Source organism: Caballeronia grimmiae (genome assembly GCF_000698555.1).
GTDB classification, from domain to species: Bacteria; Pseudomonadota; Gammaproteobacteria; order Burkholderiales; family Burkholderiaceae; genus Caballeronia; species Caballeronia grimmiae.
Window position 1 is genome coordinate 54,351 of sequence record NZ_JFHE01000011.1, and the last position, 52,351, is coordinate 106,701.

Annotated in this window: 72 protein-coding genes, 1 pseudogene and 1 riboswitch (2 of these 74 only partly in view); of the genes and pseudogenes, 21 read left to right on the forward strand and 52 right to left on the reverse strand. The window is 62.0% G+C overall.

Annotated elements, in window-relative coordinates; genetic code table 11:
- The 25 genes from BG57_RS14025 to BG57_RS14145 all read right to left on the reverse strand — a co-directional run.
- Window positions 1-304, reverse strand: the beginning of a protein-coding gene (locus tag BG57_RS14025) for a P63C domain-containing protein (RefSeq protein WP_052005817.1). Its footprint begins 692 nt before the window's first position; only the first 304 of its 996 coding nucleotides appear in the window; it begins with the start codon at window positions 302-304; its stop codon lies off the left edge, out of view.
- A 104-nt stretch (window positions 305-408) separates the two neighbouring features.
- The gene (locus tag BG57_RS14030) at window positions 409-984 is read right to left on the reverse strand and encodes a hypothetical protein (protein ID WP_035964364.1); all 576 of its coding nucleotides are present in this window, start codon (window positions 982-984) and stop codon (window positions 409-411) included.
- Entirely contained in the window at window positions 981-1,436 is a 456-nt protein-coding gene (locus tag BG57_RS14035; protein ID WP_035964366.1) for a hypothetical protein, read from the reverse strand. The genes BG57_RS14030 and BG57_RS14035 overlap by 4 nt, the downstream gene beginning before the upstream one ends.
- Window positions 1,433-1,651, reverse strand: coding sequence for a hypothetical protein (locus tag BG57_RS14040; protein ID WP_035964368.1), 219 nt, complete (start codon window positions 1,649-1,651; stop codon window positions 1,433-1,435). Before BG57_RS14040 ends, BG57_RS14035 begins: the two co-directional genes overlap by 4 nt.
- An 83-nt stretch (window positions 1,652-1,734) precedes the next feature.
- Complete coding sequence (locus BG57_RS14045) at window positions 1,735-2,049, reverse strand: hypothetical protein (protein WP_035964373.1); 315 nt, start codon at window positions 2,047-2,049, stop codon at window positions 1,735-1,737.
- 7 nt (window positions 2,050-2,056) lie between these two features.
- Entirely contained in the window at window positions 2,057-3,109 is a 1,053-nt protein-coding gene (locus BG57_RS14050; protein ID WP_152562590.1) for a hypothetical protein, read from the reverse strand.
- Window positions 3,110-3,128: 19 nt separating this feature from the next.
- Complete coding sequence (locus BG57_RS14060) at window positions 3,129-6,524, reverse strand: TipJ family phage tail tip protein (RefSeq protein ID WP_035964381.1); 3,396 nt, start codon at window positions 6,522-6,524, stop codon at window positions 3,129-3,131.
- A gap of 1 nt (window position 6,525) precedes the next feature.
- Entirely contained in the window at window positions 6,526-7,110 is a 585-nt protein-coding gene (locus BG57_RS14065; protein ID WP_035964382.1) for a tail assembly protein, read from the reverse strand.
- Window positions 7,107-7,853: a C40 family peptidase gene (locus BG57_RS14070; RefSeq protein WP_035964383.1), complete on the reverse strand. Its 747-nt coding sequence runs from the start codon at window positions 7,851-7,853 to the stop codon at window positions 7,107-7,109. Before BG57_RS14070 ends, BG57_RS14065 begins: the two co-directional genes overlap by 4 nt.
- Window positions 7,853-8,533, reverse strand: a complete 681-nt coding sequence (locus BG57_RS14075) for a phage minor tail protein L (protein WP_035964386.1) — start codon at window positions 8,531-8,533, stop codon at window positions 7,853-7,855. Before BG57_RS14075 ends, BG57_RS14070 begins: the two co-directional genes overlap by 1 nt.
- A complete protein-coding gene (locus BG57_RS14080) occupies window positions 8,530-10,395 on the reverse strand; it encodes a tail fiber domain-containing protein (protein WP_035964395.1) in 1,866 nt (621 codons plus the stop codon). Before BG57_RS14080 ends, BG57_RS14075 begins: the two co-directional genes overlap by 4 nt.
- On the reverse strand, window positions 10,385-10,819 hold the full coding sequence (locus tag BG57_RS14085; protein WP_052005805.1) for an HK97-gp10 family putative phage morphogenesis protein: 435 nt from the start codon (window positions 10,817-10,819) through the stop codon (window positions 10,385-10,387). The genes BG57_RS14080 and BG57_RS14085 overlap by 11 nt, the downstream gene beginning before the upstream one ends.
- Window positions 10,812-11,138, reverse strand: a complete 327-nt coding sequence (locus BG57_RS31195; protein WP_081850903.1) for a phage tail assembly protein T — start codon at window positions 11,136-11,138, stop codon at window positions 10,812-10,814. The genes BG57_RS14085 and BG57_RS31195 overlap by 8 nt, the downstream gene beginning before the upstream one ends.
- 14 nt (window positions 11,139-11,152) lie before the next feature.
- Window positions 11,153-11,524: a hypothetical protein gene (locus tag BG57_RS14095; RefSeq protein WP_035964398.1), complete on the reverse strand. Its 372-nt coding sequence runs from the start codon at window positions 11,522-11,524 to the stop codon at window positions 11,153-11,155.
- A gap of 13 nt (window positions 11,525-11,537) precedes the next feature.
- Window positions 11,538-11,966, reverse strand: a complete 429-nt coding sequence (locus tag BG57_RS14100) for a phage tail tube protein (RefSeq protein WP_035964401.1) — start codon at window positions 11,964-11,966, stop codon at window positions 11,538-11,540.
- 4 nt (window positions 11,967-11,970) lie between these two features.
- Window positions 11,971-12,324 (reverse strand): DUF3168 domain-containing protein, encoded by a 354-nt coding sequence (locus BG57_RS14105; protein ID WP_035964404.1) that lies wholly within the window; start codon window positions 12,322-12,324, stop codon window positions 11,971-11,973.
- Entirely contained in the window at window positions 12,317-12,643 is a 327-nt protein-coding gene (locus BG57_RS14110) for a phage head closure protein (RefSeq protein WP_035964407.1), read from the reverse strand. Before BG57_RS14110 ends, BG57_RS14105 begins: the two co-directional genes overlap by 8 nt.
- Window positions 12,643-13,005 carry a head-tail connector protein gene (locus tag BG57_RS14115; RefSeq protein ID WP_035964411.1) on the reverse strand — a complete coding sequence of 121 codons (363 nt, stop codon included), beginning with the start codon at window positions 13,003-13,005 and terminating at the stop codon, window positions 12,643-12,645. Before BG57_RS14115 ends, BG57_RS14110 begins: the two co-directional genes overlap by 1 nt.
- On the reverse strand, window positions 13,005-13,181 hold the full coding sequence (locus BG57_RS33025; protein WP_160174731.1) for a hypothetical protein: 177 nt from the start codon (window positions 13,179-13,181) through the stop codon (window positions 13,005-13,007). Before BG57_RS33025 ends, BG57_RS14115 begins: the two co-directional genes overlap by 1 nt.
- Window positions 13,182-13,239: 58 nt before the next feature.
- Window positions 13,240-14,430, reverse strand: a complete 1,191-nt coding sequence (locus tag BG57_RS14120) for a phage major capsid protein (RefSeq protein ID WP_035964417.1) — start codon at window positions 14,428-14,430, stop codon at window positions 13,240-13,242.
- Between the two features lie 14 nt (window positions 14,431-14,444).
- Entirely contained in the window at window positions 14,445-15,101 is a 657-nt protein-coding gene (locus BG57_RS14125) for an HK97 family phage prohead protease (protein WP_035964420.1), read from the reverse strand.
- 1 nt (window position 15,102) lies between these two features.
- Complete coding sequence (locus BG57_RS14130) at window positions 15,103-16,404, reverse strand: phage portal protein (protein WP_035964424.1); 1,302 nt, start codon at window positions 16,402-16,404, stop codon at window positions 15,103-15,105.
- Window positions 16,405-16,455: 51 nt separating this feature from the next.
- The gene (locus tag BG57_RS14135; RefSeq protein WP_035964428.1) at window positions 16,456-18,177 is read right to left on the reverse strand and encodes a terminase large subunit; all 1,722 of its coding nucleotides are present in this window, start codon (window positions 18,175-18,177) and stop codon (window positions 16,456-16,458) included.
- 6 nt (window positions 18,178-18,183) lie between these two features.
- The gene (locus tag BG57_RS14140; RefSeq protein WP_035964431.1) at window positions 18,184-18,663 is read right to left on the reverse strand and encodes a phage terminase small subunit P27 family; all 480 of its coding nucleotides are present in this window, start codon (window positions 18,661-18,663) and stop codon (window positions 18,184-18,186) included.
- A gap of 169 nt (window positions 18,664-18,832) precedes the next feature.
- The gene (locus tag BG57_RS14145) at window positions 18,833-19,186 is read right to left on the reverse strand and encodes an HNH endonuclease (RefSeq protein ID WP_035964925.1); all 354 of its coding nucleotides are present in this window, start codon (window positions 19,184-19,186) and stop codon (window positions 18,833-18,835) included.
- Between the two features lie 37 nt (window positions 19,187-19,223).
- On the opposite strand from BG57_RS14145, the gene BG57_RS14150 reads away from it, so the two are divergent.
- Window positions 19,224-19,439 carry a hypothetical protein gene (locus tag BG57_RS14150; RefSeq protein ID WP_035964435.1) on the forward strand — a complete coding sequence of 72 codons (216 nt, stop codon included), beginning with the start codon at window positions 19,224-19,226 and terminating at the stop codon, window positions 19,437-19,439.
- Between the two features lie 111 nt (window positions 19,440-19,550).
- Here the strand turns inward: BG57_RS14150 and BG57_RS14155 are convergent, their stop codons facing one another.
- The 16 genes from BG57_RS14155 to BG57_RS14220 all read right to left on the reverse strand — a co-directional run bounded on the left by BG57_RS14155 (window position 19,551) and on the right by BG57_RS14220 (window position 26,910).
- Window positions 19,551-19,835 (reverse strand): BrnA antitoxin family protein, encoded by a 285-nt coding sequence (locus tag BG57_RS14155; RefSeq protein WP_035964438.1) that lies wholly within the window; start codon window positions 19,833-19,835, stop codon window positions 19,551-19,553.
- Entirely contained in the window at window positions 19,819-20,088 is a 270-nt protein-coding gene (locus tag BG57_RS14160) for a BrnT family toxin (RefSeq protein ID WP_035964441.1), read from the reverse strand. The genes BG57_RS14155 and BG57_RS14160 overlap by 17 nt, the downstream gene beginning before the upstream one ends.
- Window positions 20,089-20,145: 57 nt before the next feature.
- Window positions 20,146-20,541, reverse strand: a complete 396-nt coding sequence (locus BG57_RS14165; protein ID WP_035964929.1) for a hypothetical protein — start codon at window positions 20,539-20,541, stop codon at window positions 20,146-20,148.
- A gap of 170 nt (window positions 20,542-20,711) precedes the next feature.
- Window positions 20,712-21,062, reverse strand: coding sequence for a phage protein NinX family protein (locus tag BG57_RS14170; protein ID WP_035964448.1), 351 nt, complete (start codon window positions 21,060-21,062; stop codon window positions 20,712-20,714).
- A 198-nt stretch (window positions 21,063-21,260) separates the two neighbouring features.
- On the reverse strand, window positions 21,261-21,602 hold the full coding sequence (locus BG57_RS14175; protein WP_152562591.1) for a hypothetical protein: 342 nt from the start codon (window positions 21,600-21,602) through the stop codon (window positions 21,261-21,263).
- Window positions 21,590-22,021 carry a nuclease domain-containing protein gene (locus tag BG57_RS14180; RefSeq protein ID WP_035964454.1) on the reverse strand — a complete coding sequence of 144 codons (432 nt, stop codon included), beginning with the start codon at window positions 22,019-22,021 and terminating at the stop codon, window positions 21,590-21,592. The genes BG57_RS14175 and BG57_RS14180 overlap by 13 nt, the downstream gene beginning before the upstream one ends.
- Window positions 22,018-22,386 (reverse strand): DUF4406 domain-containing protein, encoded by a 369-nt coding sequence (locus BG57_RS14185; RefSeq protein WP_035964462.1) that lies wholly within the window; start codon window positions 22,384-22,386, stop codon window positions 22,018-22,020. The genes BG57_RS14180 and BG57_RS14185 overlap by 4 nt, the downstream gene beginning before the upstream one ends.
- Window positions 22,383-22,970 carry a hypothetical protein gene (locus BG57_RS14190; RefSeq protein WP_035964471.1) on the reverse strand — a complete coding sequence of 196 codons (588 nt, stop codon included), beginning with the start codon at window positions 22,968-22,970 and terminating at the stop codon, window positions 22,383-22,385. Before BG57_RS14190 ends, BG57_RS14185 begins: the two co-directional genes overlap by 4 nt.
- Window positions 22,967-23,368 carry a hypothetical protein gene (locus BG57_RS14195; RefSeq protein ID WP_229753862.1) on the reverse strand — a complete coding sequence of 134 codons (402 nt, stop codon included), beginning with the start codon at window positions 23,366-23,368 and terminating at the stop codon, window positions 22,967-22,969. The genes BG57_RS14190 and BG57_RS14195 overlap by 4 nt, the downstream gene beginning before the upstream one ends.
- Before the next feature lie 68 nt (window positions 23,369-23,436).
- On the reverse strand, window positions 23,437-24,006 hold the full coding sequence (locus BG57_RS14200; protein WP_035964481.1) for a PDDEXK family nuclease: 570 nt from the start codon (window positions 24,004-24,006) through the stop codon (window positions 23,437-23,439).
- On the reverse strand, window positions 24,003-24,971 hold the full coding sequence (locus BG57_RS31605) for a helix-turn-helix domain-containing protein (RefSeq protein ID WP_081850904.1): 969 nt from the start codon (window positions 24,969-24,971) through the stop codon (window positions 24,003-24,005). The genes BG57_RS14200 and BG57_RS31605 overlap by 4 nt, the downstream gene beginning before the upstream one ends.
- Window positions 24,972-24,978: 7 nt before the next feature.
- Window positions 24,979-25,683 carry a phage antirepressor KilAC domain-containing protein gene (locus tag BG57_RS14210; RefSeq protein WP_052005808.1) on the reverse strand — a complete coding sequence of 235 codons (705 nt, stop codon included), beginning with the start codon at window positions 25,681-25,683 and terminating at the stop codon, window positions 24,979-24,981.
- Window positions 25,684-25,691: 8 nt separating this feature from the next.
- On the reverse strand, window positions 25,692-25,868 hold the full coding sequence (locus BG57_RS33030; RefSeq protein ID WP_160174732.1) for a hypothetical protein: 177 nt from the start codon (window positions 25,866-25,868) through the stop codon (window positions 25,692-25,694).
- A gap of 2 nt (window positions 25,869-25,870) precedes the next feature.
- The gene (locus BG57_RS14215; protein WP_035964494.1) at window positions 25,871-26,311 is read right to left on the reverse strand and encodes a phage regulatory CII family protein; all 441 of its coding nucleotides are present in this window, start codon (window positions 26,309-26,311) and stop codon (window positions 25,871-25,873) included.
- Window positions 26,312-26,506: 195 nt separating this feature from the next.
- Complete coding sequence (locus BG57_RS33035; RefSeq protein ID WP_160174733.1) at window positions 26,507-26,680, reverse strand: hypothetical protein; 174 nt, start codon at window positions 26,678-26,680, stop codon at window positions 26,507-26,509.
- The gene (locus tag BG57_RS14220; protein WP_035964496.1) at window positions 26,677-26,910 is read right to left on the reverse strand and encodes a transcriptional regulator; all 234 of its coding nucleotides are present in this window, start codon (window positions 26,908-26,910) and stop codon (window positions 26,677-26,679) included. The genes BG57_RS33035 and BG57_RS14220 overlap by 4 nt, the downstream gene beginning before the upstream one ends.
- A 22-nt stretch (window positions 26,911-26,932) precedes the next feature.
- Here BG57_RS14220 and BG57_RS14225 point away from each other — a divergent pair, with 22 nt between their 5' ends.
- The 5 genes from BG57_RS14225 (at window position 26,933) to BG57_RS14245 (ending at window position 30,350) form a co-directional block, all read left to right on the forward strand.
- On the forward strand, window positions 26,933-27,709 hold the full coding sequence (locus BG57_RS14225) for a S24 family peptidase (RefSeq protein WP_081850905.1): 777 nt from the start codon (window positions 26,933-26,935) through the stop codon (window positions 27,707-27,709).
- A complete protein-coding gene (locus BG57_RS14230) occupies window positions 27,706-28,125 on the forward strand; it encodes a DUF6232 family protein (protein ID WP_052005810.1) in 420 nt (139 codons plus the stop codon). Before BG57_RS14225 ends, BG57_RS14230 begins: the two co-directional genes overlap by 4 nt.
- A 186-nt stretch (window positions 28,126-28,311) precedes the next feature.
- Window positions 28,312-28,785 carry a hypothetical protein gene (locus BG57_RS14235; RefSeq protein ID WP_152562592.1) on the forward strand — a complete coding sequence of 158 codons (474 nt, stop codon included), beginning with the start codon at window positions 28,312-28,314 and terminating at the stop codon, window positions 28,783-28,785.
- Entirely contained in the window at window positions 28,757-29,395 is a 639-nt protein-coding gene (locus BG57_RS14240; protein ID WP_152562593.1) for a hypothetical protein, read from the forward strand. The genes BG57_RS14235 and BG57_RS14240 overlap by 29 nt, the downstream gene beginning before the upstream one ends.
- Window positions 29,396-29,777: 382 nt before the next feature.
- Window positions 29,778-30,350: a hypothetical protein gene (locus BG57_RS14245; RefSeq protein WP_152562594.1), complete on the forward strand. Its 573-nt coding sequence runs from the start codon at window positions 29,778-29,780 to the stop codon at window positions 30,348-30,350.
- Window positions 30,351-30,714: 364 nt separating this feature from the next.
- On the opposite strand, the gene BG57_RS32575 is transcribed toward BG57_RS14245, so the two are convergent.
- Window positions 30,715-31,026, reverse strand: coding sequence for a hypothetical protein (locus tag BG57_RS32575; RefSeq protein ID WP_152562595.1), 312 nt, complete (start codon window positions 31,024-31,026; stop codon window positions 30,715-30,717).
- 75 nt (window positions 31,027-31,101) lie between these two features.
- Between BG57_RS32575 and BG57_RS34130 the strand changes: the two genes are divergently transcribed.
- From BG57_RS34130 to BG57_RS14285, 8 genes are all read left to right on the forward strand, one after another.
- Entirely contained in the window at window positions 31,102-31,230 is a 129-nt protein-coding gene (locus BG57_RS34130) for a hypothetical protein (RefSeq protein WP_268237944.1), read from the forward strand.
- Window positions 31,231-31,424: 194 nt separating this feature from the next.
- Window positions 31,425-31,934, forward strand: a complete 510-nt coding sequence (locus BG57_RS31200; RefSeq protein WP_152562596.1) for a nucleoside triphosphate pyrophosphohydrolase family protein — start codon at window positions 31,425-31,427, stop codon at window positions 31,932-31,934.
- Entirely contained in the window at window positions 31,931-32,368 is a 438-nt protein-coding gene (locus BG57_RS14260; RefSeq protein ID WP_035964503.1) for a hypothetical protein, read from the forward strand. Before BG57_RS31200 ends, BG57_RS14260 begins: the two co-directional genes overlap by 4 nt.
- A gap of 69 nt (window positions 32,369-32,437) precedes the next feature.
- Complete coding sequence (locus BG57_RS14265) at window positions 32,438-32,629, forward strand: hypothetical protein (protein WP_035964506.1); 192 nt, start codon at window positions 32,438-32,440, stop codon at window positions 32,627-32,629.
- 180 nt (window positions 32,630-32,809) lie between these two features.
- Entirely contained in the window at window positions 32,810-33,985 is a 1,176-nt protein-coding gene (locus BG57_RS14270) for a DNA cytosine methyltransferase (protein WP_035964508.1), read from the forward strand.
- Window positions 33,986-34,019: 34 nt separating this feature from the next.
- Complete coding sequence (locus tag BG57_RS14275; protein WP_035964511.1) at window positions 34,020-34,685, forward strand: hypothetical protein; 666 nt, start codon at window positions 34,020-34,022, stop codon at window positions 34,683-34,685.
- Window positions 34,682-34,954 carry a DUF7576 family protein gene (locus BG57_RS14280; protein WP_035964514.1) on the forward strand — a complete coding sequence of 91 codons (273 nt, stop codon included), beginning with the start codon at window positions 34,682-34,684 and terminating at the stop codon, window positions 34,952-34,954. Before BG57_RS14275 ends, BG57_RS14280 begins: the two co-directional genes overlap by 4 nt.
- Complete coding sequence (locus tag BG57_RS14285; protein ID WP_052005812.1) at window positions 34,951-35,265, forward strand: hypothetical protein; 315 nt, start codon at window positions 34,951-34,953, stop codon at window positions 35,263-35,265. Before BG57_RS14280 ends, BG57_RS14285 begins: the two co-directional genes overlap by 4 nt.
- A 23-nt stretch (window positions 35,266-35,288) precedes the next feature.
- Here the strand turns inward: BG57_RS14285 and BG57_RS14290 are convergent, their stop codons facing one another.
- Window positions 35,289-35,486 (reverse strand): hypothetical protein, encoded by a 198-nt coding sequence (locus BG57_RS14290; RefSeq protein WP_035964517.1) that lies wholly within the window; start codon window positions 35,484-35,486, stop codon window positions 35,289-35,291.
- A 102-nt stretch (window positions 35,487-35,588) separates the two neighbouring features.
- Between BG57_RS14290 and BG57_RS31610 the strand changes: the two genes are divergently transcribed.
- The 3 genes and pseudogenes from BG57_RS31610 to BG57_RS32580 all read left to right on the forward strand — a co-directional run.
- Entirely contained in the window at window positions 35,589-35,795 is a 207-nt protein-coding gene (locus BG57_RS31610) for an excisionase (RefSeq protein WP_075583137.1), read from the forward strand.
- On the forward strand, window positions 35,785-36,906 hold the full coding sequence (locus tag BG57_RS14295; protein ID WP_035964520.1) for a tyrosine-type recombinase/integrase: 1,122 nt from the start codon (window positions 35,785-35,787) through the stop codon (window positions 36,904-36,906). The genes BG57_RS31610 and BG57_RS14295 overlap by 11 nt, the downstream gene beginning before the upstream one ends.
- Window positions 36,907-37,042: 136 nt before the next feature.
- Window positions 37,043-37,165: pseudogene (locus BG57_RS32580) on the forward strand (TerC family protein); the annotation flags it as partial.
- 20 nt (window positions 37,166-37,185) lie between these two features.
- Here the strand turns inward: BG57_RS32580 and BG57_RS14300 are convergent.
- The 5 genes from BG57_RS14300 to BG57_RS14320 are packed head-to-tail and all read right to left on the reverse strand — an operon-like array spanning window position 37,186 to window position 41,389.
- On the reverse strand, window positions 37,186-37,593 hold the full coding sequence (locus BG57_RS14300; RefSeq protein WP_035964521.1) for a DUF4186 domain-containing protein: 408 nt from the start codon (window positions 37,591-37,593) through the stop codon (window positions 37,186-37,188).
- Window positions 37,594-37,598: 5 nt separating this feature from the next.
- Entirely contained in the window at window positions 37,599-38,324 is a 726-nt protein-coding gene (cobM, locus tag BG57_RS14305) for a precorrin-4 C(11)-methyltransferase (RefSeq protein ID WP_035964530.1), read from the reverse strand.
- Window positions 38,321-39,055 carry a cobalt-precorrin-6A reductase gene (locus BG57_RS14310; RefSeq protein ID WP_035964532.1) on the reverse strand — a complete coding sequence of 245 codons (735 nt, stop codon included), beginning with the start codon at window positions 39,053-39,055 and terminating at the stop codon, window positions 38,321-38,323. The genes cobM and BG57_RS14310 overlap by 4 nt, the downstream gene beginning before the upstream one ends.
- Window positions 39,052-40,149: a cobalt-precorrin-5B (C(1))-methyltransferase gene (locus BG57_RS14315; RefSeq protein ID WP_035964534.1), complete on the reverse strand. Its 1,098-nt coding sequence runs from the start codon at window positions 40,147-40,149 to the stop codon at window positions 39,052-39,054. Before BG57_RS14315 ends, BG57_RS14310 begins: the two co-directional genes overlap by 4 nt.
- Window positions 40,150-40,180: 31 nt before the next feature.
- Window positions 40,181-41,389 carry a bifunctional cobalt-precorrin-7 (C(5))-methyltransferase/cobalt-precorrin-6B (C(15))-methyltransferase gene (locus BG57_RS14320; protein WP_035964537.1) on the reverse strand — a complete coding sequence of 403 codons (1,209 nt, stop codon included), beginning with the start codon at window positions 41,387-41,389 and terminating at the stop codon, window positions 40,181-40,183.
- An 83-nt stretch (window positions 41,390-41,472) separates the two neighbouring features.
- A riboswitch (cobalamin riboswitch) is annotated at window positions 41,473-41,663 on the forward strand.
- 119 nt (window positions 41,664-41,782) lie between these two features.
- Between BG57_RS14320 and cobG the strand changes: the two genes are divergently transcribed.
- Genes cobG through cobJ form a run of 4 tightly spaced genes read left to right on the forward strand, consistent with a single transcriptional unit; the run spans window position 41,783 to window position 45,957 of the window.
- A complete protein-coding gene (gene cobG, locus BG57_RS14325; protein WP_035964539.1) occupies window positions 41,783-42,997 on the forward strand; it encodes a precorrin-3B synthase in 1,215 nt (404 codons plus the stop codon).
- The gene (locus BG57_RS14330; protein WP_035964959.1) at window positions 42,990-43,616 is read left to right on the forward strand and encodes a precorrin-8X methylmutase; all 627 of its coding nucleotides are present in this window, start codon (window positions 42,990-42,992) and stop codon (window positions 43,614-43,616) included. The genes cobG and BG57_RS14330 overlap by 8 nt, the downstream gene beginning before the upstream one ends.
- On the forward strand, window positions 43,613-44,341 hold the full coding sequence (locus BG57_RS14335) for a precorrin-2 C(20)-methyltransferase (protein WP_035964542.1): 729 nt from the start codon (window positions 43,613-43,615) through the stop codon (window positions 44,339-44,341). Before BG57_RS14330 ends, BG57_RS14335 begins: the two co-directional genes overlap by 4 nt.
- Entirely contained in the window at window positions 44,329-45,957 is a 1,629-nt protein-coding gene (cobJ, locus tag BG57_RS14340; RefSeq protein WP_035964544.1) for a precorrin-3B C(17)-methyltransferase, read from the forward strand. Before BG57_RS14335 ends, cobJ begins: the two co-directional genes overlap by 13 nt.
- On the opposite strand, the gene BG57_RS14345 is transcribed toward cobJ, so the two are convergent.
- From BG57_RS14345 to cobW, 4 genes are all read right to left on the reverse strand, one after another.
- On the reverse strand, window positions 45,936-46,508 hold the full coding sequence (locus BG57_RS14345) for a vWA domain-containing protein (protein ID WP_035964546.1): 573 nt from the start codon (window positions 46,506-46,508) through the stop codon (window positions 45,936-45,938). The two genes, cobJ and BG57_RS14345, sit on opposite strands and share 22 nt — an antisense overlap.
- Before the next feature lie 113 nt (window positions 46,509-46,621).
- Window positions 46,622-47,611 carry a magnesium chelatase ATPase subunit I gene (locus BG57_RS14350; RefSeq protein ID WP_229753861.1) on the reverse strand — a complete coding sequence of 330 codons (990 nt, stop codon included), beginning with the start codon at window positions 47,609-47,611 and terminating at the stop codon, window positions 46,622-46,624.
- A 20-nt stretch (window positions 47,612-47,631) separates the two neighbouring features.
- Complete coding sequence (cobN, locus tag BG57_RS14355) at window positions 47,632-51,405, reverse strand: cobaltochelatase subunit CobN (RefSeq protein ID WP_035964965.1); 3,774 nt, start codon at window positions 51,403-51,405, stop codon at window positions 47,632-47,634.
- Between the two features lie 4 nt (window positions 51,406-51,409).
- Window positions 51,410-52,351: the 3' portion of a cobalamin biosynthesis protein CobW gene (cobW, locus tag BG57_RS14360; RefSeq protein WP_035964550.1), read on the reverse strand. 138 nt of this gene lie beyond the right edge of the window; only the last 942 of its 1,080 coding nucleotides appear in the window; its start codon lies off the right edge, out of view; it ends in the stop codon at window positions 51,410-51,412.

Sequence of the window (52,351 nt, forward strand, 5' to 3'; positions counted from 1 at the left end):
TAGCAAATCTCGGGAATGCGTTTCCTCTGGAGGAGAGCCCAATCGCCACACCCATTCCCCGCTGGCTGATGACCGCAGTCTTCTTTTCGTCGTCGAGCACATAGCAATCGACGTCGATACCAAATTCCCCGCGAAAGTTTCCTTCTCTGATTGCCTTCAGTGGCTTGGCGCCCCACCGCGCCAACGCCGCTTTCTTCGCAATCTGACGGCGCTTGTCTTCAGTCAAAGCTCTGGCTCTTGCCACTCCCCCGTTTGCCCGGGCTGCGACCTTCTTCGTTGCTGCAGTTTTTTTTGCGGCTGTCATGCAAGCATCCAATGTTGTCCCAATGCTTGCATTGTATGATCAGTTGAAAGGCAATGCAAGCATGTTCCGGTTTCTGATGCTTGCATTGAAGAACTTCAGAAAACCTAACGGCGGCTTCCCGTCCACGGAGTTGGCGGGACGGCTGCGGTGCCACGCGTCGCTGTATCCAGCTTCTTCTCGGTCGCCTTTGCGGCGGACGCCGCCTCAGTCGCCTGCTGTTGAGCGACGTCAGTCTTGACCAGGATCTGATCGGTCTTCTGCGCGGCAACGGCCGCCGCTGCCGCAGCCTTCTGCGCCGCGACGATCGCAGCGGCCTGCGCGCGCTCGCGCTCCGCGGCACGCCGATCATTCTTCGCGTCCATCAACGCGAGCGCCTGGCCGAACTTCGCGATCGCGTCAGCGAAGTTGTTCACATCGATGGCGTATTGCGCCGACTGCCTGCCAAGCCGCTGTTCGTACTCGAGCTTCTGCTGCGCGAGTTGTTCCTTCAGCTCGACGATGTCCTGCTCGCTTTTCTTCGCCTGCATGGTGCTTCCGGCGTACACCCCCGCGACACCGGTGCATAGCGCACCGAATAGCAGGATCGCGCAGACCCACGGCAGATGCTTTGCTCGAAGGAAGTACGCTCGTTCGACGTGCACACCATCGCGCGCCTTAACCGGCTCTGTCAGGTCAGTCATTCGGTCACCGTGATTCGTATCGGCGGATAGACGTTGCTCTCATCGCGTCCGACCAGGTTGTTCTGGAATCGGGAGACGTTCCGGTACTCGTAGTCGCCTGCAGGAAGCGTGGGCGGTATCTCGAACGCCGAGCTGCGCACCGCGCATCCCGCCTTGGCGAGCGTCGCCGTGCCGCGCAGCGGGACATACGCCTTTCGTTCGAGGTCGTAGAGCGAGGGCGACTGCTCCGCGTAGATGTCGCGATCGAGACAGACATGCCGCCGCACGTATACCCACTCGCCGCGGTGAAAACTTGATCGCGCAACGCCAGCCGCGTCGTATGCTTCGACGACTCCAGCGTGATATGGATTCCCTCCAACAAGCGCGATATACATCAGCGCGGCGGCGCTGGCGATAAGCGTCACGGCGTAGATTCCTCCAATGACAATCTGCTTCCGATCTTCGGGCTTCATTTAACGATCACCTTTGCCAGCAGTGCGGCGAGAACAGAGGTCAAGGTCGTGCCTGCAAGCGAATAGACGAGGATCTTCACGACGGTAAATTCCGTCTTCGTGACGAACGTATCGATTCGGATGGAGACACCCGTTTTCCATTCCCGCAGAGCAGCAAGTTCCTCGCCGTGCTCAGCAACTTTGTCCCGCAAGCCCGAAATTTCATCAGCAGGCATTCAGCACCCCTCGTGCGCCGGTCATCCGGGCATAAAAAAAAGCCGTCCTTGGCCGAGGACGGCTGCGTCTGTCGCTCCGCTGGTTATTCGACGATTGTTCCGCCAGCGAAGGCGTATCTGTTTGCGTACGGCGGTGACGTCACATCGGCCGGTTGCGCCTCGACGAGCACGCCTTCGGCGTATGCCTTCGGGTCCGCATTGGCTGCTGGCAATCCTTCGAGCACGATCTGCTGCGTATAGATCGTGAACTTGCCGGCGTCCTTTGCTTCCTTCGACAGGAACGACCCGACTGTTGCCGTGCACTGGCCAGACACATAGTCGAGCGTGAGTTGTTGCACGACGTGATACGTCGCGACCGCCCACGTGCTGGGCGTCGTGTAATTAGATGCGATTGGCATGCGTGCCTCAAAGGTAAGAGATGTCGACTGCCATGTAGCTCCATGAAAGAGCCTCACGGAAGCCGGTGTAGTTATTGACGTTGCGGTTGTCGCCGAATCCGGTCATGTTGGCGTTGATCGAATTCCCTGACGTCCGGAACGTCGATAGATAAATGCCTGCGTTCGTTGCGCCACCGGAACCCCCACCAATGGCCCATGCGGGCTGAATGCACGCCACTCCAACCCGCTCCACGACCGAAAATGCGTTTGTGCCTTGATCCGTCGCCCATGTGCCGCTGTCGGTCGTGTATCCGGTCGACCCATACGCGTACTTCGGATTGCCTTGTGCGAAGCCAACCGGTTTTGCGAAAGATGCTGCCGCGTCCGCGACGAGCACACCGGCCGCATTGAAGACTTGAAGGCCGAAGCGGTTTGCCGTGACGCTGAAGTCGTTCTTATCGAACACGTAAATCGTGACCGGAACCGATGCGTCGCCGACGACCGTCACCGAGAAGTTGCTGCCCGACTGCGTCCACGCATGCGGGCAGACGTGGGCGCCGCTGCACTCGAACACGACTAGTGGACTGACTGCATAGAACGAGAACGTCGTAACCGGCCCGCTAGATAGGTATCGCTGACCGCTAGCCACCGTGTAGACCGGAATGGCACCAACGGCCATCGTCTGCGTGATCTTCTGCCGCAGTTGGAAATTCGGCAGGCCGCTGTCGCTATCGATCTGGATCGTGTTCGTACCATCGGCGGCGAAACTCTGAAAACCTGCAGGCATCACTTCACCCCGTAAAACATGCTGCCGACGATACGCATATTGTGCGATCCAAAGCCAGGAGAATATGTCCAGCTGATGGTAGTGCCGCCGCGCGCGGGGATCGTAAATATCGGTCGGCTCACATCCATATCGATGAAATTCCAGAGGTTTGTGGGCTGAAACGCGACAAAGATGTCGCCTTGCGCGAGCAAGGGGCTCGAAACTTGAAATGGGTTTCCGTCGATTACGACGGAGCCAACTATCCGCGCAAGCCGTGTGGTGAGGTCTACGACGAGCCGGCCCTGCGCATCCCATATCTGAAGTCCTACGGGCATTACCATTTCCCCCATCGGACGCGCAACGTGCCGTTGGCGTCATACGTGCGGCCACCGCTGTCGTCGATCACGGTGTACCCGTCGCCGTTGTTCGCGCCGTTCATCGTCAGCGCTCCGTTCTTGTTGAGCACCCAGCGCGGCTGACCGTTCGCGCCGACCGCCGTCGCCTGGATGACGTCGCCAATCATGGCGTTTTGAATCCAGCCGACGCCGATCAGCGCCTGGCTCATGAACACCTGGCCGCCCTGAATCACGAAGGGCGCCGTCACTGCCGAACCGTTCGGGTCAAGAACAGCAAAGCGCGATGCCGACACCAACACCTGTGACTCGACGGTGCCGCTCGTGTTGTCGACACCCACGCCGATGCCAGCGATGTAGGTTCGGCCATTCGACGTGATCTGCGTCTTGATCTGATACGACGCGGCAACGCGGCCGTTGATGTCAGCGTAAGAATTCGACGCCGTCTGCGCCAGCGCCTGCGCGCTGTTCGCCGTCGCTTGGACCGTCGTGATTTGCGACGCTTGCGCGGCGTCTGCGTCGACGCGTGCTTGCGTTTCCGTCTGCACCGCAGCGATCAGCTGAGTGCTGCTCGATGTGACCTGCGCGGTGACGGTCTCGACGTTGCGCGCGATCGCGAGATCAGCCTCGGCGCGTGCACTCTGTTCCGACCACACGCCGGCATAGATTTCCGTCGAGCCTGCGTAGTCATCCGTGCTGCCCGCGAGCGGCGGCACCAGCACTTGTGCGCTCACGACGTCGAGCCGCTGGGACAGCGCACTGTCGGCGTCAGCACGCGATTGCGCTTCCTGAGTGATCGCTGCCGCAGTTTCCGTGACGGTTTGCTGTAGGTCGGGGATCGCGTCGATCTCAGACAGCAGATCCGCGCCGAGCGCCGTCTTCGTGATCAGCCCGGCGAAATACGCGTTGTATTCGTCGGCGTCCGTGCTGCTGATGCCGTGAACGCCCGGATCGCCAGCCGGAAACCACGGACCGATGTTGCCCGAGGTATCGACGAGCCGCGCCCAGAAATAGAAAGCCTGCCCCGCGGCCAAGCCCATCAGACTTGCGGTTGCCTGCGGATACGCATAGTCAGCCTGCTTCACCGCATCGGCGCGCGCCGGCGTGCGGCTGTACCAGAGTTCGGTGCGCTGCGTATCGCCCGCCGATCCGTCGGCCGGAAACGTCCACGTGACATCGATGTCGAAGACCTTCGATTCCGTCGTCAATGACGCGACCGACGGCGGTGGACTGGTCTTTCCGGTGAGCGTCGTGTCGGTGCTGTACGCCGGGACCGACGTCACACCCATGGCGTTCTGCGCACGCACCCGCGCCAAATACGTGCCCTGATAGATGCCTGCGACTTCCGCTTGCAGTCCGCCGGTCGGGTTGACCGTCACCCATTCGCCATTGTCCTTGCGCCATTCAGGCAGGTACGACACCGCCTTACCCGCGGCGTCCCACGCGATGACCATGGTCGTCTTCGCAATGCCCTGATCGATCGTCGAATACGTCGACATGCGGACGTTCGCCGGCGGCGGCTGTACAGACGGAGGAATGACTGTGACCGGGCGCACCTGAATGGCCGCGCCGCTGTCGATGGCCGCATATTTGCCCGGCTCGTACTGCGCGGCGTTGATCGTGTAGGTGATCTGCCCGTCGTCGTCCGACTCTTGCACGCTCACAACGCGAAAGAGCTGCGCGGCGAGGTCGGCGCTCTCCAGCATCCAGATCGCGCCGGCGGATGGCTGCGTCGTGAACGCGTCGATGACTGTGATGCTGTCGCCGGCGACGCTCTGCACCGTGCGCTTCTGCGCCAAGCCGGACGGAAGCACGACCGTCAGCGTGTCGCCGACTGAAACCGTCGGCGCCTTGTCGAGCGTCACGACGCGACCGCTCGCCGCGCGAATGCGGCCACCGATGCGCCGCCCGCCCTTCGCCGGGTCCGCCACGGCGATGATCGTGCCTGGCGGGCAAAGCGTGCCGTCGAGCCCGACGCTAAACGAGACGGTGTTCGTCTCGTAGCGAGATGTCAGCAGCGTCCAGAGCCCGAGACGATGCGCCTGCCCTTGCGACGTCGTGCCGAACGCGGTGATCTCCGCCTTCATCACGCCATAGCGCGCCATGCCATCTTCGTCAGGCACGTACTCGACGGCCTGCTGATAGCTGCTGGCCGGGTCGTTCCAGCTGATGAGCGCAGTCGTGTACCGAGTCTTGCGCGACGAGCCGACATATTCGAAGGAGCCGCCGACGACGTTGGCAGCCGTGTAGACGTATTCCGGATCCTGCGGCATGTCGGCATTAGCGACGACCTGCCCCGGCCCCCAGTAAGCGATGCCACGGAAGACGGTCGCGAGATCCTGCAGCACCTTGTATGCGTCAGCGCGCGACTGGATGACGGCATTGCAGGTGAAGCGCGGTTCCTGTCCGCCCTTGCCGTCAGACACCATGACGTCGCAATACTGGCCGATCTGATACAGATTCCACTTGTCGATCATCGACGCGTCGACGAGCTTACCGAGGCCGTATCGCTCGTTGAGCACGATGTCGTAGAAGATCCATGCAGGATTGTCCGTCCACGCCGTCTTGAAGGTGCCGTCCCATGCTCCCGAGTAATTGCGCGTATCCGGATCATAGTTAGACGGCACACGGATAATCACGCCTTTGATGTCGTAGGACCGCGTCGGCACGGAGCTAAACGAGCGGGCGTCGAACGACAAGCCAACAAGCGCACTCATCGGATAGCGCAGCTTGCGGTCGATGATCTCAGTAATCGCCTCGATGTTGACCGTGTCCGCGATTAGCGAGCTATGCGCATTAGCGGTCAGACGGCGCACGCGCACGAGCCACCCGGTCGTCGCCGTGGGCAACTCAATGCGCACGCTGCGTTCATAGAGCGACGTGGTCTTCCCGTCGAATGCGCCTGTCAGAACCTGGGCATATGCGCCGCCATCGACGGCGAGGTCAATCGCATATTCGACCCGATAACCCGTGACATCGCCGGTCGATTGATTCGACTGCTGGAACGCTGGCAGCCCGAAGCGGATGCGCGCCGCAGTGAGCTGCGTGTCTTGAAGCTGATGCACCCACGGCGTGTCTGACGTAAGCGGCACGCTCACCGCTGTTTCGTTCTCGACGGCCGGGAAGCCGGACATGTACGCCTGATCCTGCGTGCCGACGCGCGTGTCAACCGCGTAATTCGAGAAGTTCGTCGAGCCGTCGCTGTTCTGAATCGGCGTGTCGTCGAGAAAGACCGACTGCAAGCCGTTCACTAGGCCGACGATCGGACCTTCGGAAACGAGATCGAGCACCTTCGCATAGGCGATCGAATGCAGGCTATCCGGCGACTCCGTCGGCGTGCTCGCCGTTGCGCCGCCCTTCGCTCCATGAATGCGCATATCAGGCCTGATCTTCCGCGTAGATGCCCGCGCTGATCACCTTCGAGCCGACGCGCATGCGGCCGTAGACAATCGGCACGCAGTCGCCTTGTGCGGCGCTGTTGACCGGGCCATTGAAGTAATAGGAGGTGCCGTTGTCACCGCTCGTGCTCGCGAGGCCGGTCGTCTGCGGGCTCAGCATCTGAATGACGCCACCAAGCGCCATCGACGCGCCAAGCCCGATCAGTTGAGCACCCCATGGCTGTCCGTATGCGCTCGCGACTGCGCCGACGACGACCATCGCGGCGCCGAGGATCGTCTGGAAGAGGCCCCCGCTCTTGCTGCCGATGAGAATGGGCGCAATGCGGATTTCTTCATCGCCGACCGGATGCGGCAGCTCGTCTTCCGCGAGGTTGCGGCGGCCGTTAAAGACCGCGAACGTCAGCCCGTTATCCTTCGCGGTGAGCATGAACTTGCGGAAGCCAGGCAGCAGGACGCCGAGCGCGCGGACCGCCTCAGACGTCGAAGCGACTGCGAGCCGATGCACTCGCCCGAAGCGGACGCCGAGCACCCCATACAACCGGATGGTTCGAAGCTTGTCGCTCACGCTGCATTCCCCTTGTATCGAAGCACCGTGCGCAGCGCGTGCGCCCACATGCCGCCCCACACGGTTCGACCCGACAGGCGTCCGTACATGTGATGCAGCATGATGTTGTCGCCCAGATAGATGCCTGCGTGATTCGGCACCTTCGAGCGGATCTGCATCAGCAGCACGTCGCCCGGCTGCAACTCTGCGTCTTGGCCGACGTCAACGAAGCCGGCCGCGGCGAAGTTGTCCATGTAGAGGTTCGACTGGCCGTCTTCCCACCACTTCTCAGCGCGCTCGAAGTCAGGCAGATCGATGCCGCGCTCGAGCCGATACCAGTCGCGCACGATGCCGTAGCAGTCGAGCGTGCCGTGCGCCCACTCACGGCCGACGAGCGGCGCAACGTAGCCGGTCGGACCAAACTCGCACCAGTCTTCCGCAGCGACGGCGCCGTCGCCCTGAATGCCGACGGAAATAATCACCCACTTGTCGACGCCGCTCTTTTCGGCCATCGCCTTGTCGGCCATGCTTGGCCGAGCGGGCGCGCCCGGATGCGAGTGCACGACGGCGACGATCGGCCCCATGTCTTCGGCGAGCGCGTAGTCCTCCGCCGACATCACGAAATGCTCTTCCGGCGCGCCCGCGACATTGCGGCACGGCACATAGCGCTCCGCACCGTTGTGCAAGACGACCAGCCCGCAGCACTCGCGCGGGTACGCCGCGAGCGCGTGATCCGCGATCGCTTTTTTCGTCTCTTCGTTCATCAGGAAAGGGTGTCGCTGAGAAAGCCGCCGAAACTGAGCGGCTCGTTGACGCCGAAGCGGCATTCGCAGCCGCTGATTCGTTTGCTGCACCGGTCGAGCGAGGGATCGCTCACCGGTTGGTCGTTCGCATCGAAATACGCCGTTCCCGTGTAGCCGCAATTCGCATCGCGGTATTGCCACTGGCAGATCGTCACGATCTGGCGCGCCGGCAGCTGCTGGCCGCCGAAGTCGAGCGCGCTTGACAGCGTGAACTCGACCTGCGCGTTCGTTTCGCTGCTCTTCTGCTCGATGTACCACAGCTCGGTCGCCATCTCTTGGGTCGGGTCCGCCGTCGGATTGCCGCCCGGAAAGTTGACCGCGTCGAGATACTTGCTCAGCGTGCGCCGCCGGCGAACCTTCGCGCCGACCATGTCCGCGAGATAGACGCACAGCGCCGAGATTGTGCCGTCGACGTTCGCGACGGTCAGCTTCGGCTCCGGCTGCTGCGCGTCGGACGTGTGCTCGAAGCCCGTCGCCTGAATCGGCCACGGCTTATATTCGTTGCCCTGCCAGAAGATCGATGCCGTTTGCAGGTGACCCTGAAAGCGCAGTATCTCGCCACCGATCGCGGTGCAATCGACCTCGAACAACTCGACGAGCCGACCTGGCTCCAGTTGCTGGATGTCGGCCGTGATAGTCACTTGCCGCTCCCTGCCGCGAGCGCGCGCGTCAACTCCTCGACGCGCCGCGTCAGTGCATCGAGCCGATCATGCGCTTCGACCGTCGAAGCGACGATGTCCGGCGTGATGCGGCCATAGTCGACGACCTGCATGTCCTTGCCGTCCTTTTCGCCGCCGACGGCTTCCGGATAGATCGCCTGCAGCTCGTGCGCGATGAAGCCTCGATGCGTGACCTTCGACTTGTCGGCCTTCATCAAATAGCAGACTGGGCGTGTCGCGCGCAGTCGATCGGTCGACCCAGTGAGCGCCTTCACCTTGTACTTCAGGCGATAGTCCGAGCCCGTACCGTAGACGACGCTCGTGCCGCTCGCGTAGATCGTGCCGAGGCCGGTACCACCAACGAAGAACGCGAGGAACGCCGCATTCGTGTATCCCGACGGTTTCGTGAGATACGCATTCACGCCCACGCTTTGCGAGACGAAGAGCCCGCCCGCCTCGACGTGGAATCCGTTCTGCGTCCCGGTGCCCTGGTATTGATTTGCCGTCTGCGTGCAGTTGAAGGCTGTCACCGACCCCAGCAAGTACGCTGCGCCATTAAACGTCGCGGCTCCCGTGAAAGTCTGCGCACCAGTGACACCAAGAGTGCCGCCCACGGTCACATTTCCCGAATATGCAGCACTAGGCCCCGAATAGGCACCAGCAACGGAGATAGACGCCTGCCCCGCAGAACCGAAGTTTGCACCTCCGGCGATGCCTACCGTCGAGGAGAACGTCGCTGCCCCATTAACCCCCAGCGTTCCGCCAATGGCTTCGTTTCCATTGACGGTGCTGTTCCCGGCGACCGTTTCATTGTCGGAGTTCGTGCGGCTTCGCATCAGGCATCCGACGGCATGCGTACCATCTGAGTCAAGAAGAGCCGACTCTTCCGTCGCGGTCGCGCCGAGTTGCGCGAGCCGCGCCGAACCCTGGTCGAGCAGCGGAATAAGGTTCTTGCCCGACGTGCCGAACAGCTCGTTCGCCACCGCGGCTTTACCCGCACCGTCTGCGCTCTTCGCGAACGCGTCGGCGACCCGCGTGAGCAGGTCTTCGGGTGAAGCAGTTTTGAGCGTCTTCAGGCTGATGCCGACCGCCGAAAATGCGGCGGCCGCATCCTTGTTTCCGTGCTGCGCCTCGTTCTGCGCTTTGGTCAGGTCTGCAAGCGCGTCGGCTGCATCTTTCGTCTCAACACCAACAGTCTTCGCCGCGAAGCCGAATTTCTGCACATCGTCGGTCGAAAGCCCGGTCTGCTTCGAGATCTTCTCGACCGTTTCACCGTAGGTGGCGAGTTCTTCCCGCGCGGCGAACGTCGAGTGAGCCGCAATCGCGAGCACGCCGACGAATGCGCCGACGCCGAGCACGACCGGATTCAGCAGCATGTTGAACGCCCCGGTCGCCTCCGCCATCACGAGCAGCGAGCCGGCGAACTGCTTGTAGTTGCCCTGCGACAGCTCGTGTCCGAGCACCAGCAGCTCGCGCTTCGCCGCCGAAGACTCAAGGCTGAAGCTATGCGTATGCTCCGACGCCTTGGCGATCTGGTCGATGTATGGCTTCACCGAATCCGACAGGCCGAGATTCGCGGCGCGCATGGCCAGAATCTCGGCGCGAGACTTCCCCGCCGTCGACGCATTCTTCAGCAGCGCGTCGGTGAATGACTTGACTGCACGCGCGCTCGCATCCGAGCCGCTCGCGGCTGCCTCAGCGATCGCATCCTGCGCGAGAGCCGTGCGCTTGGCCATGTCGGCCTGGGTGTTGATGAACGCGTTGGCCGACTTGCGCGCCTTCTCAAGCTCGGCGGTATAGCCGGATGCATCGGCTCCTACCTTAACGACGGTTTCATTCGCCACGCCCGGCCTCCTCAGCCTTCTTCTGTATCACTTCGATGACGGCGTCTGCCGCCGCCCGCTTCTTCGCTTCGAATGCCGGCCGCAGGAACGGCTTCGCCGCGGCGTGCGACGTTCCGAACTCGACGAACCGGCCATAAAAGGCGTCCTTCGACCATGTCACCAGGTAAACGGCGCGATGGCCTTCGATTGATTCTTCTTTGTCAAACGCGATCAGAATCGATCGCTTCAGCGTGCCGGGCACGTGCTGCGTTCCCTTACGTTCGTATGCCGTGCCGATCGGCGCCCGCATCCGCGCTTCTGCATGGATCAGGCGCGCGCCGGCGACCGCCGCCTGCCGAAGGACTTCCTCGCTGGCGATGGTGCCGAGCCGATCGAGATAGTCGGTCAGCGCTGTCGGGTTGACGACCTCGATCTTTTTAGTCATTCCGGTTCCGCTTGACCTTGAACTTCTTGCCCTTCGCTTGCGAAAGGTCGATTCCGAACATCGCGAGAGCGACGAAGCGCGCCTGATCCTTGGGATCGTCGAACAAAACTTCCTTCTTCGGCTGCTTCACCCACGGCATGAAGTCCGCCGGCTCGAACGCCTTGGTCTTCGGGTCGCGGTGGATGTTCGCGGTGGTCGCCGCCAGCATCCCCATGCGGATGTCCGCTATGCGGTCGCCGAACGGCTCGATGTTGTAGAAGGCCATCCAGTCAGCGAACTCAACACTGGTTATCTCGCGTTGAGCTCGCGCGACGGACATTCCGAGCGCGAGCGCTAGGCGGTGCCAGAAGATCCGTTCTGGATGGCGTCGGAGTTTTTTTCAGCTTCCTGCGTTTGCGTCGCGCCAAGTGCGTTGACCTTCGTGCACGCAAGGCCGATCCGACGAACGGTGTCGGCGCTCATGCCGCGCAGAGTGTCGAGATCGGCGGTCGTGAACATCGGCTCGCCCTTGTCGTCGACGACCGTGGCGACGATCACAGCAGAGAAATAGACGCTGTCGCTGGTGCCCTGCTCCTGCAGCGTCTTCTGCAGCGCGTCGCGCGCGAAGCCGTCCATTACCTTGACGCGGATTTCGCCGAGGCCTTCGACGTTGACCGTCTCGATCGGCGGTTGTGCCAGCGCGAGGAGTTGCTCTTTCGTCAGCATGGACGGACGCTCCTTAAGCCGCCGCCGGCGTGACATCGATGTCGCCGGAGATCTTGATCGCAACGGTGCCCTTCACGACAGCATCGACGCCAGCGGTGATCGGGAACGACTTCACGTAGCCTTCGAATTCGATGGTCGTGCCATCGCTCAGCAGCACCTGGTACTGCGATACCACGCCGGAACGCTTGTCCGCGAGCAGAGCCGCGTGACTGGCTTCCTTCATGTTGACGTTGATGTCGAACGACACCGTGTCCCAGTCCTGCAGCCCTTGGCGGTACTCCTTCGCGGTGCTGTCGAAGTCGGTGACGTCGATGTCGCTCGCGGAGCCCGAGAAACCGTTGAGGTTGGAAACGTTCTTGACTGCGGTCCAGACCGGCGTCTGCGTCGTGCCGGTGTTCTTCGAGATCTTCGTGCCTTGCGACGAAATTGCGGTGCTGGTCATGGGTTCACTCCTGATACCAGATTGAAAAATCCTGCTGACTGCCGTAAAGCTTCGTGTCGTCTTCGTAGACGCTCACCGGCGCGCCAATCGGCACGCCTTGCACAGGTTCGGCAGTCAGCGCAGCACGAACCTGTTTGATGATGCTTGCCGCTTCGCTCCGGCTGATGGACCAGACCGAAACTTGCATGCGGCTGTTTTGCAGCGTGTCGGCGCCGTCGAACGTCGTTTCGTCCGTCCCGCCGACGCTCTGATAGACGATGTATGGCTTAACCGGGCTCGCAGGCGCGACGTCCGGATACACGCGACCGCCGGCGAGCGCCTTCAGCGCGCCGTACGTGACCGATTCCGCGCTAGCCATTGTTCGAGCCGGTGCTGCACGCCAGATCCGTGTAGTCGCGCGCGGCAACGTTAGGAAGCGGCTGCAGGATGTTGAAGATCACGCCATCGACGATCGCGCGCATTCCGTTCGTGATGTCCGTGCGATACCGAATGCGGATGCTCGCCGTCGCGCTGCCGACGTCGGCGTTCGCCTGGGCGGTTTCCTTGCCGCTGAGCATGCGCACGTTGCCCCAGACGGTAGCGACCTCTGTCCAGCCGTCGACCGGCTGCCCGAGATCATCGGTGCCGCTGCCGTTGCGCTCGATGCGCACGCGCCGGTTGAGATCGCCCGCGCGCATCAGACGCCTAGCCCCGCGCGATACGGAAACAGCAGCTGCTTAGAGCCGGCGGGCAACTCCATGACGCTCGACGACGTGCCGACGACGACGTCCTCGCGATACGCGTACAGCTTGCCAAGAATCAGCAGGATCGCCGCGCGCACCGCGTCGTTGATGACGATCGGATCATCTCCAGCCGTCCCAGCGAGCACGGCCGCGGCCATGTCGTCAGCATTGGCGTAGATCTGGCGATTGAGGAAATCGGACGCAGACTGCACGGCTGCGCTGACATAGAGCGCGATGATCGCGTCATCAGCACCTGCGTCGACCCGCAGGTGCGCGAGAGCCTGGTCCGTCGAGATGATGGGCGTTGCGTCCGCCATTACTTCGCCTTCTTCGGCTTGGTTTCGATGTCTTCCGACGTCCGGACCTTCACCTCTTCAACCAAGCCTTGCGGCTGCAGGTCGTCGAACATGATTTTCTCCATGCTCACGATCTCGCCTTGCTTGTAGAAGCGGTCATGTTGGAACGGATGCAGGACCTTCGCTTTGATCTTCACATCGACCTCCTGTTTCGAGCCGCGCGCCAGCGGGTTGCCGGCGCGCGAGGATCACCGCTTAGCCGCCGCTTGCCGCCGCAAGAGCGCCCTTAATGAACGACTCGGGGCGATACACAGCAAGAGCGAGACGCTCTTCACCACGGATCGTGACCATGTTGGTCGTGAAGTTGTTGCCGTCTTCGCTGGACAGCAGCACGTTCGCTTGCTCGCGATCGAAGATCTGAGCGCCTTGCTTGAACGCGCCGGTGAGGAACTGTCCGACCGTCATCGCAAGCGACTCGACCACCGTGCGACCCCATAGCGACGGCTGAGCCGAATTTGCAGGCGACACAAAGATGTAACGGCCTTCCGCGTCCTTCGTCAGCTCGACCTGCGCCCAATCCGTCGGGTTCAGCACGAAGCCCGTCACCGGGAACAGTGCGAGTGCGGCCTGGAGCATCGCGAGACGTAGCGTGTCGACGTAGTTCTGGTTGGCGACTGTCACGCCAGCCGGTGCCACGTACGGGGTGGCTTGCGTGTAGACGCCGTTCAGATGCCCCGAAGCGCCCGAGCCGAACAGGATTTCTTGTTCTTCGGCGTATTCGAGGCCATAACGGAGGCGGTTGTCGATGATCGATTCGAGTTGCGGCGAATCGTCGAGGATCTGCTTCGATGCCTTCATGAAGTGGGCGATCGTCACAACGTTCGCGGTGGCTGCGCCGAACTGCATCGTCGATTCAGCCTTCGGCGCGCCTTCCGTCGCCTGGATCGCCGCGTTGTTGGTGAAGCCGGTCTCCTTGATGTACTCAATCTGATTCGAGTTCGTCGTGCCGGGCGCGAGCAGGTCGCGAATCGTCATCGGGCGGTCCGGAAGCATCTGGATGCCGGCGAGACGTTGCGAGAACACCGTCACACCGCCGTTACCGTCGGTGTTCGCCGTGGTCGCGCTGGTGATTGCCTTCACCGAGAGGTTCGCGGGAGCGCCGCGCTGGCCGGCGGCGATTGCCTTGAACTGCTCCGACTCGACGAACTGTCGACCAATCGACTTCTGCTCGCTGCGGCCGCCGGCGGCACCCGGGCCGTACTTCTTTTCCATCGCATCCATCTGCGCTTGGAGCTCGCCCTGCTTCACGAGCATCTCGTCGATTCGCTCTTTCTGGCCAGACGCCATTTCGACGCCCTTCTTGGCCTCGGCGAGAGCGCGTTCGCCCTGTTCCCGGACCTGATCGTTGATCTTGTCGAGACCTGCTTTGATTTCTGCTGCGTCCATGTGACTCTCCAGAGTTAGATTTTGGCGATGCTGAAAGCATCGAAAACTGCCTTGATTTCGTCGCTTCGCACGCCAGCATCCCGCTGGAGCAAACTCTTGAAGCCGTGATTTGTGATCGCCACCGCGTCCGACCGCGAGAATCCTGCATCCCGCAGGATGTTCTCGAAATCGCGCTCGGTGAGCGACCCTTCTGCAATGCGCGATTTGAAATTCGTGATGCGCGCTTCATCGTTCGCGGGGCTCGTCACCACGCTGATTTCGATCAGATCCAGTTCCTTCAGAGTTCGGATCCCGGTCTTCTGGTCGTAATCGGCCGACCGCGTGATGTATCCGATCGACAGGCCGGTGATCGCGCGCGACTGCATGCCCTTATAGGCGAGCTTCGCGCTCGGGGCGTCGTCCAGCCAAAGCGAGCCGTCACCGAAGAGACCGACGCTGTCCTCTTTGAGGTCGCTCCACACGCCGATCGGGTTCTCGGTGTCGTGCTGCCACAAGATTGGGACCGCGCGCCCCTTGCTCGCGAGGCTCTGCAGGCTCTTCGTGAACGCGCCCGGCGCCACGATGTCGTCCCAACTGTCCAGCACGCCGAAAACGCTTCCGTAGCCCGAGAATGAGCCCTGCTCGGTCAGCGAATCGGCCTTGAACTCGATCGATTTCGTTTGAATATGCATGTCAGACCTTCCTGGTTTCCGCGACGGGATCCGTCTGTTCGACCTTCGACGGGGCGCTCTGCGCGGCCTCGCCAAGCTTGTCGAGCGGCATGAGCGCCGATTGCACGGTCAAAACCTCGGCGTTTCCGCCCTTAGGCGGCATGTTTTCGAGACGGCGCACTTCGTCACGCGTGTAAATGCCGTTTTGCGTCATGCTCGAGTAGTAGGACGCGCGCGCCGCGCTATCCGTACGCAGCAAACCTTCGACGCTGAACTCCGCGTAGAGCCCGCGCGCCTTCTCCGCGTCGCTGAAGCAGCTCCGTTTGATCGCGTCCTCGATGCGCGCGATCCACGGTCGCAGGCAGTACGTTAGAAAGCCGAGCGTCTGCTGCTCAAGTCCTGAACCCCACGACGTCGAGTTAGATGTACTGCCGACCATATGCGGTGGCACCCCGAACCAGCGGCAGATCTCTTCGACGTTGAACTTTTGCGTCTCGAGCAGCTGCGCGTCCGCCGGCGACATCGTGATCTGCTGATACTTGAACCCCGCTTCCAGCGTGATGACTCCGCCGGCGTTCGCGCCGAACGTCTGCATGCTGTTGCGCAGGTCCTCGCGCTGCTTCGGCGTCAGGATCTGGTCGCTCTGCAGCACTCCGGACGCCTTCAATCCGTTTTTGAATACGGTCGAACCGGCCGAATTCGCAGCGATGGTCGTACCGATGACCTCGCGCGCATAGCTGAGCGGCGAAAGGCCCAAGAAGCCGTCGAGCGACGGCCCCTTGATATGCAGAATGTCATCCTTCGATAGCCCTCGGTACACGTTCCCGTTAAAGTCGACGTAGTCGTACCGCAGCGAGTTGTCGTTCTGCCGATTCACGGATACGCGGATCGGCACAAGCGGAATCAGGTTCAAAATCCGCCGGCTGCCGCCGACGCCGCTGTTGTATTGCTTCCAAACGTAGGCGTTGCCCGCTAACAGCAAGCTCAGCAGGATGAATTCGAAGAATTCGACCGCCGTCTGTTCGTTGTTCGGCTCGCTATGCAGCAGGAACTGCAGCGGATGGTTGCTCGCGATCACCCGCCCGCTACCGTCCGGATCGTCCTGGTAGACGTTGATCGGCAGCGTGGCGATCGCGCCTGCGATAAGGTTGATACATCGCCATACGGTCGCGACGCGCAACGCCGAATCCGTGCTGACGATCGCGCCAGACGCGCTTGCGGTGCCGAAGAACCGCGCGAAGAAGCTGCCGTCCGTGAGCGAAATGAGCGTGCTTCGGCTAGACGTGACGGTGCTTACCAACGCGGATTTCACTCGCGTCAGCATTCCCGGTTTCTTTTCCAAAATTCGCCCTGTTTGCGTTACGCCAATCGGCCGTTACCAGTTGACGACGATCGGGTTGGACGTGAATCCGTCCAAGTCAGGATCATGTCCGGCGAGCATTGCTCGACCGATCGCCATAATCAGCGCCACGGCGCCGTCAATCTTGTTGTCGTTACCCTGCTTGATCGGACGCACGACATCGTCGTTGCCCGGCAGGTTCTTCCCGACCACGTTGCTTACGCACCAGGTCATGATCGGGTTGCCGTCGTGATGGAACCGGCCCGAAGTGATCGCGGCCTCAAGTTCCTTCATCGGATCGGACATGTTCGTGTAGTTCTGAACGATGGTGACCGGCGTCAGCCCTTCGTCTTCGAGCTGGTGAGCGAGGTTTGTCGCGCCGTGCGGGTCCATCGGCACGCACTGCACCGGACAACTGTGGTTCGACAAAACCGCCTCATGCTGGATGTCGCGATAGTCGATTTCGGCCCCTTCGGTCTCGAGCAGATGGCCCGTATTCACCCACTTCTGATAGCGTTCGGCCATCCGCCGGTTCTCGGTGTTCTTCACCGTGTCTTCCGGCACCCAGAAGCGCGGCGCGACGCTGTAATAATGCCGTCGGCCGTCGATGTCGCGGTAAAAGAGCCGCGCCATGCTGTTCAAGTCGAGCTTCCGCGCCATGTCGAGCGCGAGAATGCAGTCTTGCCCCTCGAACCGCTCCAGCGTGAGCGTCGCGTCCTCGCAGTTCTTCCAGTCTTCCAGGTTGAAATAGCCCGCCTTTGCCGACGTCCAGACGTTCAGATGCTTCGTTTTGAACGTGTTCGTGAAGCGCGCAGACTTAATCGCGCGCTGCTGCTGGCTTTCCAGATAGTCCTGATAGACCGAAATGCCGATATTCGGGTTGGCCTTCGCCAGCACCCGCGGGTCGGTCCAGTCGTCGCCTTCGTCGATGGTCCAGATCCAGCCGAAAAGCTCGTCATCGGGCACCGTGCCCTCAAGCATTTCGATCGTCTGTCGACGTTTGTCGTAGCACGGCCCTTCGATGTTCGCGCCGGCCGTCGTGATGATGAACATGAGCGGCTGGCGACGGGCGCCCATGCCGGTCAACATCGTTTCGTACAGCGCCGAGCTGTCGTGCTCGTGATATTCGTCGACGATCGCGCACGACGGCGACGCGCCGTCACCCGGATTGCCGATCAGCGGCTCGAAGCGGCTGCCGTCCTCCGGCTTGTTCATGTTCGAGGCGTTCACCTCGATGCCCGCGGCCTCGATGAGCAGCGGCGAGCGCTTTACCATCAGCCGCGCGGGCCGGAACACCTCCCACGCCTGCTTCTCGGTCGTCGCGCCGGCATACACTTCGGCGCCGAACTCGTCGTCGAGCACAAACATGCCGATGCCCACGCCCGCCGCGATGACCGATTTGCCGTTCTTCCGTGGCACTTCCCAGTAGCTTTCGCGGAATCGACGCTTGCCCGTGCGCTTGTTCAGCCAGCCGAACGTGCACATCAGGCCGAATTTCTGCCACGGCTCGAGCGTAACGAGCTGGCGCTTGAACGCCCACTCGCCCTTCGTGTGCGGCATCAGTTCGATCAGCGCCAGCTTCTTCTCAGCCGTCGCCGCGTCGAACTTCCACTTAAATTCCTTCTTCCTGCTCGCGGCGAGGTCGTCGAGATGCCGCTGACATGCGAGCACGACCAGCCGACCGGCCGGGCGCTTGCCGCGCACGACGTCGCGCGCGAATTGGAGCCCTTGCTCCACGCGCGGATACGTTGTTGACATCGTGAATTAGCTTCCGAGCAGCGCGCCGAATGGGTTGTCGGGCTTCTTTTTGGCGCCGCCTACCATGTTCTGACGGCTCGATGGGTCGAGTCCAAGCAGCGCACCGAACGTCGCCATCTGCCGCGCGGCCTCGTTCTGGATCGTCGCGGCTGGGTTTTTCATCGGCGCGCCCTGCGCGCTCAGCACGACGAGCCCGTTTTTCCGCAAGTCCTCACTGGCGAGGCGATGCCGACCATACGCCTCGCAGAAGATCTCGAGGTTATGCACGTCGGTCATCTGCACTATCTTGTGTTTGCAGAGCGAAGGCGCGACCCGCGTCCACATCTCCGCGGCATATCCCTCGATCCACGCGGGACACTCGATATTCGTGACTTGCCCGTAGTCCGGCTCGTCTTTATTTAATGCCCGCTTGCCCGGATTGCCGGCCAGTTCCTTTTTGGCCGTGGGCTTGGCGCGGCGCCCGGAGCGGCCTTTAACACCGGCCATTTTTCTCTCCGTTTGCAACCATTTTCGGCATTTTGCCGTTGTAACTCTTACTCGCCGCCGAACTCAGCGGCCCGAAAATCGATTTTTATATTTCGCGGCCGTGAAAATTCGACGGAACGGTCGGTCCCAAGCCGGTTCCGGCTGGACTTTGCCTACACCCCTCCCGTCGTCATCGCCGCTCGCTGCCGGTCTTCGTCTTGTGGCATGCGCGGCAGATCGACTGCAGGTTCTCGTCTTCATCGGTGCCGCCCTGAGACTTAGGCACGCGGTGATCGACCTCGGTCGCGACGGTCACACGACCAGCACGACGGCAGGCCTGACACAGTCCGCAGTCACGAAGCAGGATGCGCTCGCGACGCTTGACCCACGCGCTGCCATATCCGCGCGCGTGGCGATTGCCACGCACCGCGTCAGGCTTCCACTTCACTTCCTCGCTCGCGTGCGGCTCGCAGTACGACTTGCCACCAGGCACGAGAGCGCTGCACCCGCGATGCTTGCAGGGGCGCATCGGTCTGCTCGGCATATCGTAGAATCGTTGCGCCGGATAGGCCGGCAAAACTATGGAGGAAATCGTGGGTCGATTCTCAACGAGCTCCGCTCTTGCCATCACCAAAGAAGCAATCACTGCGGCACTGCAAGACGGAACTATCAAGCTGCTTGGAACAGGTAGCAAGCAACTCGCAGAAGAGAATGCGAAAGCCGACGCGCTGTACTTGGCAACGCTGGCGAACTCGATGTTCGAGCAACTCAACAGAGATGCTTCCGCCGAACAATAAGCAAAAAAGCCCGCGCGGCGCGAACCGAGCGGGCTTTTCTTTGGGCGAGCGAACGCCCCACGCGCGAAATACTACGACAATACGAACTGGTTTACAACCCCTTTGTGATGATCACGCTGGCTGGTGATCCTTCAGCCAATCGCGTAGCGCATCGTTCATGCGCGTCTGCCAACCATCCCCCGACGCCTTGAACGCTTCGACGATGTCCGCATCGTAACGCACGGACAGCAGCACCTTCGGCGAGTCGAGCCGAGGGCGCCCACGCGGGCCGAGACGCTTCATCTTCTTGAAGTCCTCGCTCGGGACTTCGTACGTGTCCGGATCTGCGGCGATGCCGCGATTGATTGCCTCGTTCTCTTCGTCCGTCGGCATGATGATCTTAGGCTTGCTCGACATAGTCTTTCACCTCGCGCTTATTTGCTTTGCGCATGCTGATGATGTGCATGCTGTCGCCGCGCTGCGTGAACACCACGCAGTAGAGACGAGAGTCGATGATGCCGAAACCGACTTCCCGCACTTCCTTGTAGTCGTTACGCACATCAACGTAGGCCATCACATCAGACCAGTCCAAGAGGCTTGCCAGCGCAAGTGATACGCCGTGCTTCGCGACGTTCGCTTCGTTCTTGGCCGGGTCGTATGTGATGTCCATGTGAATAATTGTAGCTACAGCTATTAACAAGCGCAAGGAATATTTGTAGCTACACAATCACGGCGCGCAGATGAGTCCTTTCGCGAGCAACGCAGGACGCATCAGGGCTTTGGCCTCTGCATAGTCTCGATCCTGCGTCGCAGGGCTGCGCGGGTTCGTGAATACGACAGCGCCCGCGACGAAGTTGCGCACGGCGGTCATGACGGCGATGCGGTGCGCGAGCGACAACGTCTGGATGATCGGCTCGACCGCTTGCCCGGTCGCGGAGCGCAGTTGGCTGTCGACGACATCGCCGATCTCGTCGTAACTCATCCATTGGCGGCTGCTGCGGCAGTCGCGGAACATCGCGCTCGCGCGGCCGTATCCGACGGCAGGCTGATACGCCTCGCTCCATTCGTACCACTCTGTCAACACAGCATCGATCTCGTCAGCGGCGATTGCGCTCGTCGTCATGTTCGTCCTCTTCCCATATTGTTCGCAGCGGTATCCGTGGTTTTTGCCGATGGCGCAGATGTTTTGCATGGAGCCGATGAATTCGAAGGTTCGTTCGTGCGGGCAGCCCTTGCATGACTGCCCCTCTCGATAAATCAGTTGCTGAAGCGGGTCGCGAAACGCACGCGCGGTCACTCGCGCACCTCGTGCCCAAAGGCTTCCGCGACGCGCAGGCGGCAGATCGCGACCTTCGGCGACTCGTCCGTGAACATGCCGTGGAAAATTGGATTAAGACCAGCCTCGGCCAACCATTCGAGCTTGCCGTCTACGCGCGGCATGGGGTAGACGACGTACTTCTGCCGCTCCATGATCGGTGCCGCGATGTGCCAGTTCTCGGAAGGTTGGTACTGAATGAAGCCGGCGTACTGCACGTCGACCTGACACCAGTCCATCCCGCATGCGTGCTTTACCTGGGCTTCGAGACCTTCTGCTTTTGCGACCCAGTAGTCGAGCTGTGCTCCGGATAGTTGAGCGACGTTCATTCCATGGCCCTCGCAACTGCGGAGTCGATCGAGCTAACCGTCTTTATGCCGATGAACACACCCAACCAGAAGGCAACAACAGTCAGAGATGCCACCAACAAAGTGAGCGTCATGCTGTTCATTTCTGCTCCCCAGGCTTGGCCCAATCACGGCGCTTGATGCCGAGTGCGTAATACATCGCGTCGAAGTTGTCGGGGATCATGCGGCCTCCTTGCTCACGTCCATTTCTTCCAAGCCGCTCGCGAGGAACGGCGCCAGCGTCTTCACGTTGTGTTTGATCAGAGCGCGTGTGCGGTAGATGCCCGGCTCGATCCAGGCGGGATCTAGAATCGGTATCCCCTTGCGGTTGTCTTCCGGGATCCATGCGTCGACCAAGACATACGGCAGGAGCCGGTTTTGAGTCTTCGGCAGTGCAATCCGGTACACGGTCGTTTCGATCAGGAAGTCCGACGTCACTCTCTCGGGTGCATAGCGACGGCCGCTGCGAGAGCGCGGCGTGCGCCAGTGAGTGGTGCTGGGAATGTAGATCAGGCATCGCATTCGTTTTCCTCTTTCAAACCCATCTTTGCGGCACGCACGGGCTGCCACGCCTCATACGCGCGATCCCACGTTTCGAATTTCTCCGCACGCGGAGCCTTTCCTTGATCGATCCACGAGTGGCACGCCATGCAGCCGGGCACAGTGAACTCGTGTTTCGCTTTTAGGCCTGCGCCCTTTCCGTGCCGTGCTTGATTGCTGTGCGCCGGCACGACCGTCTCCGCACCGATGCAGACGCCCGGCACGCGCAGAAAGCACTGCTCGCCGCGGCACGCGTCCAAGTACTTCGACCCTTCGGCGACGGTCGGCTTCTTCACGCGCGCCTTCAGTGTTGACCGGCGCAGCGACGTCGCGCGATCGGCCAGCGGCCACGCAGAGCGCTTCATCGGCGTCTTGCGTGCGAGCGGTGCCGATCGCTTCACGCGGCCTCCGCTTCGTCGAGCAGCTCGACAACGGCGTCTTGCGAAATCACCGGCATGTCGGCGGCGAGGCCGATGATGTGTCGCGATTGGTAGACGCGCAGACCGAGGCCGCGTGCGATCGTGTGCTCCAGAGTTGCGCCGGGAGACTGGCCCCAGCCCGGCAAGAGCGCGATGCCGTCGCAAAGCACGAGCTCGCGAATGTCGGCGCGCATGCACGACAGCCAGTCAGGATTCGGGCCGACGTCGATTTCTGCCGGGTTGACGATCTCGTAGCCGAGCGCGCGCAGGCGTGCTGCTTCGGCGTGGAATGCCGGGAAATTCAGTTCGGGCAGATTGGACATCGGGCCGGCGATATAGAGCTTCATGCGGTGACTTCTCCGAAAAGAGCGGCGACGAGCGGATCACGACGGACGATCGTTCCAGCGCGCATGCGAGACTGGTGGCGACGACGAGCCATCAGGCGTTCGTATTCGTCCGGGCGGTCGTTCTTCAGGGCGGCCATCCGCCGACGCCACTTCTTCGCGCCGGTTGATGCGGCCGGTCGTTTGGCATCGCGGCCGCTGCCGAGCGCCCAGATTCGCGCGGGGTATCCGCTGACGTGGAATCGCTCCCATGCGTGGATGTGGACTTCGCCGCGCTCGTGCATGCGGTTAATGCGGGCCGTCACACAGCGGTTCGACATGCCGGTCTTGGCCGAAAGCTCGACGACGTCCATCGGCCCGCGCCGAAGCTCGACGCGAATCAGGTCATCTGTCGGCGTCAGAGAGATGTGCTTCCGAACCTGCGGCGCGCGCGGGCCGAGCCTTAACGCTATTGCCCGCTGCGAAAGCGACGAGCAGGATCGGCCTGGGAACTGGTGTACGAAGCTCTTGATGGTCTGATGGCTTTTCCATAGGCGGCGCAGCAGTGCGTCGTGCTCGGCTTCCCATCGAATCCACGGCTTGTTCACGCTGCCTCCTTAAAGCATTCGCCAGAATCGATTCGGCGATGGACCTCGGCGAGCGCATCCAACACCACAGCCTTCGTCGTCACGCGCATCTGCTCGTCGTGCAGCTCGAGCGACATGCGGATGTAGTTCATGGCGTCGCCGTCGAATCCCCACTTGCCGAACTTGCGTGCGCGGTCACGCGTTCTCACGGCACCGTCGAGCGCGCTCTTCACGACGTCGATCAAGCCAGCGCCATAACCGCGCTCAGTCAGCACAAGCGTGATGTTCAGCGCGCAGACCACCGTCGACCAGTGCTCCTCCGTGCCGCGCCCCTTCAGCATCTCGTCGAGCGCGACGTGATAGGCGATGCCGAGATCCGTCGTCTGGGCGATGTCCATCGGTGTGCGGCGCTCGAGCACGTCGATTCCGACCGTCGGGTTGATCGCGCGCGGGCGATAGGCCTTGCGCGGTTTCTTGTTGCCTGCCATCAGAATTCCTCCACTGCCCAGCCGCCGCCGGACTTCTTCGTGTTTGCCGTCACCGCAATGAATCGAAGCGGATACTGGTCGGCGACGACCTTTACCTTTACCCGCGCGTCGTCTTGCCAATAGCCCTTCACCTCGTGACACTCCAACTCACCGCTCGCGAGCATCACGGCGAAGTCCGGCGTATAGAACGTGTTGTCGGCCAGGCGGAACTTCATCCCCTCGAAGCGGAACCAGACGATGTCGCCGGCGTGCTTTCGCTGCTCTAGGTAAGCGGCATACCGGCGCTCAGTCGCGTTCATCGCGCCAGCCTTCAGCCGTCCCAGCGCCTGCACGGCCTTCTTCGCAGCGTCGCGCGGCGTTGCCGTCTTCCGCGCCGACGGCGCGACCGATTTGACCGGCTCCGAGCACGACGCGATGTCGTCGAATTCGCTGTTCGGCTGCGTGCCGTGGATCTGGGCCAGCTTGCGTTGCGCGTATCCGGTGATGCCGCGTTCCTCGTGAACGGTCGCAGTGCCGACGGTTTTTGTGCCGGCCGCTACGTGCATCGGCCAAGGTGCTCGCTTGCTCACGCAGCCTCCGAGTTGCCGTTCTTATCGCGCGGAATGTCGTTGAAGTAGGCGTACAGGGCTTCGTAGCGGTCTTCGCTTTCGCGGCCGACCGTGCGCAGCATGTCTTCCATCCATTCGCCCGGGCCTGCGGCCTTGAACACGCGGACTTTGAAGTGCATGAACGTCTCGCCGTCCTTCTTCGCGACGCCGATCTGCGCGGCGCGTGCCTCGATGCCGCTCGACGTCTTCCACCAGTCCGCAGCGATTGCCGTCCCGCCGTTTGCCGCCGCGACAGTCGCCGAATCCGCTTTCACCGGAAACAAGCCGGTCCAGCCGCGCAGCACCGCTTCCTCGATCGTCACTTCCGGCGACTGGCCAGAAGCAGCCAGCTTCACCAGGCGCTTGATCGATACCGCCGCAGCACCGCGTGTCCAAGGCGCTTCCTTGGCCTTCGCCTCGCGGTGCTCGCACCACATCGCCCAGACTTCCGGCGTAATGCCTTGAGGAAGTTCGATTGCACGAAGCTCGTCATGCAACGCAACTCGCGGCGCACGCCGCGCAGGTTGACGGTTCAATGACGGTTCTTCTGACGGTTCTTTACGGTTAGACGGCACCTGGTGCGGGGGTGGGACGCACGGCGTGCGGGGGTGTGGTGCATCTGCTGCTGGGGTGCTGTCGTTATCTGCACCGGTGCATTTCGTGCGGGGGTGCATTTCCTTCGGGGGTGCATATGCTGCGGGGGTGATGGTGTAACTCGTGTGCCGTCCGTTGTTCCGATTCGCCAGCACGATGCCCGCAGACTCAAGCCACTTGATTGCGTTCTGCACCGCGCGCTCTGATGCGCAAATGCGCTTCGCGATCGTCGCGATGGACGGCCAGCACACGCCCTGGTCGTTCGCGTTGTCCGCCAACGAGATCAGAACAGCCTTCTGCGCGAGCGACATTCCTTGGAGCGGCCAGCAGGCCGACATGATCATCGTGCTCATCTGGGCCTCAGTGGAGATCCGCACCGCGCATCTTCTGCGCGATCTCGGTGAGGCCCTTGGCGGTCACGAGAACCTGCGTGGTGACCTTCTCGGAGCCGTCGGTGCGATGGACGGTGGTGATCTTGTGTTCGAGCACGCCGCGCTGGATCTTGTCCTGATAGGCCGTCCACGTGGCGTTGCCCGGGCGGCGATAGATCCATCCGTTCGATTGCATCCACTCGAACACGCGCTTCGGCTGCTCTTGCAAATTCTTCGCGGCGTCGGTGATGCACATCGCGCCTTGCGCGGCAACGGTCAGGCGCTCGAGGGCGGCGACTTTCGGCGCGGCCTCGATGACCTGCTGCTGAAGCGCGAGATTCTTATCGACCTCATCGGCCCATGCGCGGGCGGCGACGGCCGGGTTCGTAAAGTCGGGTAGCGCCGACGCGGCGACTTGCGATTCGAGCTCTTGCCAGCGGTCGACGATTCGCGCGCGCATCGCGATGCTGTATCCGGAGACGAGGATCAGCGTTTCGCGCTTCGGCAGAAAGAAAGCGGGCTGAAGGCGGCCATACGCGTCGGCGACATTGGCTGAAAAATCAGCCGATCTCAAACCGAGCTCGTCGAGCATCTTGCGAATGTCGGCCATCACGTTCTTGTGCTCTTTGTTCGTGAGATCGGCAATTTCCTTGCTCGACATCGTGAGCGCCGCGGACAGTGCGATTTCGTTCATGGATGACCTCACAGGTCGTGGTCATGACCGCACGGCAGAGTGCCGTCGGCGTTTTGCTTCGCGCCGCAACCGATGCAGATCTTCGGTTCGGACTTAGCGCGCTCGCGCGCTTGCCATTCGGCGGTGAGCGGACCGTCGAAGAAACGGCCCGTGGTGATGAGGTTCGGGAACGCGGGAATGTTCATGGTTAATTTGCCATGCCGCGCAGCCGCGCAGCCAATGTGAAAAGGACTTGCGCGTGCGTGAAGATGCGGCTCTCAACGCGGTCTACTTCCTTCAACTCGACCCGACCGTCATCCAATGTCTTGCAGATTTCCTTGCCGACGTCGCCATGCGTCTCCCACGCCTTGCCCATCATCTCGACGATCGCAGCGTCGTTGCAGTCTTCGACGCGTGGCGTTTCTACCAGCGTGTAGCCGAGCTCTTCCGCGATGGCCTTCGCAATACGCGCGTCCCCCGTGATCTGCGACATCCGAACCGCTTCAGCGAGCGTCAGGTGATGCGTGGTGTTATTCGGGTTCACCTTGTTGCGCAGGATGTTCGCCGACATGCCCATACGCGGCGCGAGCGATTCGCAACCACCGGGGTAGTCGTGTGCAACTGCGTATGCGGCATCAGAGATGTTCAATTGCTACTCCGGACAGACGTTTTTACTAGGGGTTGACCCGGTTAAAGTGGCGTCATAAGCAAAAACGACACAGAAAACGGGGTAAAACAAAAATGACAAACGGCAAGTGCCTGAGAGACCTCGGCGCGATTAGTAGTCCTCAATCAGACTGTGTGAGCCCCACGCTCAAAACAGCAGAAGAAGGACGCGCGCCGCTTACCTCGTTGCTTTGGCTGGTCCTGCTGAATCCGCTTTCAGTCGGCGGAACTGCAGGACCGCTTTCTTTCGCGCCTCGTCCAGCGCAACATCCGGAAAACCTTTCGCGATGAGTTCCAACAGCATCGCGCGCACTTCCTTCTGCTCCGCAGCGGTCAGTGGTGTATCAGTCATGCCACCACCGCTGAGCCGCGAAGCTTTGACCATGTGACCTTAGGGCGCAGGTGTTCGCAACGGACTGCACCCATGCTTTCGACCTCGATGTTGATGCAGAGCTGAACGTCGAACTGCTGGTCTGCACTGATCGCCTTGCGCAGGTAACCGAGCGTCGTCCCACAGCGGCGCGCAAACTCCTCCTGCTTCTCGGGAGCCATCGAATTGAGGTATGTGCGTAGCTTGTCCATACCTGCATATTACCAGACGGTAATGGAAAGTCAATACCATTCGGAGATTTACCCTTCGGTAATGCCGGTCGATAATTCCGGTATGACAGTCATCGACAATCGCCGCGCGCGCCTGGCGCAGCTCATCGAAAAGTACGGCTCACAGGCGGAGTTCGTCCGCCAGACAGGTGAGAACCAGGGAGAAATTTCCGCTCTTCTGAAGACCAAGTCCTTCGGGGAAAAAAAAGCAAGGAAGCTGGAAGAGAAACTTAAGCTACCCACTGGGTGGCTTGATGAAGCGCCTACTTCAGAGAAGAATGTTCTGACGGATGGAAGAGCGTCCGTCAACATTCGTCCCATTGTCGGATGGGATAACGATCAAGAACTAGGCGAAGAGTACGTTTTGATTCCGAGACTCGAAGTGAAGGCGTCTGCCGGAAATGGCCGGATCGTGTGGCACATCGACGAGAAAGGCCAACGCCAGGCGTTCAGGAAGGCATGGCTGAAGCGGCTCGGCCTGGATGCGGAGCACGCGGCGACGATCGTCGCAGAAGGTTCCAGCATGGAGCCTCGGGTGATCGATGGGGACTCGCTCGTCGTCAACTACAAGGCTACCGAGCTGGTCGATGGCAAGGTCTACGTGCTGGCTTACCAGAACGAGGTGTACGTGAAGCGGCTCTTCAAGCGGCCGGGCGGAGGCTTGAGCATCCGATCCGATAATCCGGACAAGACGCGTTACCCAGACGTCGACATCTCGGCGGAAGAGTCCGGACACGTGCAGATCATCGCCCGCGTAGTGGGCGTCAGCGGGGCAATGTGAGCGACATACAAGAGCCGACGTTTGGAACATCCGCACCGCGGGGCACGGCGGAAGAGCGCATCTTCCTCGATGAAGGGGCGATCAAAGTTACCAATGCTAGGCTGCTGGTGCCCGGTAACACGTTCGCCATGAGCGGAATCACGTCCGTCAAGCATATCGAGAAAGACCGGTCGTGGCTCGCCGGGACGATTCTTGTTGCTGTTGGCGTAATACTCCTCTTCTGTGGGCTTACCTTTGTGCCCATGGCCGTCATTGCCCTCATTCCCGGCGCGATTTTGCTCGCGCGTGGCAAGCCTAAGTACGCGATCAGCCTCATGACGTCATCGGGCGAAGTCACAGCGTTCTCATCACAGGACAAGGGACTTGTACGGCGCGTCGTCGATGCCCTAAACAACGCGATCGTGTATCGCGGGTAAGCCAAGAGACCGATCGCCGTTAGCCCGCTTTGTGATGGGTCGAAGGTGAGCTGATGCGACGGATCATGGATGCGCTGAATCAGCGTTCGTGTTTCTTGCTGGTTGGCGGATGCCTGCGCGCTAGGTCGATGTAAGGGAATACTGCACTTGCGGTCTGCCCAAAAATTTACAGTTGGAGCTGAACCGGTGTCTGACAGTCAGAAACAAGACGTCGATTGGGATAAGGTTACGCCACACGTCCGGCGCAGAAAGTGCCCCGGCTGCGGAACAGAATTGAGTCGTTTCAACCTTACAGGGTTGCTCTTTCCGATCGAACAGTTCGCCATGGCGTATTTGCAGGACGCAAACAGAAAACTAGGCTGGTCGATCAGGCCGTTTGGAATGCAGTCGATGAACGAATTACAGTTCCTCGCTTTCTCGAGCATCTGCGACAACTGCACTCTTTTGTCGACATGGGATTTTGGCGTCGAAGAACTGGACGAGATCCTTGCGCAGAGGATACAGCCGCCGTTTGCACAGATAAATTGGACTTACAACCCCGCCAAGCTTGCTCGAGCCTTGGAACTTTCCCCGGAGTGGCTGCGGCCGTCTTTGCAGCAGCTTGTTGAATCTCTGACACCGAAGAAAGAGAATGAGCAAAAACCACCTTCGGCTAGTTGAAGAGTCCTTTACGAAGGCTGATGAGACGCCGATTGCAGAGATCCACGCTAGAACCGTCTACGATGAGTTAAAGTCTGCGAACGTCGGTCCATCGCCGAGGTATTTTGGCGGTGGAGGCCTGTCGGAGATGCTTGTCTTTGGCGGAGATGGCCCCACGTTCTCGACCAGAGACAATATTGACGCTCCTATGAGTACGCCAACCCGAGAAGAGATTGACGCCAAACTGGAAGCCATCGAAGCGCGGATGGACGGACGTCTTGCATCTATCGACGGTAAGATCGACAGCTTCTTGGCCCGTATGGAGGAGCGCGAAAAAGCGGGAGAGGTGCGCGCAGAATCGCTCAAAGAGAGCCTCCAGCGCACAAACGATGCGGTTTCTCGCGTCGAGAACTCGAGCTCGAGCCTAAAGTACTGGCTTATCGGGACGGCTATCGCTACCGTCGTGGCGCTCGCATCGCTCAATGCCACGATCCTTTCGAACATGGTGGCGTCTTTCGAATCCGGCAAGAACACCTCATCGGCTCAGGCGCAGGTGGCGCAGCAGATCAAGGAAACTCAAGAACTGCTCGAACAGGCCAAAAAAGCGGCCTCCGCTCAGACGCAGAAGTAACTTCCGACCTGGTTGTACCAGACCCACTTCGGCGGGTTTTTGTTGCCTGCTCACCACCACTACTCCGACGTGCGCCGCAAACGGTTGCGAATGCTCTGAACAATGCTATCTTTCCTTCCGGAAAGGAAAGGGAAAGCTCGCCCCGCCAGAAGCCGAGCATCCAAGGGATGACATGAAGAAGACTATTGCCGCTGCGCTCGCATGCGCCGCTGTTCTCGCCGCTTGCGGCGGTGGCGGAGACGGCACTCCGTCGTCGACCGCCAAAATCTCCTACTACGGCAACCCGCTGCGGCAAGCAGCGACGACGACTGCCACGGCGAAGGTCGCTGCCGTTGCACGAGCAGCCTCCGATGCTCCGGCGTCGGACGCGGCCGCGCAGACGGTGCAGACGCTGACGCAGGCGCTCGCCGCACAAGGCGTGACTGCTGACGTGACGCCACAGGTAATGAACGGCACCACGCTGCACGCCCTGATCATGGGCGAGAACAACGGCCTTCCGCCGACGCAGGACCAGTTCAAGACCGATCCGAACGGGTTCATCGTCGCGAACTTCCAACTGGACGACATGGTCACGCGGAACGACGACCCGGCACAGGTGGCGGCGCTCGCTCAGTTCCAGCAGGATCTGTACACCTTCATCCAGCGTGCGCACGTCGCCGGCAAGCTGACGTTCGTAATTTTGCCGATCCGAACCTGCGACCAGCCATTCGGCAAGAGCGCAGCAGACGGCGTCATCCAGGCGGCCACGACTGCCGCCTCTCTGTCATCCGGCTATGCCGTCGGTGGACTCTCGGCGAACGTGGTAATGGACGCGAACGGCGTAGCGACGGACACGGTTACCGCCGGGCATATGGGCGCGGACTGCCGGACGCCCGACGCATCCCTGATCAACATGGCAAATCAGAACATGGCGGAACGTATGGCGCCAGTGCTGAAGGACGGACTGTCAAAGTAAGCTCTCTTTTCCGGATACGACGCCCGCCTCGAGCGGGCGTTTTTCTGTGCAGTCGCCCGCAAACGTTGCACTGCTGCAACATCGATCGCCAAAATAGCGACGTGAAAGTGGCTTTCATCGGGGCGTCGCTCGTCATCCATTACCAAATTGGTAGTCGATCGCCCAAACCGTATGCGCTCACGATTCGCCAAACGCCGATAGACAGTACGAGTGACGAAAAAGCGACATGTCATCACTTCCGTCAACACTTTGTTCGAAGTATTTACATTCGTCGGAACATAGGCATTAGGCGTCTCATTACCAAAAGATCGCTTAAATTACTATTTGGTATTGACTACACCATTACCCGTTGGTAATATCCATCTCATGCACTCACCGCGTCGGTGAGCCGAAACGAGAGGTGGATGATGCACACGATCAACGACACAGACATCAGCGCGGCGAAGGCGCTGAACATCGCGGTAGGAGTTCTCTCGATCGTCGGTATGACGACGACCGTCATCTGCGCAGTGCTCAACGGGGTCCTGTGATGCAGACGCCCGCCCGCAATACCGATCTGCGCCACGTCGACACGTCCGGCGCACTCACCCTCGAAGAACGCCGCGCGGTTCTGCGCCAGCGCCAGCGCGAAGCACTCGGCCTCACCGCGCCGCGCGTCGAGATCGGCAAGTTTCACGTCCCGGCCTGCGTTGCGCGCCAGTTCGCGTATCTCAACGTCAGCCCCCGCTAACCGCTCCCGGAAATGCTCACCATGATCGCCCTCTCGTGCTCAGTAGTACTTATCGGCCTCATCGCTTATCTGCTTGTGCGCGGCGGCGACGACCGCCTCGAAGAGATCGAGCAGCGCAAGAAGCGCATCAACTGGCCCGTCGCGAACTGAATTTCAACCCAAGGAAGCGGCCCGGCGCTCTATCCGGGACTCTCAGTTGATGGCGTTGCGCGGCGTGGAGCGATGTAAGCGATGAACCGCCGGGTTGGCCACGCGCGACAAGCGCCGCTGGCTGGCGAAGAGGACCGCGAGAGCGCCTCGGCCGTAGCGCCATCAACTTAGATTCGAACAAGAACGAGGACAGCATGAGCAAACTGCCGAAACTGCCTGAGCCAATCGCCACACTGAACGGTGTTGGCGTTTTCACTGAGCATCAAATGCAGGGCTACGCGAACGCCGCGCTTTACGAGGCGAATGTCCTGCACGAGGGTGCCGAGGCTGTCGAGAGCTTCCTGTCTGAAGTTCGCGCCGAATTGCTGCGCGCCCGCGCCAAGTTCCCCGGTGATCGAATCATGACGATCGCACTCGCTGAGGAATTCGGAGAGCTGTGCAAAGCCGTGCTCGACGAGCCTGCCGCCAACGTCCGAAAGGAGGCGATTCAGACGGCTGTCATGTGCGCCCGCGTCGTTCTCGATGGGGATGGATCGGTGAACCAGTGGCGCGCCGAGAAGGGGCTTGATCCGCTCACGGCACCTAGCGCATGTCTTGCATGCAAAGGTCGCGGCTGGTTCACGAATCGCGATCTGGAAGATGAGTGGAAGCAGGATTGCCATGCGTGCAACGGCACCGGCAAGGCAACCGGAGAGAAAGCATGAGCGAATCGACGAATACCGCCGAGCAGGACGGCAAGCCGCTCCAGCAGGCATTCTCGAAGAAGCCGAAATTCACCCGCGAGCAACTGGAGCGCTATCGCCGCTACGAGTGCCCGGAATGCCACGAGACGCACAGGGACGAATGGGACGCCGAGCGGTGCTGCCCGCGTGACGTCGATGAGGTCTATGTCTGCCCGGAGTGCGACGAGTCCTACTCAGACATGGACCGCGCGACGCAGTGCGAGGCGTCGCACGGCGGTGTGATGGCGAGCCCGCTTGCGGTCAACCGCTGCCCGATGTGTGCGGAGTCGCACGAGGACATTGAGGAGGCTGTGCACTGCTGCATGTGGAAACGCATGGGCTTCGCGGAGCGCGATCAGCTGATACGGGACATCCGTCTGGGCCAATACGACCCGGCTACGTTCCAGATTCGCTGAGCGCCTAACCCCCTCCGCGCCGCGCGCTCATCCCTCGACCGCGGCGCTTCTCAATGAATGAGGTTTGAGATGAGCATCAACGATTGCGGCCCGCGCAAGCACGACTACGAATTTAAGGGCAACAAGACGTTCAAGAGCATGACGATGAGCGCACGCGGAACGACGGTTCGTTTCTCGCAGAATGCCGTCTACAAATGCAAGACCTGCGGCAAGGTGCGCCGCGGCCCGGTAAAGGTTTGCGAACCGAACGACAGCTTGTGATCCGCCACACCCCCACCTTCCGCGCGCATGCCGAAGCCCTAGACGCGCTTGGAAGATCGAAGACGCCGACGACTGCACTGCTTCACCGAGCATGCGCCACGTTCGCGCAGATGGTCGCGGAGATCGAGCGCATGCCGGTGAAAGTGAGCGTTGGACAGACTGTTATTGCGAGGACAAACGATGAAGTTCGGTTCAGTGTGCAGCGGGATTGAAGCAGCGAGCTGCGCCTGGCATCCGCTCGGCTGGCAAACGCAGTTCGTCAGTGAGATCGAGCCGTTCCCGTCAACCGTGCTCGCGCACCACTACCCGACCGTGCCGAATCACGGCGACATGACCAAGTTTAAGGAATGGCCTGATGCAACTCTCGATCTTCTCGTCGGCGGAACTCCCTGCCAAAGCTTCAGCGTCGCCGGACTCCGAAAAGGACTGGCTGACCCGCGTGGCAACCTCATGCTCACCTATCTTGCCATTGCTGCACGATTCGCTCCCCGCTGGCTGGTCTGGGAAAACGTCCCCGGTGTCCTGTCATCAAACGGCGGACGGGATTTTGGCACCCTGCTCGGAGGGCTGGCAGAACTCGGGTATGGGTTCGCCTACCGCGTTCTTGACGCTCAATTCTTCGGAGTGGCCCAACGACGCCGCCGTGTGTTCGTTGTCGCAAATCTTGGAGACTGGCGACGTGCCGCAGCGGTACTTTTTGAGCGCGAAAGCCTGCTCGGGCATCCTGCGCCGCGCCGCGAAGCGCGGGAAGGAGTTGCCCCGACCCTTAGCGCACGCACTAAAGGAGGTGGCGGACTCGGAACCGACTTCGAGTGCGATGGCGGCTTGATTCCGCAAGTCGCTCGCGCGCTGACGACGAGCAATCAGAGAATCGATGCGGAGACGGAGACGTTGCTCGTTGCGCACTCGTTGCGCGGCGAAGGGTTCGACGCGAGCGAGGATGGAACGGGGCGCGGCACGCCGCTGGTGCCGGTTGCCTTCGATCTGCAGCAGATCACCAGCTCCGAGAACCGCTCGCGCGTCGCACCTGGTCCCACACCGACGCTGACGAAAGGAAGCGCGCTGCATGCGATTGCCGACACGCTAACGAGCTCGTGGCACAACTCGAACGGTGCGAGTGCCGGAAACAACGCGGGCGTGATCAACCCCGTATTCCACGGCTCGGCAGTGCGACGCCTTACCCCGTGCGAGTGCGAGCGCCTGCAAGGCTTCCCCGACGACTACACGCTCATAAACGTGCGCGGCAAGCCCGCTGCCGATGGCCCGCGCTACAAGGCGCTCGGCAACAGCATGGCAGTGCCGGTTATGGCTTGGATTGGCCGTCGAATTCAACAGGTAGAGAACGCCGCCTCCTGACCGCCGATAGCGGCAACCGATATTGAGGACGAACATGCAATACGACTTGGTACTGAAAATTCTGCGCGAGATTTCGGCGCCCGGCAGCGGAAATTTGTTCAGCCGCCGCGAAGCCGCGCGAAGTGCTGCCGACCTGATCGAGCGCCAATCCGCAAGAATCACGGAACTCGAAGCCATGCTGCCGGCTGATCCGGCCGATATGCGCTCCCTTATCGCCGCATCCGCGAGCGCGGAGCCGGTCGATTGCGCCGTCTGTGGCGGAACGGGCGACGTAAGCGGTGAATATCCCGGCGTGGCCTGCCAAGCGTGCGGAGGAACCGGAAAGAGTGCCCCTGCTATCGAAGCGCCTGCGCAGGCGGTGGCACTGAGCGAGCGGGAAGCGGAATGGCGAGCACTCTTCAATTCGACGCGCAGTGATGCAACCTTCGAACAGTTCTGCGGATGGATGCGCGAAGAACTCGCTGCTTTGTCTGCCCCCGCCAGCATGAGCGCAGAGAATCGCCCGGCGCAAGATGATGTGCGCGACGCGCAGCGGTATCGGTTCCTGAAGGCGGGCGCGGTCTTGAACGAATGGAATGGCGGATGGAACACGTACTGGCTTATCAAGTCGGTCGACCTTCCTGATGGGCGTCGTGACATTCCGCTCGATGAAGCCATCGACGCCGCAATCGCGTCGCAATCCGCGAAGGAGCCGCGATGAGCTATACGCAACTCTCTTCGAGCAAGCCCGCTGCGAACAAAGAGCACCGATGCACTTGGTGCGGAGAAAAAATCTTGACGGGCGAGAAGCACGTCAAAACGACCGGCGTCTACGACGGCGAACTGCAAACGAATCGCTTTCACTTTGAATGTGACCGCGCTTGCTTGGAAGAAGCCCGTTGCGACCCGGGCTTCGAATTCACGCCATACGATAACGAGCGCCCCGCAAAGTGTCAGGAGCAATCCGCGAGCAAGGAGAAGCAGGGATGACGACACGCATGCGCAGATTCAGCATGAGCATGAACATCGACGGATTCATTCGGAACAACCGCTATCCACGCGATTATCAGGGCGTTTTTCAGCACGGCGACGGCCGGGCGATGGAACCAGCAGAGGCGCGGACCTATCTTGCTCTTGAGAAAGCCAAGGGGCGGAACGTCATTCCGTTCTCGGCAGAGTGCGGAAACCCGTGTCAGCACGCCGGGAATGGCTGCACGGGGTTCGACTATGCCGAAGGCGGATGCCCTGGTCATTACACCGACGCGTCGAGCGTGGCGAGCAAAGAGGAGCCGGCAGATTAACCGTGAACTGCCGAACCGCTGGATCAGGAGTGCGCGAGCGCCATCAGATCGCCCAGCTTCCAATCAGGCGCCTCTTGGGCGATCTTGTGAATGAAGGTACGCATATACACCGCGCCGTGCGCTTTGCTATCCGCGTCGTAATGGCCGTATTGAATGACAACGTCCGCCACCGCAAGAGCGTCGGCGGATTCGAGAAGGGTTTGGGCTTTGATCTTGTTCATGCCCGCGTTATCGGCGGCAATCTCGATGAACTTTAGGTTTTGGAATGAAGCTTCAAATTGAAGAATTCATGCGCGTGACGCGCGCGTATATGGAGAAGAACGATGGCGCGATTGATACCCGTCGCTGAATGGGCGGTTGAGGTTTTTGGTGAGCACAAGCCGCATCGCCACACCATCCGGAATTGGATCCGGAACGGCCTCATTCGCCCCTGCCCCAAGAAGATCGGACGTGCGTACTTCTGCGCACCTAATGCCGAATACGTCGACCCGCGCGCAGAGCGCATAGAGAGGATTGCACGTGGCAGCTAGGCGACGAATCGCAGCGCGGAGAAACTGGCCGCAGAATCTCCGCCAGAACTCGGCAGGATATTACTGGTTCCAGCACCCGGAGACCGGAAAGACCTATGGGCTCGGACGTGACTTTGCGATCGCATGCGCGGAAGCGCGGACGGCAAACGCCGAGATCGAGCGGAGAAAAGGACACGTGACCCTGCTCCAGCGCATCAACGGCGGGGAGACATCTCTGGCCGACTGGTGCGACAAGTACGAGGAACCGCGGCTCTCAGGCAAACCGAACTCAGTATCGGCGATGAAGTCACAATTGCGAGCGATCCGGGCGGCAACGTTCGCCGTCCAAGCGGTGCACAAGGTTTCGCCGAAAGACATCGCTGACTTCATTGCCTTGTGCGTGCAGCAACGCGGCGCGACGATGGCATCGAACATCCGGAAGCGTCTTCACGACGTATTTCGGGAAGCCATCGCTCAAGGCCTGGTCGATGTCGGCAAGAACCCCGTCGAAGCGATTGCCAAGCCCAAGATCAACGTGGCGCGCTCCCGACTCACGCTTGATGACTTCAAGCTCATATTGGCGAAGGCTCGCGAGGACAAAGAGCGCCAGTGGGCGGCGAACGCTATCGAGCTCGCGCTGATCTCTGGACAGCGCCGCGAAGACATCGTTTCAATGCAGTTCGGCCAGATCAAGGACGGCTTCCTTTGGATCGAGCAGAGCAAAGGGAAGGAAGGGAGCAAGTCGAAGCTCAAGATCCCTCTTTCGCTCAGGCTCGATGCGCTCGGGACGTCACTGGAAGATGTGCTGCGCCGCTGCCGGGACAACGTGGCGACGAAGAACGTAATCCACTTCACGCGGCCGAACGGTGCCGCAGTGCCGGGCAACGCGCCCGGACTGAGCACGATGAGTCAGACGTTCGCGCGCATCCGTGACGAGGCAAAGATCAAAGTTGCGCCGGGAAAGACGCCGCCGTCATTCCACGAAATCCGCTCGCTCGCAGCACGTCTTTATGCCGAGGAGCGTGGCGCGGCCTTCGCGCAGGCACTTCTTGGTCACAAGTCATCGTCGATGACCGAGCTCTATCGCGACATCCGCGGGCGTGAATGGACCGAGATAAAGCTCGCAGTGTGACGCGCGCTATCGTACAAAACGGCCGTACAAGTCATTGATTTATAACGCCGCAATTGTACATTTGGCGCCTCATTGAACAGCCCTAAGAAACAGCCAAAACCCTTTGCTGTCGCGGCTTTCGGCGATTTTGGCTGTTATACCGAAGGGCTACATCTATGCGGCGATGGCCTTCTCCGCGCTGGTCGAAGGACTGAACATGCTGGCGCGCAAGGCGAACAGCAAGCGCCGGAGTCAGGCGCCGCACGAAGCGAAGCATTGAGCGCGTCGCAGGCGATGTAGCTAGAACGGCAATTCGCGCTGCGGGTTGTCGTTCGTGGGCGCTTCGGGCGTATGCGGTAAGGGCTGCGCACGCAGCCATCGCCCGATTGCATCGACGACATGACGGCGCTCGGCTTCGTCGAGCGCCTTGCCCGCCGCGATGCCATGCCACTTCGCGAGGCACGTCCTGCAGCACGTCGCGGTTGCGTGCTGCGCGATGAACACTGGATGCCCGCGAAACGGCGTCTGCTTGCCGTCGTTCGGCGGCGCTTGCGGCGCAAGACGCTTGCCGATCAACTCGTCCGCCTGCGCGAGCACTGTTTCGATTCCGCGCTCGCGCAAGTACCGCCCTTCCCGCACGCCCAGCGCAAAACGCCGGCGAAACGCCGATTTCGCGAGTGCTTCGAACACGGCGTCGAGGTCGCGCATTCGATTCAGTCCTTTGCGTACAGCGTGGAATCAGCGAAGCCTTCTGCGTCCAGCACGCGTCCGACGATGATCATCGCCGTGCGCTCCATGCCTGCTGCGCGTACCTTCTGCGCGATATCCGCGAGCGTGCCCTTCACGCGCTCCTCGTCTGGCCAACTCGCGCGGAACACGACAGCGACCGGACAATCCTCGCCATAGTGCGGCACGAGATCGGCGACGATCCGCTCGATATGGCGCACGCCCAGATGAATCGCAAGCGTTGCGCGATGGCGCGCGAGGTCCGCGAGCGATTCTCCCGGCGGCATCGACGTCTTCGTGGCATAGCGCGTCAGGATGACGGTCTGCGAGATGCCGGGCAGCGTAAGTTCGCAACCAAGCGCCGCCGCCGATGCCGCCGTCGCCGTCACGCCGGGCACAATTTCATAAGGAATCCCGATCTGTTCGATACGTCGAATCTGTTCGCCGATCGCGCCGTAAAGCGATGGATCGCCGGAATGCACGCGCGCCACGTCTTCGCCGTTGTCGTGCGCCTCCTTCAGAAGCGCGACGATCGTATCGAGATCGAGTTCGGCCGTATTGACGACACGTGTCGCGCGATGTCTCGACAACACGGCGTCAGGCACCAGCGATCCGGCATAGAGGATCACCGGGCATGTGCGAATCAGCCTTTGCCCTTTGACGGTGATGAGTTCGGGATCGCCCGGTCCTGCGCCGATGAAGTAGACGGTCATTGGGTGTTCGTGTCGAAAGCGAGCAGCGCATCGAGCGCGCTCGCGGGTTCGTCGAATTCGCGCTCGGCGGCGGGCAGCGAGGGACGCACGAGCATCACGACGGGCAGCCCTCTCTCGCGCGCCACGGCGAGCTTCGCTTCCGTCGCCTTGCCGCCGCTGTTCTTGCTGACGATCACGTCGATGCGCGCCGCATCGATGAGCGCACGTTCGCCGCCGATATCGAACGGGCCGCGTGCGTCGATGATATCGGCGCGCGCGTTGCCTTCGTGCGGATCGAGACAGCGGATGGTCCAGTGCTGCGACGCGGGAATCTCATCGAGATGCGCAAGCGGCTCGCGGCCGAGCGTGAACAGTGGCCGATGAAACGCCGCGATTTCTTCGACGATGCCGCGCCAGTTCGCCGCCTCGCGCCAATCGTCGCCGGGTTGAGACTGCCATGCGGGACGCCGCACGGCCCAGAGCGGAATGCCGGCAGCCGTGCACGCCTCGCGCGCATGACGGCTCATTCGCGCGGCATAGGGATGCGTCGCATCGACGACGAGCGCGATATCGTTCGCGTGCAGATAGTTAATCAATCCCGCCACGCCGCCGAATCCGCCGACGCGCACTTCGCACGCCAGATCGGCAGGCACGCGCGCGAGGCCCGCGATGCTGTAGACGTGCGGTTTCGTTAGCCGTCGCGCGATGGCCAGCGCATCGCCCGTTCCGCCCAGCAGCAAGACACGCTTCATACTGCGCTTCCCACGATCACCCCTTGCCTGTCGATGGCGAACGTCTCCACGACGATGCCTTGCGGCACCACGTCACGCGCGACGTCACGCGCCCGCGCGCAGACGACATCGCCCAGTTCGATGCTCTCCGCTCGTGCCAGCTTCAACGCTTCCTGACTCGTATTCGCCGCGCGAATCGCGGATTGCAGCGCATCGCTTGCACCGGCATCGGCGGCCCACACCGCGAGCAGCGTCAAGTCGATACTCGAGCTGCGGCTATGCAGGTCCATATGTCCCGCCGCGAGTTTGCTGAGCTTGCCAAAGCCACCGCACAGGCTGAGCTTCTCGACCGGCGCGCGCCGCAAGTGCTTCAACACCGCGCCCGCAAAATCGCCCATTTCGATCAGCGCGATATCGGGCATGCCGTAGCGCGCGCGCATCGCGTCTTCGCTCTGATTGCCCGTGCATGCCGCGATATGCCGCACACCGTTGGCCCGCGCGACGTCGATGCCCTGATGAATCGACGCGATGTACGCCGAACACGAAAACGGCCTGACGATGCCGGTCGTGCCGAGTATCGACAAACCGCCGACGATACCGAGCCGCGGGTTCATGGTTTTCTGCGCGAGCGCCGCGCCGTTTTCGACACCGATGGTCACGTCGAAGCCACCCGCATAGCCTGCGATGGCCGCGAGTCGTTCGAGATGCCCGGTCATCATCTGACGAGGAACAGGGTTGATCGCCGGTTCGCCGATCGCGAGCGCAAGCCCCGCGCGCGTCACGGTGCCGACGCCCGACCCGGCATGAAAGCGCACGCCCGCATCCGCCGACAGTCGCACGCGCGCGAACACCAGCGCGCCGTGCGTGACGTCGGGATCGTCGCCGGCATCCTTGATGACGCCGGCTTCCGCTTCATCGCGCTGGCCTTCGATCAGGCGGCAGAATTCGAGCTTCATCGTGACGTGCTGGCCCCGTGGCAACACGATCTCGGCGCGTTCGCTTGCTTCGCCCGTCAACAAGAGACGCGCAGCCGCGAGACTCGTCACGGTCGCGCAGCTTCCGGTGGTATAGCCGCTTCTCAGCGGCGCGGGAGTGTCGGGCGTTTCGTCGCGCATGCGTCGAATGGAACGATATAGTTAGGAACGCTCACGACTTGGCAACATGCAGCAAGATGATCGGCAACGCTTGCCGCCACGTATCGAAGCTGCCGAGCGGCTCGGCGTGCGCGACGCTCACGCGCGTCAGTTCGCCGCCGTGCCGCGCGCGCCAGTCGACGAGCGCCGCTTCGCTCTGCAAGGTCACCGCGTTGACGATGAGACGGCCGCCCTGACGCAGACGCGACCAGCAGGCATCGAGCACGCCGGGCGCAGTCGCCCCTCCGCCGACGAATACCGCATCCGGTGCGGGAAGGCCATCGAGCGCGGCGGGCGCTTCGCCCTTCACGAGCCTGAGCGTCGGCACGCCGAGCGCATCGCGGTTGTGTTCGATGAGACGCTGCCGCCCTTCGTTCGCTTCGATCGCAATCGCGCGGCAAGCCGGATGCGCGCGCATCCATTCGATGCCGATGGAACCGCAGCCCGCGCCCACATCCCATAGCAACTCGCCGGGCTGCGGCGCAAGACGCGCGAGCGTAATGGCGCGCACATCGCGCTTGGTGAGCTGGCCATCGTGACGATAAGCTTCGTCGGGCAAACCGGGCGTGAGCGGCGGGCCGGCGTGGCCTGCGTGCGTCCTGCATTCGATCGCCACGAGATTGAGCGCAGCCACTTGCGGCTCGCGCCAATCGTCTGCACGTTCGTCGATGCGGCGCTCGCCGATACCGCCAAGATGCTCGAACACGCTCATGCGGCTTGCGCCGAAGCCATGCACGGTCAGCAACGATGCGATAGCCGCGGGCGTCGAGCCATCGGCGCTCAGGACCAGAAGCCGCGCGCCGCGAAACGTATGGGCGAGCAGTTCCGCAACCGGACGCCCGACGAGCGATATGCACTGTGCATCCTGCAACGCCCAATGTAGACGCGCCGCTGCGAGCGACAGCGAGGAAGGCGCGGGAATCACGCGCATTTCATCGGGCGAAAGCTCGCGTGCGAGCGTGGCGCCGACGCCGAAGTGCATCGGATCGCCGCTTGCGAGCACGCATACTCGCGCGCCGCGCGTGCGTTCCGCGAGCACGGCATCGATGGAAAAGGGTTTGGGCCACGGCACGCGGCGCGCCGCGATGCGCGCGGGCAGCAGCGCGAGATGACGCTCGCCACCGTGGATCGAACCGGCTTCGATGAGCGCGCGACGTGCCGCGCGGCTCAGGCCATGCCAGCCGTCCTCGCCGATGCCCACCACGGTCAGCCAGGTCGACATGCGCCGTTCCCTCCTTGCGGTTCGCTGCGCGCATCACGAGAAAACTGCATGCACGAAGCGGTCTGATGGTCGATAAAAGCGGGCATAATACAACGTCCGTCGGTGCCTGCCAGGGTAAAACCTGAAGGGCCTAACAGGGAACACAGCAAAACTGTGGCTGCCCCCGCAATTGTACGCAGCGAGTCCGCGCTCCACTGCCACTGGTTTATACCGGGAAGGCCGGCGCGGATGGCGACCTGCCAGCCAAGAGACCTGCCGACGCCAGAATCAACGCTTATTTCGCGCGAGCCTGCCGGGCGGGGTGTACCGGTCTGTTCATGGCGCGATACCGCATCCGTCACGCATTTGAACGCACATTCTTCACCATCGCGGCCCTCGGCTTGTCCCGGCCTCATGCGCATCGTTTCCGCACGAGACGGCGGCCTCGCCCGCTTGCGTCTCATCGGCGGCGAACTGAGCGCGCATGCTGCGCATGCGGTTGCGCGCGCCGCCGTGCGTTGCGGTTCGGGCGTCATCGACGTGACGAACCGGGCCAATCTGCAACTGCGCGGCATCCGCGACGATGCCCACGCGGACCTCATCGATAGCGCCTTGAACGCCGGCCTCGGTCCGCAAGCGGAAGGCGGCGACGATATCCGCAACGTCATGCTGAGCCCGCTCGCCAACCACGCGACGCGCACGCTCGCCGCCGGGATCATTGCCGCGATGCAGAACGATGCCGCGTTGCACGCGTTGTCGCCGAAGTTTTCGCTGCAGTTCGATGGCGGCGAATCCCTCGCCATGCTCGATCATACGCATGATGTGTGGCTCTCCGCACTCGATGGCGGCGCGCGTTTTGCGTTCGGATTAGCAGGGTCGATGCCGCATCGCGTCGAACATGCGCCCGCGCTCGGCAGCGTTGCTCGCGATGATGTCGTGCGTTTCGTTATTGCAGTGCTGCATGCGTTTCTGGCGGAGGCTACGCAGCAAGAACATCGCATGCGCGAGGTGCTTGCACGCATCGGCGTTGCGCGCTTTCTCGCTGCGCTTTCCTTCGATGCCGCATGCACGACATGGCGGCGTGCGCCGTCCGATGCGTCGCTGCGTCTGGGCGCACACGAAATGCCCGAACACGATGCATGGTACGTCGGCGCACAACCGCCGCTTGGCCGTCTCGATGCGGCGACGCTCGACGCGCTCGCTGATCTCACCTCATCGCATGGGCAGGGGCGGCTCATTTTCACGCCGTGGCAAAGTGTAGTGCTGCCCGGCGTCGCAATGCAGGACACGCAATACGTGATCAGTCGCCTCGATGCGCTCGGCCTCGTCACCGACCCGCGCCATCCGCTTGCGCGACTCATCGCATGTACAGGATCGGCCGGCTGCGCCAAAAGCCACGCCGACACCAAAGCCGATGCGCACCGTCTCGCGCCGCTGTTGCCGCCGGATACACACGTGCACTTGAGCGGTTGCGATCGTTCGTGCGCGGCGGCGCATCCGTTTGAAGTAACGCTGTTCGCGGTCGGAACGGGCCGCTATGACGTGCATCAGCAGGCGCAGTGCGTCGCGCACGATCTTTCCATCGAAGAGGCGGCCGCATGGCTTGCCCGGAGCCATGCCGATGCTTGACTACATTCGCGACGGCGCCGAAATCTATCGTCAGTCGTTTGCGACGATTCGCGCCGAAGCCAACCTGAGCGCCATTCCTTCCGATATCGAGAAGCTCGCCGTGCGTTTGATTCATGCGTGCGGCATGACCGATATCGTCGATGACTTGCGTTTCTCCCCCGGTGCAGGCGATGCGGGCCGCGCGGCGCTTGCTGCGGGCGCACCCATTCTCTGCGATGCACGCATGGTCGCGGAAGGCATCACGCGCGCACGCCTTCCCGCCGATAACCGCGTGATCTGCACGCTCGGCGATGCATCCGTGCCCGAACGCGCCCGTGCGATGAACAACACGCGATCCGCCGCCGCGCTCGAGCTATGGCGGTCGCATCTGGAAGGCGCGATCGTCGCGATCGGCAATGCGCCGACCGCCCTCTTTCATCTGCTCGACATGATCGATGCCGGCGCACCGAAACCCGCGCTCATTCTGGGCTTTCCGGTGGGTTTCATCGGCGCGGCGGAATCCAAGGCTCTGCTTGCGTCCGACAGCCGGGGCGTGCCTTACGTCGCCTTGCTCGGACGGCGCGGCGGAAGCGCAATGGCCGCCGCCGCAGTGAACGCACTTGCTTCGGAGACCGAATGATGAGCGGACGGCTATATGGACTGGGCGTCGGTCCGGGCGATCCCGAACTCATCACGGTCAAGGCGCTGCGGCTGCTGAAATCCGCGCCGGTCGTTGCGTATTTCGTCGCGAAGGGAAAGAAAGGCAACGCGTTCGGCATTATCGAGTCTCATCTCGACGATACACAAACGCGCCTGCCGCTCGTCTATCCGGTCACGACGGAAGCGCTCGAACCGCCGCTTTGCTACGAAACGATCATCAGCGCGTTCTACGATGAATCCGCGCTCGCCATCGCCGATCATCTCGAAGCGGGGCGCGATGTCGCGGTGATCTGCGAAGGCGATCCCTTTTTCTACGGCTCGTACATGTATCTGCACGACCGCCTGGCCGGACGCTTCGACGCGCATGTGGTCCCCGGCGTGTGCTCGATGCTCGGCGGCGTATCGGTGCTGGGCGCGCCGCTCGTGTATCGCAATCAAAGTCTCAGCGTCCTTTCTGGCGTGCTGCCCGAAGAGGAACTTCGGCGCAAGCTCGAATCGTCGGATGCGGCCGTCGTCATGAAACTCGGACGCAACTTCGAGAAAGTGCGCCGCGTGCTGATCGAACTCGGGCTGGACAAGCGCGCACTTTATGTCGAGCGCGCGACGATGGCGAATCAACGCATCGTCCCGCTCGATGAAGTCGATCCGATGGCGTCGCCATATTTCTCGCTGCTCGTCGTGCCGGGGAAAAAATGGCAGGCGTGAAGACGCGTTCGACGCTTGCCATCGTCGTGCTCGGTGAGAGCGCGATGCACACTGCGCGGCGCATTCAGGCGCAATACGCCGGATCGCTCGTGCATGGTCTTGCGGGCCGCGTGGACGCTGATCTTGCTTACGAGAATTTCGGCGCGCAGCTGCGTTCGCTCTATGCAGCCGATACGCCGATCGTCGCGCTATGTGCCGCGGGGATCGTGATTCGTGCACTTGCGCCTTGCCTAAGCGACAAGCAAGCCGAACCGCCCGTGCTGGCCGTCGCGCAGGACGGTAGCGCGGTGGTACCGCTCCTCGGCGGCATGAGCGGCGTCAACGTGCTTGCTAAAAAAATCGCTGCTGCGCTCGACGTGAAACCAGCGATCACGACAAGCGGCGAATTGCGCTTTGGCACATGCCTGCTTGCGCCGCCGGAAGGATATGCGCTGGCCGATATCGAGCGCGGCAAGCGCTTCGTATCCGACTTGCTCGCGGGCGAAACGACGCGCATAGAAGGTCATGCGCCCTGGCTCGATCATGTCGATGTCCCGCGCAATGCCGACGCGCGCTTGGCGGTGCGCGTCACGCCACATATCGATGAACACGACGATGCGCTCGTGATCCATCCACGCTGCGTGGTGGCGTGGGTGCATGACGTGAGCGGTCCTGTCGCAGAACGCGTGCGCGACGCGTTGCATATGCATCGCTTGTCGCCACTTGCGCTCGCTGCGCTCGTCGCGCCGACGCACGCGATGACTTGCGACGCCCTCGCCGATGCCGCCAGCGCACTCGACGTGCCGCTGCGTTTCAGCGACGGGATGCCTTCGCGAGACATCGGCATCACCGTGGCGGACGGCCCTGTCGATGTGCAAACCATTGGCCGCGCCCGCGGCACGCTGACCGTAATCGGCCTGGGCCCCGGCAACGCGGATCTGATGACGCCCGCATCGAAGGCCGCGCTCATCGCCGCGCAGGACGTGCTCGGCTATGAAACGTATTTGCGCATGGCGGGACCGTATCGCGCCGATCAATGCGTGCATATGAGCGACAACCGCGAAGAGTTGCAACGCGCGCGCCATGCTTTCGAACTCGCGAGCGGCGGGCGCAACGTGGTCGTCGTTTCGTCAGGCGATCCGGGCGTATTCGCGATGGCCGCCGCCGTGCTCGAAGCACTGGACGAAGGCCGCGCGACGCATCCCGAATGGAACGCGGTCAAGCTGAACATTTTGCCGGGCGTATCCGCATCTCTCGCGACGGCCGCACGCGTAGGCGCACCGCTCGGCCATGACTTCTGCGTGCTGTCGCTATCGGACAACCTGAAGCCTTGGGACGTGATCGAGAAACGCATCACACATGCATGCGAAGCCGATCTCGTGATGGCGTTCTACAACCCGCTATCGAAGGCACGGCCCTCGCAATTCGATCGCGCGATGAGCATCGTGCGGCAGTATCGCGATGCGGCGACGCCCGTCGTGCTCGGCCGCGACGTGGGACGTCCCGCTGAAACGATCCGCACCGTCACGCTGGCCGAGCTGCACGGCGGCCTCGTCGATATGCGGACGATGGTGATCGTCGGTTCATCGCGAACACGTAGCTTCGGCGACTGGGTCTATACGCCGCGCTGGTATTGAAGCAGCGCATCCGCCGATACGCATTGCGCTCGCCACGACACCGCCAACGCCTCCGCCCCGCCGACACGCACGAGTCCATCGTCGAAATCCACGACGATGATGCGATCCGCAAAAGAAGGCGCGGCGGGCCGCTCGTTCACGCGGCCATCGGTCAGTAGCCATAGCCAGCGGCGCTGATCGGGCCTGCGCCGTGCAGCGCGCGCAAGCACCGTTGCCGCGCTCGCCATCCCGAGCGTGAGCGGCGTCCCGCCTCCGCCGCCGATCGGCGCGATCCATCGCTCGTTGAACCAATGCGCCGCGCCCGGCTGACGGCGCACTTCGGCGCGTCCGCCGCCGAAGCACACCAGCGCGACTTCAGCGCGCTCGCGATAAGCGCGGTCGAACAGCGCGATCAACATGCCTTTGGCGCGTGCAAGACGCTCGCCGCCTAGCATCGAGCCGGAGCAATCGAGCACGAAGCAATGGAGCGCGCTCGCGTCGCCGTCGGTGCGGCGAAAGCGCAAATGTGCCGCATGAAAAGGCGCGGCGCGCTTCGCTCGCAACGTCGCCATCCAGTCGATGCGTGCGCTGTCCGCGCCATCTTGCGCAGCGTAGCGGCCCCGCGAACGCGCGTCCTGCCATCGAAGACGATGCGCTTGCGCATCGGCGTCGAGCCTTCGATGGCTCAGGCTTTTTTTTCGGCGAGCGGCCTGACTTGCTTGATCTTCGCAGCGCCAACCGGCTCGGGCGGCACGTAGCCCCATTCGCCATCCTGTGCGCTCGCGCCGTTTGCCTGACGAGGCGGCATCTCATGCGGCGTTCTTTGCGGCTGCGCGTCCTGCTCACGGCGTCGATGACGCAACACCGCTTCGGCCACGCATTCGACATGCTTCGTCTCGACGCAATGCGCGCCTTCGAGCGCCGCGAGCGCACGCGCCGCGCGCAGCATCACGAGGTCCGCGCGCAAGCCGTCCACTTGCGCGGCGATACAAAGCTCGCTGACGCGGGCATGAACGGCATCGTCGAAATCGTAGTCGTTCAGCGCGGCACGCGCGGCGTCGATACGCTCGCCGAGCGCCGCCTGATTGTCCGCATGAAGCTCACGAAATGCTTCGGGGTCCGTATCGAATTCAAGGCGCGACTTGACGATTCTCTGCCGCACGTTCGCATCGAAACAATTGTCCAGTTCCACCGCGAGCCCGAAGCGGTCCAGCAATTGCGGACGCAGTTCACCTTCTTCCGGGTTCATCGTCCCAATGAGAACGAAGCGCGCATCATGGCGGTGCGAAATGCCGTCGCGTTCGATGATGTTCACGCCGCTCGCCGCCACATCGAGCAACTGATCGACGAGCGGATTCGGCAACAGGTTCACTTCGTCGACATACAGCACGCCGCGATGCGCCTTCGCCAGGAGGCCCGGCGAGAACTTCACGCCGCCGTCGCGCAACGCGCTCTGGATATCGAGCGTGCCGATCAACTGCTCCTCGCTTGCGCCGAGCGGCAAGGTCACGAGCCGTCCTTCGGGCAGAAGCTCCGCGAGCGCGCGCGCCGCCGTTGATTTCGCCGTGCCGCGCGGCCCGCTGACGAGCACGCCGCCAAGCGACGGATCGACGGCCGCGAGCAGCAAAGCCTGCTGCAACGGCGCCTGTCCGACGAGCGCGGTGAAAGGAAACACTGGAAATGAAGAGGTTTCGTTCAAAACTGTCGGCTCTCGAGTTGCTGCTCGACATCGAGCAGATGCCGCGTCACCGCCTCGCGATAGTCGCCCGGCGCTTGCCACAAGCCGCGCTCCATCGCTTCGAGCAAACGCTCGCAGATCGACTGCAACGCGTGCGGGTTGTGACGGGCGATGAAGTCGCGCGTGCCGGCATCGTTCACATAGGCATCGGTGACGAGCGCATATTGATGATCGGACACGACGCGCGCCGTGGCGTCGTAGCCGAATAGATAGTCGACCGTTGCTGCCAGTTCCGATGCGCCCTTGTAGCCGTGTCGCTTGACGCCATCGATCCATTTCGGATTGACGACGCGCGCACGCACCACGCGTGCAATTTCTTCGTTGAGCGTACGAACGCGCGGCGCCGCCGGGTTGCTGTGATCGGCGTTGTACGCCTGCGGCTGCAGGCCCGACAGATAACGCACCGCCGCCACCATGCCGCCCTGAAACTGGTGATAGTCGTTCGAATCGAGAATATCGTGTTCGCGATTGTCCTGGTTTTGCAGGACCACATCGAGCGATGAAAGACGCGTGCCAAAGCTCGCGCGCGCTTCGACGCCGTCGCCGCCTTGCGAATACGCATAACCGCCCGTGCTTTGATAAGCCTCCGAGAGATCAGCGTCGGTGTGCCACTGACGCGCATCGATCAGTTCCTGCAAGCCCGCTCCATATGCACCGGGCTTCGTGCTGAAGACACGCCAGCCTGCACGGCGACGCGCTTCCGCTGCATCGACACCGCGGCCGATCAGTTCATCGCGCTCGCGCACAATTCGTGCGCGAATCGGGTTCACGTCGTCCGGCTCGTCTTCGAGTGCAGCAACGGCCTGCACCGCCGCGTCGAAGAGATGCATGAGATTGGCGAACGCATCGCGAAAGAAGCCTGATACGCGCAAGGTCACGTCGATGCGCGGACGGTTGAAGATGGAGATGGGCAGGATCTCGAAGTCCGTCACGCGATGACTGCCCGCCGCCCACTTCGGCCGCACGCCGATAAGCGCGAACGCCTGAGCGATGTCGTCGCCTCCCGTGCGCATCGTCGCCGTGCCCCACACTGACAAGCCGATCGCACGCGGATAGTCGCCGTGGTCCTGTACGTGCCGCTCGACGAGCATGTTCGCGGACTTGAGCCCTAGCGACCAGGCGGCTTGCGTCGGCAAGGCGCGCGTGTCGACCGAATAGAAATTGCGACCGGTAGGCAGGACGTCGGGCCTGCCGCGTGATGGCGAACCGCTCGGTCCCGGCGGCACGAAGCGCCCTTCGAGACCGCGCTTGAGTTGCATCAGCTCTTGCGGTCCGCATGCATCGAGACGCGAGAGGACATCGCTTTTCAGGCGTTCAAGCACGAGTTTCGCATGTGGTCCGGGCGCGTGAGCATCGTCTTGCAGCAGTTGCATCGCAAGACATTCGAGGCGCTCGCGCGTGTCGCCATGATGACGCCACGGCGCACTGCTCACCGCTTGCAATGCTTCAGGGCGCGGGCCCGTCCATGATGCGGACCAGTCGGAATCGAGCGGATCGAAGGCATCGCCCAGTTGCAGATCGCGTGCGAGCGCGGTGATGAGGCTCGCGTTCGCACCTTGGCCATCGCCGACTGGAAAACGCCCTAATGCAAGCAACGTATCGCGGCGCTGCACGCCTTCGGGCGATACGCCGAACACATGCAGGCCGTCGCGTATCTGCGCTTCCTTCAGTTCGCATAGATAGGCATCGGCGCGCGTGAGCAATGCGTCTTCGCCCGCGATGTCGCGCGGCGCATCCAGCCCCAGCTCTTCATGCAGTCTGTGTTCGACGATGTTCTGCAGTATCGACTTGCGCAAGAGTCTTGCACGGCGCGCATCGACCATCAACGCTTCGTAGTATTCGTCGACTTGCCGTTCGAGGTCCTGCAAAGGCCCGTAGTTCTCGGCGCGCGTCAACGGCGGCATCAGATGATCGATGATGACCGCCTGCGCGCGCCGCTTCGCCTGACTGCCCTCGCCCGGATCATTGACGATGAACGGGTAGAGATGCGGCATCGGGCCGAGAATCAGATCGGGCCAGCACGACGCCGACAACGCCACGCTCTTGCCCGGCAGCCATTCGAGATTGCCGTGCTTTCCTACGTGCACGATCGCGTCGATACTGAAGCGCGAACGCAGCCAGAAATAGAAGGCCAGATAAGCATGCGGCGGAGCGAGTTCGGCATCGTGATAGCTCGCATAGTCGTTCCGTTCACGCGAACGCGAAGGCTGAATGCCGACGAAGACTTCCCCGCAGCGAAAGCCCGCGATCATGAAGCGGCCGCGTCTTATCGTCGGGTCTTGCTCGGGTGCGCCCCATGTTGCTTCCAGTGCAGCGCGCGCATCGGCGGGAACCGCGTCGTACGCAGCACGATATTCCTCGAGCGAAAGGCTTTGCAGCGCGGGACGCAAATCGCGCACGACAGGATCGTTCGTCACGCCTTGCGTCAACGCCGCGATGAGCACATCGCCATTCTCGGGAATAGTGCCGACGCGATAGCCTTCTCGCGCGAGCATCGACAGAATGCCGACCGTGGACGCCGGCGTATCGAGACCCACGCCGTTGCCGATGCGCCCTTCGCTCGCAGGATAGTTCGCGAGCACCAGCGCGATGCGTTTGGCCGCGTTCGGTTTATGCCGCAGCGCGCACCAGCGCCGGCTCAGTTCCGCGACGAAGCGCACGCGCTCGGCATCGGGCTGATAGCGCACGACGTCGACTTGCGTATGCGAACAGTGATACGCAAGCCCCTTGAAACTCACTGCGCGCGTGATGATGCGGCCATCGACTTCGGGCAACGCAATATGCATCGCGACATCGCGCGAATTGAGGCCGTGATTGTCCTTCTGCCAGTCTTCGCGATTGCCGCCGCTCAAAACCACTTGCAGCACGGGCGCATCGCCGGCCACTTCGAATGCTTCGCTCTCGCCGATCACGCCCGCTGCGAATGCCGTCGTATTCAACACGAGCGACGCATGATGCTCCGCGCATAAGCGCGCGACGACTTCGCGGCTGACGCTTTCTTTAAGCGAGGAAATTGCGATCGGCAGCGGATTGAGGCCTTCATTTTCGAGCGATTCGATCAGCGCATCGAATACCGCTGTATTGCCCGCTTGCAGATGCGCGCGGTAAAACAGCACCGCGACGACGGGCGCGCCCTCTGTCCATCGCGCGCGCCAGTCGTCGATCACGGCGATATCGTGCTCGGGATGATAGATGGCGACAGCGGGCAACGGACTCGGCGGCTGCGGCTCGCGCCCGAAGCCAAGCGCATGATGAGCGATCGCGCGCAGGAACGCTTCCGCATTGCGCGCGCCGCCTTCGCGCAGATAACGCGACAAGACGCGGCAGAACGCGGCGTCCGCCGTGCTCTTGGCGATCAGATTCGGGTCTTCGGTGAGATCGCCGGAGAACATCGCGAGCACCTGCTTCTCGCTCTTCGCAAGCGATACGAGCCGCTCGATCCCATACGGCCAATACGATTCGCCGCCGAGATGGTCGACGATGACGACCTTCGCGTGACGCACGACATCGTCGATATAAAAGTCCACCGATGCGGGCTGACGCAAAAACGACTGATTCGCGAGCCGCACTTCGGGAAAGCCCGCTTCGAGGCGCGGAAACACGCTCGCCAGCAGTGCGAGCGTCGTGTCCGCCGAACTGAGCACGACGATCGGCGCACGCGTCTGCTCGATGCGTATGACGCCAGCGGCATCGTCGACGAAACCGCCGGGTGTCGTGCGTAGTAAGTGCATCGTGTCAGGCCTGGACCGGCGCGCTGGCGAGCGCCGCATCGAATGCGGCCTGAAGCGCCGGCTGATCGAGGTCTTCTCCGATCAGCACGAAACGGCTGGCCGCTTCACCTTCGAACCAGCGCCGGTCGAAATAACTATCGAAACGACGTCCCACGCCTTGCACGACCAGACGCATCGCAGCGCCGGGAAGCGCGGCAAAGCCCTTTACACGATAGATCGTGTGATGCTCGACGAGACTTTGCAACGCGGCGATGACCTGCTCGCGCGACTCGATGCTCGCCTGAACGACGACGGAATCGAACGCGTCGTGATGATGGTCGGCGTGGCCTTCATCATCTACCGCACCGTGATGATCGTGCCGCAAATGAATCGTCTCTTCCGATGCCGATTGCAAGCCGAGCAACGCATGCAGATCGAGCCGGCCCATCTGCGCAGGCACGATCTTCACTTGCGGCGGAATCTCGGGGCGTATGAGTGCTTCCACGTGGCCGAATGCATTGCCGTCCATCAGGTCCGTCTTGTTGACGATCACCAGATCGGCCGATGAAAGCTGATCCTCGAACAGTTCATGCAGCGGCGATTCATGGTCGAGGTTCGGATCGGCCTTGCGCTGTGCATCGACTGCGGCGGGATTGGACGCGAACTGGCCGCTCGCAGCAGCGGGGCCGTCGACGACCGTGATCACGGCATCCACGGTAAAAGCATTCTTGATGGACGGCCAGTTGAACGCCTGCACGAGCGGCTTCGGCAAGGCGAGACCGGACGTTTCGATCAGCACGTGGTCGATGCGGTCGCGCCGTTCGAGCAATTGCTCCATCACGGGATAGAACTCTTCCTGCACCGTGCAACACAAACAACCGTTCGCAAGCTCATAGAGATTGCGGTCCGCCGAGGCCGCTTCGTCATCGCAGCCGATACCGCAACCCTTCAGAATCTCGCCGTCGAT

Excerpts from the sequence above, each read along its gene's own strand:
- BG57_RS14105 (WP_035964404.1), bottom strand. The coding sequence starts at position 12,324 with ATGGCTAGCGCGGAATCGGTCACGTACGGCGCGCTGAAGGCGCTCGCC.
- BG57_RS31200 (WP_152562596.1), top strand. The coding sequence starts at position 31,425 with ATGAGCAAACTGCCGAAACTGCCTGAGCCAATCGCCACACTGAACGGT.
- BG57_RS14050 (WP_152562590.1), bottom strand. The coding sequence starts at position 3,109 with ATGGGATGCGCAGGGCCGGCTCGTCGTAGACCTCACCACACGGCTTGC.
- BG57_RS14210 (WP_052005808.1), bottom strand. The coding sequence starts at position 25,683 with ATGAACGAAATCGCACTGTCCGCGGCGCTCACGATGTCGAGCAAGGAA.
- BG57_RS14030 (WP_035964364.1), bottom strand. The coding sequence starts at position 984 with ATGACTGACCTGACAGAGCCGGTTAAGGCGCGCGATGGTGTGCACGTC.
- cobM (WP_035964530.1), bottom strand. The coding sequence starts at position 38,324 with ATGACCGTCTACTTCATCGGCGCAGGACCGGGCGATCCCGAACTCATC.
- BG57_RS33030 (WP_160174732.1), bottom strand. The coding sequence starts at position 25,868 with ATGAACATTCCCGCGTTCCCGAACCTCATCACCACGGGCCGTTTCTTC.
- BG57_RS14285 (WP_052005812.1), top strand. The coding sequence starts at position 34,951 with ATGACGACACGCATGCGCAGATTCAGCATGAGCATGAACATCGACGGA.
- BG57_RS14150 (WP_035964435.1), top strand. The coding sequence starts at position 19,224 with ATGGAGGAAATCGTGGGTCGATTCTCAACGAGCTCCGCTCTTGCCATC.
- BG57_RS14060 (WP_035964381.1), bottom strand. The coding sequence starts at position 6,524 with ATGCGCATTCATGGAGCGAAGGGCGGCGCAACGGCGAGCACGCCGACG.
- BG57_RS14155 (WP_035964438.1), bottom strand. The coding sequence starts at position 19,835 with ATGTCGAGCAAGCCTAAGATCATCATGCCGACGGACGAAGAGAACGAG.
- BG57_RS14290 (WP_035964517.1), bottom strand. The coding sequence starts at position 35,486 with ATGAACAAGATCAAAGCCCAAACCCTTCTCGAATCCGCCGACGCTCTT.
- BG57_RS14110 (WP_035964407.1), bottom strand. The coding sequence starts at position 12,643 with ATGCGCGCGGGCGATCTCAACCGGCGCGTGCGCATCGAGCGCAACGGC.
- BG57_RS14330 (WP_035964959.1), top strand. The coding sequence starts at position 42,990 with ATGCTTGACTACATTCGCGACGGCGCCGAAATCTATCGTCAGTCGTTT.
- BG57_RS14345 (WP_035964546.1), bottom strand. The coding sequence starts at position 46,508 with ATGGCGACGTTGCGAGCGAAGCGCGCCGCGCCTTTTCATGCGGCACAT.
- BG57_RS31610 (WP_075583137.1), top strand. The coding sequence starts at position 35,589 with ATGGCGCGATTGATACCCGTCGCTGAATGGGCGGTTGAGGTTTTTGGT.
- BG57_RS14275 (WP_035964511.1), top strand. The coding sequence starts at position 34,020 with ATGCAATACGACTTGGTACTGAAAATTCTGCGCGAGATTTCGGCGCCC.
- BG57_RS14220 (WP_035964496.1), bottom strand. The coding sequence starts at position 26,910 with ATGGACAAGCTACGCACATACCTCAATTCGATGGCTCCCGAGAAGCAG.
- BG57_RS14165 (WP_035964929.1), bottom strand. The coding sequence starts at position 20,541 with ATGACGACGAGCGCAATCGCCGCTGACGAGATCGATGCTGTGTTGACA.
- BG57_RS14240 (WP_152562593.1), top strand. The coding sequence starts at position 28,757 with ATGAGCAAAAACCACCTTCGGCTAGTTGAAGAGTCCTTTACGAAGGCT.
- cobJ (WP_035964544.1), top strand. The coding sequence starts at position 44,329 with ATGGCAGGCGTGAAGACGCGTTCGACGCTTGCCATCGTCGTGCTCGGT.
- cobG (WP_035964539.1), top strand. The coding sequence starts at position 41,783 with ATGCGCATCGTTTCCGCACGAGACGGCGGCCTCGCCCGCTTGCGTCTC.
- BG57_RS14130 (WP_035964424.1), bottom strand. The coding sequence starts at position 16,404 with ATGCTGACGCGAGTGAAATCCGCGTTGGTAAGCACCGTCACGTCTAGC.
- BG57_RS14125 (WP_035964420.1), bottom strand. The coding sequence starts at position 15,101 with ATGCATATTCAAACGAAATCGATCGAGTTCAAGGCCGATTCGCTGACC.
- BG57_RS33035 (WP_160174733.1), bottom strand. The coding sequence starts at position 26,680 with ATGACTGATACACCACTGACCGCTGCGGAGCAGAAGGAAGTGCGCGCG.
- BG57_RS14335 (WP_035964542.1), top strand. The coding sequence starts at position 43,613 with ATGATGAGCGGACGGCTATATGGACTGGGCGTCGGTCCGGGCGATCCC.
- BG57_RS14115 (WP_035964411.1), bottom strand. The coding sequence starts at position 13,005 with ATGGCGGACGCAACGCCCATCATCTCGACGGACCAGGCTCTCGCGCAC.
- BG57_RS14320 (WP_035964537.1), bottom strand. The coding sequence starts at position 41,389 with ATGTCGACCTGGCTGACCGTGGTGGGCATCGGCGAGGACGGCTGGCAT.
- cobN (WP_035964965.1), bottom strand. The coding sequence starts at position 51,405 with ATGCACTTACTACGCACGACACCCGGCGGTTTCGTCGACGATGCCGCT.
- BG57_RS14160 (WP_035964441.1), bottom strand. The coding sequence starts at position 20,088 with ATGGACATCACATACGACCCGGCCAAGAACGAAGCGAACGTCGCGAAG.
- BG57_RS31605 (WP_081850904.1), bottom strand. The coding sequence starts at position 24,971 with ATGAGCACGATGATCATGTCGGCCTGCTGGCCGCTCCAAGGAATGTCG.
- BG57_RS14185 (WP_035964462.1), bottom strand. The coding sequence starts at position 22,386 with ATGAAGCTCTATATCGCCGGCCCGATGTCCAATCTGCCCGAACTGAAT.
- BG57_RS14170 (WP_035964448.1), bottom strand. The coding sequence starts at position 21,062 with ATGAACGTCGCTCAACTATCCGGAGCACAGCTCGACTACTGGGTCGCA.
- BG57_RS14145 (WP_035964925.1), bottom strand. The coding sequence starts at position 19,186 with ATGCCGAGCAGACCGATGCGCCCCTGCAAGCATCGCGGGTGCAGCGCT.
- BG57_RS14070 (WP_035964383.1), bottom strand. The coding sequence starts at position 7,853 with ATGAACGAAGAGACGAAAAAAGCGATCGCGGATCACGCGCTCGCGGCG.
- BG57_RS14040 (WP_035964368.1), bottom strand. The coding sequence starts at position 1,651 with ATGCCTGCTGATGAAATTTCGGGCTTGCGGGACAAAGTTGCTGAGCAC.
- BG57_RS34130 (WP_268237944.1), top strand. The coding sequence starts at position 31,102 with ATGATCGCCCTCTCGTGCTCAGTAGTACTTATCGGCCTCATCGCTTAT.
- BG57_RS14225 (WP_081850905.1), top strand. The coding sequence starts at position 26,933 with ATGGAAAGTCAATACCATTCGGAGATTTACCCTTCGGTAATGCCGGTC.
- BG57_RS14045 (WP_035964373.1), bottom strand. The coding sequence starts at position 2,049 with ATGCCAATCGCATCTAATTACACGACGCCCAGCACGTGGGCGGTCGCG.
- BG57_RS14035 (WP_035964366.1), bottom strand. The coding sequence starts at position 1,436 with ATGAAGCCCGAAGATCGGAAGCAGATTGTCATTGGAGGAATCTACGCC.
- BG57_RS14175 (WP_152562591.1), bottom strand. The coding sequence starts at position 21,602 with ATGCGATGCCTGATCTACATTCCCAGCACCACTCACTGGCGCACGCCG.
- BG57_RS14280 (WP_035964514.1), top strand. The coding sequence starts at position 34,682 with ATGAGCTATACGCAACTCTCTTCGAGCAAGCCCGCTGCGAACAAAGAG.
- BG57_RS14120 (WP_035964417.1), bottom strand. The coding sequence starts at position 14,430 with ATGGACGCAGCAGAAATCAAAGCAGGTCTCGACAAGATCAACGATCAG.
- BG57_RS14300 (WP_035964521.1), bottom strand. The coding sequence starts at position 37,593 with ATGCGCGACCTCGACGCCGTGTTCGAAGCACTCGCGAAATCGGCGTTT.
- BG57_RS14270 (WP_035964508.1), top strand. The coding sequence starts at position 32,810 with ATGAAGTTCGGTTCAGTGTGCAGCGGGATTGAAGCAGCGAGCTGCGCC.
- BG57_RS14140 (WP_035964431.1), bottom strand. The coding sequence starts at position 18,663 with ATGGCCGGTGTTAAAGGCCGCTCCGGGCGCCGCGCCAAGCCCACGGCC.
- BG57_RS14085 (WP_052005805.1), bottom strand. The coding sequence starts at position 10,819 with ATGACTAAAAAGATCGAGGTCGTCAACCCGACAGCGCTGACCGACTAT.
- BG57_RS14100 (WP_035964401.1), bottom strand. The coding sequence starts at position 11,966 with ATGACCAGCACCGCAATTTCGTCGCAAGGCACGAAGATCTCGAAGAAC.
- BG57_RS31195 (WP_081850903.1), bottom strand. The coding sequence starts at position 11,138 with ATGTCCGTCGCGCGAGCTCAACGCGAGATAACCAGTGTTGAGTTCGCT.
- BG57_RS14310 (WP_035964532.1), bottom strand. The coding sequence starts at position 39,055 with ATGAAGCGTGTCTTGCTGCTGGGCGGAACGGGCGATGCGCTGGCCATC.
- BG57_RS14095 (WP_035964398.1), bottom strand. The coding sequence starts at position 11,524 with ATGCTGACGAAAGAGCAACTCCTCGCGCTGGCACAACCGCCGATCGAG.
- BG57_RS14315 (WP_035964534.1), bottom strand. The coding sequence starts at position 40,149 with ATGCGCGACGAAACGCCCGACACTCCCGCGCCGCTGAGAAGCGGCTAT.
- BG57_RS14260 (WP_035964503.1), top strand. The coding sequence starts at position 31,931 with ATGAGCGAATCGACGAATACCGCCGAGCAGGACGGCAAGCCGCTCCAG.
- BG57_RS14265 (WP_035964506.1), top strand. The coding sequence starts at position 32,438 with ATGAGCATCAACGATTGCGGCCCGCGCAAGCACGACTACGAATTTAAG.
- BG57_RS14135 (WP_035964428.1), bottom strand. The coding sequence starts at position 18,177 with ATGTCAACAACGTATCCGCGCGTGGAGCAAGGGCTCCAATTCGCGCGC.